We start from the raw sequence: 48,211 nt of genomic DNA, 5'->3' as shown, positions 1-48,211 counted from the left end.
AACCCGGAAGCTAAGCCTGACAGCGCCGATGGTACTGCAACCGAAGGGTTGTGGGAGAGTAGGACACCGCCGAACTTACTTTACGTACGGCCCGTTAGGATAGCCAGTTGGCTGCCCTAGCGGGCCGTACGCGTATGTCCGGAACAAGATTTTTTCACGGCAGGAGGCCAGGTGTCCGAGTTCGGTCGACGAGACTCAGCGGATGATGGGTCCGGCCGGTCGGCACGCCGGGACGAAGGCTCCCGGGGCCGATCGGACGCACCCCGGAAGAACCAGGGCGGCGCGCGGCAGGACCGCGGCGGCCGCGACAGCGGTTACCAGGGCCGGCCGCGCCGCGACGACCGCGGAGTCCGCGGCGGCGGCAAGCCGTTCCGCGGCGGCGACGGTCCCCGTGACCGCGACCAGCGCGGAGGTTACGCAGGTCAGGGCCGCGGCACGAGCGACCGCGACGACCGTCGCGGCAACTTCCGCGACGGCGCCCGCGACTCCGGTGGCCGGCCGGGTGGCAGCCGGTACTCGGGTGGCCCGGGCCGGTCCGGAGACCGCGACACCAACCGCTCCGGCGGGCGCTACGAGAACTCGGGCCGAGGCCAGGACGACCGCGCCGGCCGCCCCCAGGGCAAGTCCTCGTACGGAGACCGCAAGCCGCGCTGGGAGGACCGCAGCGGCGGCTCCCGCGCCGGCTCCGACTCCCGCGGGAGCTACCAGCGTCGCGACGACGACCGCAGCCGCGGTGGCTCGGACTCGCGTGGCGGTTACCAGCGCCGCGACGACGATCGCGGCCGTGGCAGCTCGGACTCGCGGGGTGGTTACCAGCGCCGCGACGACCGTGGCAGCTCCGATTCGCGTGGCAGCTACCAGCGCCGCGACGATGACCGTGGCCGCCGCGGCTCCGACTCGCGCGGCAGTTACCAACGGCGCGATGACGACCGCGGCCGTGGAGGCTCGGAGTCGCGGGGGAGTTACCAGCGCCGCGACGACCGTGGCAGCTCCGATTCGCGTGGCAGCTACCAGCGCCGCGACGATGACCGCGGCCGTGGCAGCTCGGACTCGCGGGGTGGTTACCAGCGCCGCGATGACGACCGCGGTGCCCGCACCGGTGGCTTCAAGCGCGAAGACCGCGGCGGCTACCAGCGCCGGGACGACGACCGCGGCGGGTTCAAACGGGACGATGACCGGAGCCGTGGCAGCTCCGACTCCCGCGGCAGCTACCAGCGGCGGGACGACGATCGTGGCCGCAGCGGCTCCGACTCGCGCGGCAGTTACCAACGGCGCGATGACGACCGCGGCCGTGGTGGCTCGGAGTCGCGGGGGAGTTACCAGCGCCGCGACGATGACCGTGGCCGCAGCGGCTCCGACTCGCGCGGTGGCTACCAGCGTCGCGACGACGACCGTGGCGGGTTCAAGCGGGACGATCGCGGTGGTTCCGACCGCCGCGACGACCGCCGTGATGACCGCGGCCAGACCGGCGGCTCCAAGCGCGAGGACCGCGGCGGTTACCAGCGCCGCGACGACGACCGCGGCCCCCGCACCGGCGGCTACAAGCGGGATGACAAGCGTGACGACAACCGGCGCGACCGGCCCCGTCGCGACCCGCAGCCGCGCGTCGGCGCTCCGCTCGACGACGAGGCCCTCGCCAAGGAACTCCTCGAAGCCCCGGAACTCCCCGAGGACATCGAGTTCTCCGACCTCGACGAGGAGGCCCGCCGCGAGCTGAGGACCCTGCCCAAGGGCCTGGCCGAGACCGTCGGGAAGCACCTCGTCGCCGCCGGGGGGCTCGTCGACTCCGATCCCGAGGCCGCGCTCGAGCACGCCAAGTACGCCAAGGCCAAGGCCTCGCGCGTGCCGATCGTGCGGGAAGCGCTCGGGCTCGTCGCCTACCACGCCGGCAACTGGTCGGAAGCCCTCTCCGAACTGCGGGCCGTCCGGCGGATGACCCGCAGCGACGACCACATCGCCATCATCGCCGACGCCGAGCGCGCGCTGGGCCGGCCCGAACGCGCCCTCGACCTGGCGAAGGAGGCCGACAAGGCCAACCTGAGCAAGGCCGTCCAGGTCGAGCTCGCCATCGTCGCGGCCGGGGCGCGGCGTGACCTCGGGCAGCTCGACGCCGCCGTCGTCTCGCTGCAGGGTGACGACCTCAAGGCCGGCAAGCGCGACCCGTGGAGCGCTCGCCTCTTCTACGCCTACGCCGACAACCTCGTCGCCGCCGGGCGCAAGGACGAGGCCGTCCAGTGGTTCCTCAACGCCGCCGAAGCCGACGCCGAGGACGAGACCGATGCCGCCGAACGGGCGGCGGAGCTGGCCAACGAAAAGAACGACTCGGATGAGTGACGCTCTGCTCGCGGCCTACGACGCGGTCCTGTTCGACCTCGACGGCACCGTCTACCACGGCGCCCGGGTGATCCCGGGCGCCCCGGAGACGGTGCGGGCCGCGCGGGAGCACGGCACGCCCGTCCGGTTCGTCACGAACAACGCGTCCAAGGCCCCGGCCGAGGTCGTCGACCACCTCACCGGCCTCGGCATGCCCGCCGACGCCGGTGAGGTGCACACCAGCGCCCAGGCCGGCGTGCAACTGCTCAAGGAGCGGCTCGAGCCCGGCGCCGAAGTCCTCGTCGTCGGGACCGGGTCGCTGTCCGCCGAGGTCGCCCAGGCCGGCCTGACGCCGGTGCGGGAGAACGGCGACGGCGTCCAGGCGGTCGTCCAGGGCCACTCGCCCGACAACACCTGGGCCGCGCTGGCCGAAGCCTGCCTCGCGATCCGCGCCGGCGCGCTCTGGGTGGCCTGCAACGTCGACGCCACCCTGCCCAGCGAGCGCGGGCTGCTGCCCGGCAACGGCTCGATGGTCGCCGCGCTGCGGACCGCCACCGACGTCGAGCCGCTCGTCGCCGGGAAGCCGGAGCCGCTGCTGTTCGAGACCGCCGCGCGGTCGGCGGGTGCCGAAAAGCCTCTCGTCGTCGGCGACCGGCTCGACACCGACATCGCCGGCGCGGTCGCCGCGGGCATCGACTCGCTGGTCGTCCTCTCCGGTGTCGCGACGCCGGAGCAGCTGATCAAGGCCATCCCGGCCGAGCGCGGCACCTACCTCGCGAAGGACCTCACCGCGCTCACCAGCCCGGCCGACGACCTGAGGATCGGCCCTCGCCCGGGGTGGACCGTGACCGTCGAGCACGGCATCCTGACGGCGAAGGGCGACGGCGACGACCTGGACCTGCTCCGCGCGCTCTGCCACACGGCCTGGGAGACCGGCGTCACCGAACTCGGCGAGGACGCGAAGGCCCGGCTGCGCTGACTGCTACCGTTCGTAACGTGCATCCCTATCCCGTCCCGGGCCCGCCGCCCGGTTCGTTCTCGCAGCAGACCGACCCACGGGCCGGCATCGACGAAGCCGTCGCCGGGCTGGACGACCTCGACGCGCTGCCGCTCGCGGAGCACGTCGAGCGGTTCGACGCCGTGCACACCGAGCTGACGGTCGCCCTCTCCAGCATCGACAAGGTCTGACCACGGTGCCCAAGCGGGCGCGCCTCGACGCGGAACTGGTTCGGCGCGGCCTCGCCCGGTCGCGCGAGCAGGCCTCGGCCCTGATCACCGCCGGCAAGGTCACCGTGCGCGGCATGGTGGCCGGCAAGCCCGCCACCGGCGTGGAGTCCGACGCGCCCATCGTCGTCAAGGACGAGGACGACCCCGGCTGGGCCTCCCGCGGCGCGCACAAGCTGCTCGGCGCCCTGGCGGCGTTCGACGGCCTGGACGTCGAAGGCAAGCGCTGCCTCGACGCCGGCGCGTCCACCGGCGGCTTCACCGACGTCCTGCTCCGCAACGGCGCCGCGACCGTGATCGCCGCCGACGTGGGCCGTGGCCTGCTCGACTGGCGGATCCGCACCGACGAACGTGTAGTCGTCATGGACCGCACCAATGTTCGCAACCTCTCTCCCGAGGACCTCGGCGGCCAGGTCGACGTCGTCGTCGGGGACCTCTCGTTCATCTCGCTCAAGCTCGTCCTGCCCGCGCTCACGGCGTGCGCGCGGGAAGGCGCCGACCTCGTGCCGATGGTGAAACCGCAGTTCGAAGTGGGCAAGGACCGGCTCGGCAGCGGCGGCGTCGTCCGCGATCCGGAGCTGCGCGCCGAATCCGTGCTCACCGTCATCGACGAAGCCGCGAAGCTCGGGCTCGCGCTGCGCGGCGTCACCGCGAGCCCGCTGCCGGGGCCGTCGGGGAACGTCGAGTACTTCGTGTGGCTGAAGAAGGAACACGTGGCCGAGTCCACTGTGGACGCGGTAGACAGGTCTGAGGCCGAGCGGCTCGTCCGAACCGCCGTCGAGGAAGGGCCCGCATGACCACCGAACGTGAAGTGCTCCTCATGGTGCACCCCGATCGCGAAGCGACGGGCGAAGCCGCGCGCGAGGTTTCCGCGCGCTTCGCCAAGGCCGGCATCCGGATCCGGGTGATCGAGCACGACGTCTGCGCGCTGATCAACCCCGACGAGCACGGCGTCGGGTCGACCTGCACCGTCGTGGACCCGGACGACAACCCCGCCGAAGGCGTCGAGCTCGTCTTCGTCCTCGGCGGCGACGGCACACTGCTGCGCGCGGCCGAGCTGGCCCGCCCGGCCGGCGTGCCGGTGCTCGGCGTGAACCTCGGCCGCGTCGGGTTCCTCGCCGAGGCCGACTCGGACGCGCTGGCCGACACCGTGCAGCGCGTCGTCGACGGCGACTACCAGGTCGAACCGCGGATGACCATCGACGTCACGGTCACCCACGACGGCGAAGAGCTCGCCCGCGCCTGGGCGCTCAACGAGGCCAGCGTCGAGAAGAGCACCCGCGAGCGGGTCCTGGACGCGCTGATCGAGGTCGACGGGCGCCCGGTGTCCGCGTTCGGCTGCGACGGTGTGCTGTGCGCCACACCGACCGGTTCGACGGCGTACGCCTTTTCGGCGGGCGGCCCGATCATCTGGCCCGACGTCGAGGCGCTGCTGGTCGTGCCGAGCAACGCGCACGCGATGTTCTCGCGGCCGCTGGTCGTCTCGCGGGACTCGGTGATCACCGTCGGGATCGACCCGGACGGCTCGCCGGCCGTCCTGACCTGCGACGGCGGGCGGCTCATCGAGCTGCCGCCGGGCGCGCGCGTGCGGGTCACGAACGGCAAGACACCGGTGCGGCTGGTCCGCCTGTGGGACGGGCCGTTCACCGACCGCCTGGTCCAGAAGTTCTCGCTGCCGGTGAAGAGCTGGCGGGAGCGGCACGCGCGTCCCTGCGACTGAGGACCGCTCGGCGATTCATTCGAACATATCGGCGACTCGCCGGGTGCCCGCGCGCGCAGAGTGTCGGTGGGGGCCGCTACCGTAGGCGGCGTGCTGGCCGAGATGCGCATCCAGGGCCTCGGAGTCATCGAGGACGCCCTGCTGGAACTGCACGCGGGCTTCACCGTCGTCACCGGTGAGACGGGTGCGGGAAAGACCATGGTCGTCACCGGGCTGCACCTGCTGTCCGGGGGCCGGGCCGAGGTGTCCAAGGTCCGGACGGGGATGCTCAAGGCGTTCGTCGAAGGGCGGTTCACCTATTCAGGGGTCGAAGGCGCCGAGCGGATCGTCGCCGAGTCGGGCGCCGACGTCGACGAGGACGGCAGCGTCATCGCGCTGCGGGCCGTCGCCGTCGACGGGCGCTCGCGCGCCCACCTGGGCGGCCGGTCGGTGCCGGTCGGCGTGCTCGCGGAGCTGTCCGAACAGCTGATCGCGGTGCACGGGCAGAACGACCAGCTGCGGCTGCTGCGCCCGAGCGAGCAGCGTGACGTCATCGACCGGTTCGCCGGCGACGCGGTGGCGAAGCCGCTGACCGCGTACCGCGAGGTCCGGTCCGAGTGGCTGGCGGTGATCGCGGAGCTGACCGAGCGGTCGACGCGGTCGCGGGAGATGGCCCAGCAGGCCGACCTGCTGAAGCACGGGCTGACCGAGATCGACGCCGTCGCGCCGCAGCCGGGCGAGGACGTCGAGCTCACCACGCAGATCAAGCGGCTCGCCGCGGCCGACGAGCTGCGCGCGGCCGCGACCGAGGCGCACATCGCGTTGTCGGGCTCGCCGGACGGCGACCCGGACGCCCCGAGCGCGATGGGCCTGGTTTCCGAGGCGCTGCGGCGGCTTTCGACGTCCGAAGACGCGGTGCTGCGCGAGCTGGCGCCGCGGCTGGAGGAGGCGTCGACGCTGCTGACCGACGTCGGGTCGGAGCTGGGCGGCTACGTCGAGACGCTGGACGCCGACCCGGCGCTGCTGGAGAAGGTCCTCGCCCGCCAGGCGGACCTCAAGCGGCTGACCCGCAAGTACGCGGCGGACGTCGACGGCGTGCTCGCCTGGGCGGACGACGCCCGGCGCCGCCTGGAGTCGATGGACACGTCGGAGGAGGCACTGTCGGAGCTGGCGCTGCGGCGCGACCAGCTCGCGGTGCAACTGGCCGCGCACGCGGTCGAGGTGTCCGCGGCGCGCGTCGACGCCGCGGCGTCGCTGGCCGAGGAGATCACCCGCGAGCTGTCCGGGCTGGCGATGGGGCAGGCGGCGATCGAGGTGACGGTCGAGCAGCGCCCGGCCGAGCACGGCGACACGCACGCGCTGACCCTCGACGGCCGCGCGGTGCACGCGGGCCCGGACGGCGTCGACGACGTCGAGCTGCTGCTGCGCGCCCACGACGGCGCCCCACCGCTGCCGGTGCACAAGGCCGCCTCGGGCGGTGAGCTGTCGCGGGTGATGCTGGCGATCGAGGTGGTGCTGGCGCACGCGGACACGGTCCAGACGCTGGTGTTCGACGAGGTCGACGCCGGGGTGGGCGGCCGCGCCGCGGTCGAGATCGGCCGTCGGCTGGCCCGGCTGGCGCGCACGCACCAGGTTCTGGTGGTCACGCACCTGCCGCAGGTGGCGGCGTTCGCGGACCAGCACCTGGTGGTGGACAAGGGCCACAGCGGCGGCGTGACGCGCAGCGGTGTGAAGAACCTGAGCCAGACCGAGCGGGTCAACGAGCTGGCCCGGATGCTCGCCGGGATGGACGACACCGAGACGGGCCGCGCGCACGCCGAGGAGCTGCTGGCGACCGCGGAGAAGGCCAAGGCCGAGCCGGCTCCGAAGCCCAAGCGAGGCAAGAAGAAGTAGACGCCGGGCCAGAGGGACGCGGTTCCGGGGAGGGTGGCCGGGGTGCGGGGTGGCTGCTGGGCTTTCGGGGGCTGGCGGAATGAGTTGCGCGCGGCCGGCCGGTAAGAGCCCGGGGCGGTCGGCTGACAGGTCGACCCGGACGGCGGGCCGCCTCTGTTGGGCGGCGGCTCAGCGACCCTCGAGGTCCGCGTTGATCGCGCCGAACACCTCGGCCAGCACTCGCGCCTGTTCCGGGCTCACCTGGTCCGCGAAGTACCGCTTCACGCCCCGCACGTGCGTGGGCCACGCCGCCTCCAGCGCCGCCAAACCCACGTCGGTCAGCACCACCAGCGTTGACCTGCGGTTCGCCGGGTCCACCTCGCGGCGCGCGTAACCGGCCCTCTCCAAGCCGTCCACCACGCGGGTCAAGCCGCTGGTGCTGTGCACCAACGCGTCCGCCAGCTCCTTCATGTGCAGCCGCCGGTCCGGGGCCTCCGACAGCTGGACCAGCGCGTCGTACGTCCGGTGCGTCATGCCGTGCTCGGCTCGCAGCTCCGCGTCCAGCACCCTCAGCAGCAGCGCCGACGAGCGGAGGAATGCCCGCCAGGCCGCGTCGTGGTCCGGGGACAGGCTCATGCCGGGAATACTACTCGCGCGGACAGTTGTTGTGCGGACTGTTCGCTTGCGAAGAAAGGACCCAGGATGCGCGCGGTGGTACTCCGAGAACCCGGTCCCGTCGAGAACCTCGAACTGAAGGACCTCCCGCTGCCCGAGGTGAAACCCGGCTGGGTGCGGATCACCGTCAAGGCGTTCGGGCTCAACCGGTCCGAGCTGCACACCCGGCTCGGGCTCGCCGAAGGCGTCACCTTCCCGCGCGTCCCCGGCATCGAAGCCGTCGGGATCGTCGACGCCGGTGACGGGTTCGAACCCGGGCAGCAGGTCGCCACCATGATGGGCGGGATGGGCCGCACGTTCGACGGCGGCTACGCCGAATACACCGTCGTGCCGAAAAACCAGGTCATCCCCTTCGAAAGCGCCCTGCCGTGGGAGGTCATCGGCCAGGTCCCCGAGACGCTGCAGACCGCGTACGGCTCGCTCACCACCGGCCTCGACCTCAAGAAAGGCCAGACGCTGCTGATCCGCGGCGGGACGTCCGCGCTCGGGTTCGCCACCGCGGCCCTGGCCAAGGACCTCGGCGCCACCGTCTTCGCGACCACACGCCAGGAAGCAAGGCTTCAAACCCTGCGCGACCACGGTGTCGACCACCCGCTCCTCGACGACGGTGACATCGCCGCGCAGGTCCGGAAGATCGCTCCCGAAGGCGTCGACGCCGCCCTCGAACTCGTCGGGACGCCGACCCTGCCGGACACCCTGAACGCCACCCGCGTGCACGGCACCGTCTGCTTCGCCGGCATGTTGTCCAACCAGTGGACGATCTCGAACTTCTATCCGATCGGATACCTTCCCGCCGGGGTGCGGTTGACCGCTTATGGTGGTGAGGCGGACGACCTGCCCGCCTCCGTCCTGCAGCGCCACCTCGACCGGATCGCCGCCGGCGAAACGAGCCTCGGCCCGGCCAAGGTGTACGCGCTGACGGAGATCCGGCAGGCGCACGACGACCTGGAGCACAACCGGACGGCGGGCAAGCTCGTCGTGCTGACCGGCCGAGCGGAGGGAGCCGCCCCGTGATCCTGCCGCCGCCCGCCGACGTCGAAGCGCAGCTGGCCGCCGCCCGCCGCGACGGCGACCTGGACCGCTACCTCGGCCTGCTCGCCGGGGAAGAGCTCTTCGTCCCGATCCGGCGGGTGGACGCCCACAGCATCCTCGACGAGCGGGCGGAGACGTTCCCCAACGTCTACTTCGAGACGGGCGGCGACGAGTTCCTGCAGGTCTTCACCCGCGGCGCGCTGCCCGACCTCGGCCCGGACGTCGTCGCCATGAGCGGCGCGCTGGACTGGGCGGTCGACGGCGTCGGGCGGCACGAGCGGGTCGTGTTCAACCGCGGCACCCGCGGCGAGTGGCGGCTGCCCGGCGCCACCCTGCAGCCGTGGCTCGACGCGCACCACGACGACGTCGTCCCGCTGGAGGAGCAGGTCGAACGGCTGATCACCGCGCCGTACGGGCACCTCGAAGGCCCGATCGCGCACGCGCTCGCGTGCGGCGCGCACTTGGCCGTGCTCAACGCGGCGCCGTGGAACGTCCTCGACGCGCGCCGGCACGACTACGTCGCCGAGGTGCGGGGCCTGCGGGACTGGTGGGGCGTGCCGGACCCGCCGGCCTGGCGCGCGACGATGGCCGACCTGATCGGCGACGGCTACGCGCTGACGCCGGGCAACCTCGTGCTCATGCTGCGCCTGCGGTTCGCCGCGGAGTTCGGGCTGACCAGCGGCGAGTTCGACCCGCTGACCTGGGCGGAGCTGGTGGACCGGTGGTGCGCGGAGAACGACGCGGCCGACCAGGCCGACGAGCTGCGGCACACCGTCCGCCGGGTGTCGCGCTGCGAGCAGCGCTTCCGGGCCGACGGCCTGGTCGACGCGGACGGCTTCGTCACGACGGCGCTTTCGTGGGACGTCGGCCGCGCGGTCAACATCGCGCGGTGGGGGCTCGCGGCCGGCTACTGCGACGCGCTGACCGCCGAGCTGATGGTGCTCGAAGCGGGATCGCTCGCGCGTCGCTACCACCAGTCATGGGCCGACCTGTCGGCCGGCTACCTGATGGGCCGGGTGCTGCACGCCGAGGACGACGAGTTCGGCGAGTGGTATCCGGCGGCCGTGCGGGTCCACCACCAGCTCCTTCAGGACCCCGGCAGCCCCTGGGTGAACCTCGATTTCGGGTCGCTGTCGGAGGAGTCGGACGCCTGACCCGTGCGGGGGAGGTCACCACAACGGGTCACCCCGGCTACGGCGTGGCGAGCATCGTCCCACGAGCAAATTTGTCACCATCGGCCACATGAAGCTCACCGGCCTGCTCACGCGGAACCAAGAACCCCTTCCGGGGATCACCGGCGTCGCCCGCGTGGACCGCCGCACCCGGGAGCTGCTGCGCCGGATCAGTCCCGGCGACATCGTCGTGCTCGACCAGCTGGACCTCGACCGCCAGACGGCCGACGCCCTGGTCGAGGCGGAGGTCGCCGGCGTGGTCAACGCGTCGCCGTCGATCTCCGGCCGGTTCCCGAACCTGGGCCCGGAAATCCTGATCGGCGCCGGCATCCCGCTGGTCGACTCGGTCGGCAGCGAGCTGCTGCGGTCGATCAAGGACGGCACGAAGCTGCGGTTGCACGACGGCGTCGTGTACGTCGGTGAGCGGCAGGTCGCCTCCGGGATCGAGCAGACCGCCGACAGCGTCGCCGACCAGATGATCGAGGCCAAGGCCGGGATGTCGACGCAGCTGGAAGCGTTTTCGGCCAACACCATCGAGTTCCTGCGCCGCGAGCGCACGCTGATCCTCGACGGCGTCGGCGTGCCGGAGCTGAAGGTGGCGCTGCGCGACCGGCACGTGCTGGTCGTCGCGGGTGGCAACGGGCACGCCGAGGACCTCAAGAAGCTCAAGAAGTACATCGCCGAGCACCGGCCGGTCATGGTCGGTGTCGACGCCGGCGCCGACACGCTGCGCGTGCAGGGGTACAAGCCGGACGTCGTCGTCGGCGACCCCACCGGCATCGGCACCGCCACCCTGCGCGGCGGCGGCGAGGTCGTGGTGCCCGCCCAGCCCGACGGGCACGCCCCCGGTGTCGAGCGGATCCAGGACCTGGGCATCGGCGCGGTGACCTTCCCCGCGACGGGCAACGCCGAGGACCTCGCGCTGCTGCTGGCCGACGCGCACGGCGCGAGCCTCGTCGTCACCGTCGGGTTCCAGGCCACCCTGCGCGAGTTCCTCGACCACGGCCGGTCCGGGTCGAACCCGTCGACGTTCCTGACCCGGCTGAAGCTCGGCACGAAGCTCGTCGACGGCAAGGCGGTCGCGACGCTGCACCGCAGCCGCGTGTCGATCGGCGCGGTGGTGCTGCTCGTGCTCGCCGCGGTCGTGGTGGTCGCCGCGGCCCTGCTGGTGTCCGACGTGGGCTCGGTCTACCTGGACTGGATCAAGGACACCTGGAACTCGTTCACCGCCTGGGTCAAGGGATTGTTCACGTGATTTCGCTGCGCTACCACGTCGTTTCCATCGCCGCCTGCTTCCTCGCGCTGGCCGTCGGGGTCGTGCTCGGCTCGACGGCGCTGAACGGCACGCTCCTGTCGGGCCTCGCGGGGGAGAAGAAGGATCTCGGCAGCCAGGTCTCCGACCTCGAGGCGCAGCGCAACGCGCTCAACGCCCGGCTGGCCGACGCGGACGCGTTCGCCGGCTCGATGGGGCCGAAGGTCGTCGCGGGCGCGCTGGACAAGCGGACCGTGGTGCTCGTGACCACCGAAGACGCGCGCCCGGCCGACCGGGACGCGCTCAAGCAGCTGATCGGCCAGGCCGGGGCTTCGGTGACCGGTGAGGTGCAGCTGACGTCCGCGTTCGCCGACCCGGAGAAAGCCGACCAGCTGCGCGACGTCGTCACGCGGCTGCAGCCCGCCGGCTCGAAGTTCCCGACCGCGGGCGACTCCGGCACGCTCGCCGGGGCGCTGCTCGGTTCGGTGCTGCTGCTGGACAAGACCACGGCGAAGCCGCAGTCGTCCGGCGAGGAGCTGGCGGCCGCGATCGGCGGGCTCACCGACGGCGGGTTCGTCAAGGCGGGCGGGGACGTCAAGCCGGCGCAGCTGGCGATCGTCCTGACCGGCGCCCAGGCGACCGGCGACGGCGCGGGCGACCGCGCGGCGACGATCGCCCGGTTCGCCACGCAGCTCGACCGCTCCGGCGCCGGCACGGTTCTCGCGGGCGACGCCGGTTCCGCGGACGGCACCGGCGCGCTGGGCGTCGTCCGCGCGGACACCTCGGCGACGTCGATCCTGTCCACTGTGGACAACGTGGACAGCTCGGCCGGGCGGGTCAGCACCGTGCTGGCGTTGAAGGAACAGCTCGACGGCGGGGCCGGGCGCTACGGCATCGCCGGTAACGCGACCGCGCCCGCCCCCGGCGTCGGTGCCCCCAACGGCAACTGACGCTTACTTCAGCGGCGGGTCCAGCGGGAAGCAGGACACCCGCACCGGCCACGTGTCCCCACCCGCGGGCAAGGGCATCTGCTTGAGCGCGGCCGCCGCGTCCGAATCGTGGGCTTCTTCGGCCGCGGCGTGGAAGATGTCGGCCGCGATCGACTGGTCGAACACGCCGATCTGCTGGTGCGGCCAGGCTTCCGCGCCGTGCAGCGCGCCCGGGATCAGCTGGTCGACGATCTTCCGCAGCGTCACCCCGTTCGGCGCCCGGTACTTCCAGACGTCGACGCCGAGGTTCTTCCCGACCTCCGCCAGCCGGCCCCACGCGGTGAGGTTGAAGTTGACGTAGTGCCACGACATCGTGCGTGAGAGTTCGAGGGGCTGGCTGCCGTCGGCGGCGAACTGCACCGGGAACCGCTTCTGCTCCGCGTCGAGCACGATCTTCCGGGCCGCGTCGCGGTGCCCCAGGTACGCGGAGATCGTCGCGTTCTGCATGTCGAGGAACGTGCCGTGGTTGTTGGTGGCGGCCAGTTCCAGCTTCGCCTGCGGGCTGGTCTGCATCCAATCGAGGTACTGCGTGAGCCACGTCTTCATGCCGGAGCGGTCCTTGCCGGTCCAGCCGGGCGCGCCGCCGTCGAGCAGCGCGAACACGTCCATCAGCTGGCTGAACGACTGGGTCGAGTCGATGATCCCGGTACCGCTGATCGTGGTCTTGCACGGGATGATCTGCGAGTACGTCATGTTCGGGTTCATCCGCGTGGCCGGGTCGAGGAACCAGGTCCGGATGTCCAGCGCCGCCCGCTTCGCGTACTTCGCGTCGCCGGTGTAGTACCAGGCCAGCGAGAGGTAGTACATCGCGTCCCACGCCCACATCCGGTAGGTGTGGTCGGTGATCGCGTCGGCCTCCGGGTTGCGCTGGCCGTCCTTGCTGACGTACGGGCAGCCCTGCGGGTTCTCCGGCGTCTTCGGCTGGCTGGCCCACCAGTACGGCGCTTGGCTCGTGTAGTCGTGCTTGTCGCCGCTCGGTGGCGCGGACGGCTTGTCCATGACCGACCACGGCCCGGCGGTGAGCGCGGTGTTCGCCTTGGCCAGCACGGCTTTCAGCGCGTCCTGCTGGGCCTTGGTCGCATGACCACTGCGGATCGCTTGCTTGATCGTGGCGAGCTTGGCGCCGTCGGTGACGATCGTGTGCGGTGGCGACGCGGCCACCGCCGTCCCGCTGATCGGGACCAGGAGCATGCTCGCGCAAACCGCCAGCGCGCCAAAGGCCTTTCGCACGTAGACCGCCTTTCGGAGACGTCGAAGTCCCCACGTCGTCACCGGGCGGCGGTACGGCTGCAGGGATTCTGACGTCTCGGCGCGGCGAGTGTCAATCAGGCCAGGTGCGCCGCTTGTCCAACGGCCGCGCGTACGAGCCCGCGCGGCTGGTCTTCAACCCCAACGCCACCAGGGATTCCGCGAGCCGGACCGCCGCCGCGACGCCGTCGATGACCGGGATGTCCAGCATCGTCGCGATCTTCCGGTCCAGGCCGGTCATCCCGGCGCAGCCGAGCACGAGCACCTCCGCGCCGGCGTCCCGCGCGCGGCGGCCGGCGGTCAGCAACGCCGACTCCGTGCGACGCTCGTCCGTCAGCTCCAGCACGCCGAGCCCGGCGCCGGTGACCGTGACGCAGTTCTGCGCGACGCCGGCCGCGTGCAGGCTGTCCTCGATCAGCCCGCACGTCCGGTCCAAAGTGGTCACAACGCCGTAGCGGCGGCCGAGCAGGCAGGCCAGGTGCGCGGCGGCTTCGGTGATGTCGACGACCGGGACGTCCAGCAGTTCGCGGGCGCCTTCGCGGCCGTGCTCGCCGAACCCGGCGAGCACCACCGCGTCGAACGGTTCGTCCAAGCCCCGCAACAGGTCCAGCACGGCCGCGGCGGACAGGAAGCTGTCCAGCCAGCCCTCGGCAGACTCCGGGCCCCAGCGCGGTGTCCGGGCGAGGATCTCCGTGCCGGGACTCGCGGCCGCGCGGGCCCCGGCTTCGATCTCCTTAGTCATCGCCTCGGTGGTGTTGCAGTTGGTGACGACGATCCTCATCGGTGCTTCCTCGAGACCGTGTAATACAAAGCCGCCGAGGACGCCGTGCCGATGAACCACGAGTACGGCGCGGCCGGCGCGAAGAACGGCACCAGCGCGATGACGGCGGACAACGCCGCGGTCGGGAAGAACGTCACCAGCGCGCGGGGGTTCACCCGCGGGTACGCGCCGCTGTCGACGAACAGCTGGGCGACGTCGACCTTGCCGCGCCGGATCAGGTAGTAGTCGACGATCATGATCCCGAACAGTGGGCCGAGGAACGCGCCGAGCCCGCCGAGGAAGTAGTTGACCACTGCCGGCGAGGAGTACAGCTTCCACGGCAGCACGCACAGCGCGGCGACCGCGCTGATCATCCCGCCGATGGTGAAGGTGATCCGCTTCGGCCAGATGTTGGCCAGGTCGTAGGCGGGGGAGACGAAGTTGGCGACGATGTTGACGCCCATGGTGGCGATGGCGAACGTCAGCGCGCCGATGATCAGCACCGGCGTGTTGTGCACCTTGGCCAGCAGTTCGGCCGGGTCGGTGATGGCCTCGCCGAACACCTGCATGCTGCCGGCGGTGACGATCACCGACAGCAGCGCGAACGCCGTCGAGTTGATCGGCAGGCCCCAGAAGTTGCCGCGCTTCACCGTCTTCTGGTCCGGGGCGTTGCGGGAGAAGTCGCAGAAGTTCAGCATCAGCGTGCCGTAGGTGGCGAGGATCAGCCCGGCCGCGCCGAACCACTGGCGGATCTGCTCGCCCGTGGAGAGCTGTTTCGGGCTGCTCGTCAGGGAAATGTGCCAGTTGCCGGCGGCGAGGATCCAGACCGCGAGCGCGATCATGACGACCCAGATCGCCGGCCCGCACCAGTCCTGGAACTTGCGGACCGACTCCATGCCGCGGGTGAGGATGAGCGCCTGGACCGCCCACAGTGCGATGAAGCAGATCCAGCCGAGCGCGTGCAGGCCGAGGAAACCGTGCTCGGTCCACGGTTTCAGGCCCGGGTCGATGGTGAGCACGAGCAGCGTGATGGCCACGCTCGCGAGGTAGGTCTGGATGCCGTACCAGAAGATCGCGATGATGGCGCGGATGAGCGCGGGCAGGTTGGCGCCGAACGTGCCGAAGCTGATCCGCGCGACGACCGGGAACGGCACGCCGGTGCGCTGGCCGATCCGGCCCATCAGGTTCATGCCGACGTAGATGATCACGAAGCCGAACAGCAGGGCGGTGAACACCTGCCAGGCGGACAGGCCGAGCACGAACAGCCCGGCGGCGAAGGTGTAGTTGCCGAGGTTGTGCACGTCCGACATCCACAGCGCGAAGATGTCGTAGACCTTCCAACGGCGTTCTTTCGCCGGCGCGAGGTCTTCGTTCCAGAGCCGGGGATCCGGCGGCGGGCTGGTCTCTTGCTGGGAGTCGGTGAGCGGGGCGGCGGTCAAAGCGGGCCTCCGATCGACGTGCGGCGACGGCGATTTGGGATACCAAAATTTGGCATCCCAAATATCACCCCGAGGTCCGCCGCCGTCAACCCTCCGGCCCGTAAACTCGTGTTACAAGCGTGTTGAGGGGAGGGGGCCGGTGACCACGGCGAGCGAGCGGCAGCCTCTCGCGGCCACTCGGCAGCGGGTGCGCGACGAGCTGCGCGAACGGATCCTGACCGGCCGCCTCCGCCCGGGCGACCGGCTGGTCGAGCGCGAGCTGGCCGAGGACCTCGGGGTCTCCCGGGTGCCCGTCCGCGAGGCCATCCGCAGCCTCGAGGCCGAGGGGTTCCTCGTCGAGCAGTCGGCGCGCCGGATCGTCGTCCGGCAGCTCGCCCGGGTCGACGTCGAGGAGCTGTTCGACGTCCGGGAAGCCCTCGAAGGGCTCGCGGCGGGGCGCGCCGCCGAACGGGCGGGCGCGGCGGAGCTGAAGCGGCTCGAGCGGGTGCTCGCCGACGCCGCCCGTGTGACCGCCCGCGGCGACGCGGCCCGGATCACCGTGCTCAACTCGCGCTTCCACGACGAGATCGTCGCCATCGCCGGCAACACGCTGCTGACGACGATGCTGCAGCCCCTGCAAGGCAGGCTCCGCTGGCTCACGAGCCAGAACGAGCATTGGGCCGAACTGCTCGACGAGCACCGCCGGCTCTACGACGCCATCGCGTCCGGCGACGCGGACCGGGCGCACGCCGAAGCCGTAGAGCACGTGCGGGTCAACCGCGAGGTGACGCTGAAGTCCCTCTTCGGCGCTGACGAAGCAGCGGGCTGACCGTTACCCGCAGTAGCGCCGCGGCGAAGTCCGGTTTGGCGAGGATTGCCGCTGTGCGCCCGGATTTTCCACCGTTGGGAGCAACCGAGACACGACTTTGGTCTGTGTCACCCGGCTGAACGGCTGCTTACTGTCTTCGCTCACCGGTCCCGCCGACCGGGTCCCCACCTCCCGGAGGTTCACTGTGCGTAGAGCGACAGTATTCGCCGCAGCCTTCACCCTCGCCCTCACGACGGCCGGCGTCGCCGAGGCGGCACCCGCGCAGCACGGGCACGTCCAGCGCGTCTGCTCGGCCGCCCCGGCCGGGTACGCGGCCTGCAACGCCTGGATCGACACCGACCACGTCGCCGCCGCGGCCGCCACGCCGTCCGGGCTCGGCCCGGCCGACCTGCTCTCCGCGTACAACCTCGGCTCCCTTTCCGGCAGCGCGGGCGCCGGCCGCACCATCGCGATCGTCGACGCCTACGACGCCCCGACGGCGTTCTCGGACGTCAACGTCTACCGCGCCCAGTACGGCATCCCCGCGCTCGCCTCGTGCACGCCGTCTTCGGTGGACGCGAGCACCACGCCGTGCTTCGCGAAGTCCGACCAGAGCGGCGGGACGTCCTACCCGCGCAAGGACGGCGGCTGGGCCCAGGAGATCTCCCTCGACGTCGACATGGCCTCGGCGATCTGCCCGAAGTGCAACATCCTGCTCGTCGAAGCGAGCTCGGCCGGCATGGCCAACCTCGGCACCGCCGTGAACACCGCGGTCCGGCTCGGCGCCGAGGTGGTCAGCAACTCCTACGGCGGCGGCGAGTACTCCGGCGAGACCACCGACGAGGGCAAGTACTTCAACCACCCCGGCGTCGCCATCACGGTCAGCTCCGGTGATTCCGGTTACGGCGTCGAGTTCCCGGCGGCGTCGCGCTACGTCACCGCGGTCGGCGGCACCAGCCTGAAGAAGGCGTCGACCGCCCGCGGCTGGACCGAGACCGCGTGGAGCGGCGCGGGCAGCGGCTGCTCGGCCTACGTCGCCAAGCCCTCGTGGCAGACCGACAGCGGGTGTTCCCGGCGCACCGTCGCCGACGTCAGCGCCGTCGCCGACCCGGCCACCGGAGTGGCGGTCTACGACAGCACGGCCTACCAGGGCCGCAGCGGCTGGATGGTGTTCGGCGGCACCAGCGTCGCGGCGCCGGTCGTCGGCAGCGTGTACGCGCTCGGCGGCGTGAGCGGGGTCAGCGGCGCCAACACGGCGTACTCGCACACCTCTTCGCTTTACGACGTGAGCGGCGGCAGCAACGGCTCGTGCGGTGGCACCTACCTCTGCACCGCCGTCACCGGTTACGACGGCCCGACCGGCCTCGGCACCCCGAACGGGGCCGGCGCGTTCTGAGCGTTCGCGGCTAAGGGCCATCACGTGGGTGTCGTCACGCCCGGGTGGTGGCCCTTCACGCTGAGCACTAACATGATCACAGGAACGATGCATCCCGAGCGGGAGTGGCATATCCGACAGCCCGGCAGGGGCCCGCCAACAGGCGCCGCCCAGTGCCTTCATGGGAAATTCACAGAATGGGTGGCAAGTCTGACAACGTGAACCACGCCGACGACGGTGCCGGAACGGCGGCACGATGACGACTGCCCAGGCCACTCTCGAAGCGCCTTCCCGGATCGCGAGACCGGGTGGGAAAGCGCCGTACCTGCACCAGATCGACCTGTTCCGGCTGGTCACCTTCGCCTGCGTGATCCTCATCCACGTGGTGGGCGCGACGAACTTCGCGCAGGACGTCGGGGCCAACGCCGTCGAGACGCCGCTGCACTTCACGCGGGAGGCGTTCTTCGCGCTCACCGGGTTCGTGCTGGTGTTCCAGAACCGCGGCCGCGAGATCACCCCGGGCGACTTCTGGCGCAAGCGGCTGCCGCTCGTCGCGACGCCCTACCTGGCGTGGTCGATGTTCTTCTGGGCGTTCTCGCTGGTGACCGGCACGCAGCAGCCGGGGTCGCTCGAGGCGTCGATGCGCCTGCTGCTCAAGGACCTCGTCACCGGCGGCGCCTGGTACCACCTGTACTTCCTGCTCGTGACGATGCAGGTGTACCTGCTGTTCCCGTGGATCATGAAGCTGCTGCGGGCGACCGAAGGCAAGCACAAGTGGCTGCTGCTCGGCAGCGGGGTGCTGCAGGCCGGCGTCACGCTCTTCATGACGTACCAGCCGTTCGGTGTCAGCTACGAGACGATCACCCACCTGTACGCCACCGTGCTGCCGTACCAGTTCTACACGCTGTTCGGCGCCGTCGTGGCCATGCACTTCGAGACCGTGCACGCCTGGGTCGGCCGGCACCGGCTGCTGCTCGGCGGCCTGCTCGTGGCCGTGCTGGCCGGCACCGAGTGGGTCTACCTGCGCACCGTCCACAGTGGAACGTTCCCGCAGGTGGCCAGCGACCCGTTCCAGCCGTACCTGATCCCGTGGTGCGTCACCGTCATCGCCGCGATCTACGCGTTCGCCACCTGGTGGTCGGGCCGGCGCCGCGAGGGCAGCCGCGGCGCCCGCCTGGTGTCCTGGGCGGCGAACCGGTCGTTCAGCATCTTCCTCGTCCACCCCCTGGCGCTGGCCCTGCTCGGCCCGGTGATCCCGGTCGTGGCGGAGCACTTCGGCGCGCCCTGGCTGAGCGTGGTCATCTACCTGGCGACGATCGTGTCGACGATCCTGATCGTCGAGGCCCTGCGCCGGCTCCCCGGCAGCCGCGCGCTCACCGGCCGCCCGCGGCTGCGGCCGGCGAAGGCCACCGCCTGATCCGCCCCCGAAAGGGTGGTCAGGAGCACAAAAGGCGGTTCGGGCATGTCACAGCGCGCGGATCCGCGGACTTGGGATATGCTGGCGGCCCGTGGGACTTCAGTCACGGGCTACCAAGTACGTTTTTGTCACCGGAGGCGTTGCCTCCTCTCTGGGTAAAGGACTCACGGCTTCCAGCCTGGGACAACTCCTTACCGCGCGCGGGCTTCGCGTCACGATGCAGAAGCTCGATCCGTACCTCAACGTCGACCCCGGGACGATGAACCCGTTCCAGCACGGTGAGGTGTTCGTCACCGACGACGGCGCCGAGACCGACCTCGACATCGGGCACTACGAGCGCTTCCTCGACCGCGACCTCGACGGCAAGGCCAACGTCACGACCGGCCAGGTCTACTCCGAGGTGATCGCCAAGGAGCGCCGCGGCGAGTACCTCGGCGACACCGTGCAGGTCATCCCGCACATCACCGACGAGATCAAGGCCCGGATCACCGCCGCGGCCGAGCCCGACGAGGCCGGGAACGCCCCGGACGTCGTGATCACCGAGGTCGGCGGCACGGTCGGCGACATCGAGTCGCTGCCGTTCCTGGAAGCCTGCCGCCAGGTCCGCCACGACGTCGGCCGCGACCACTGCTTCTTCCTGCACGTCTCGCTGGTGCCGTACCTGGCGCCGTCGGGCGAGCTCAAGACGAAGCCGACCCAGCACTCGGTCGCCGCGCTGCGCAACATCGGCATCCAGCCCGACGCGCTGGTCTGCCGGGCCGACCGCGAGATCCCCGAGGATCTCAAGCGCAAGATCGGCCTGATGTGCGACGTCGACACCGAGGCCGTCATCGCCTGCCCGGACGCGCGGTCGATCTACGACATCCCGAAGGTGCTGCACGGCGAGGCGCTCGACGCCTACGTCGTCCGCCGCCTCGGGCTGCCGTTCCGCGACGTCGACTGGACGGTGTGGGGCGACCTGCTCGACCGGGTGCACAACCCGAGCGAGATCGTGCGGATCGCGGTCGTCGGCAAGTACATCGACCTGCCGGACGCCTACCTGTCGGTCACCGAGGCCCTGCGCGCGGGCGGGTTCGCCCACCGCGCCAAGGTCGAGATCGTCTGGGTCGCCTCCGACGACGCGCAGACCGCGTCCGGCGCCGCGTCCGTGCTGTCCGATGTGGACGGTGTGCTGATCCCGGGCGGGTTCGGCATCCGCGGCATCGAGGGCAAGGTGGGCGCGATCGAGTACGCCCGCACCCGCGGCGTGCCGCTCCTCGGCCTGTGCCTCGGCCTGCAGTGCATGGTCATCGAGGCCGCCCGGCACCTGGCCGGGATCAAGGACGCCGGGTCGTCGGAGTTCGACGAGAACACCACGCACCCGGTGATCTCGACCATGGCCGACCAGCGCGACGTCGTCGCGGGCGAGCGGGACATGGGCGGCACCATGCGGCTCGGCGCGTACCCGGCCAAGCTCAAGGCGGGTTCGCAGGTCGCGAAGGCGTACGGCACCACCGAGGTGTCCGAGCGCCATCGCCACCGCTACGAGGTGAACAACGCCTACCGCAAGCAGCTCTCGGACGCCGGCCTGGTCTTCTCCGGCACGTCGCCGGACGACCGCCTGGTCGAGTTCGTCGAGCTGCCCGCCGACAAGCACCCGTTCTTCGTCGGCACCCAGGCGCACCCGGAACTCAAGAGCCGCCCGACCCGGCCGCACCCGCTGTTCAGCGCGTTCGTCAAGGCCGTCGTCGACCGCAAGGTCGCCGAGCGGCTGCCGGTCGAGCTGCCGGAGGCGCCGGTGGCGGCCCGATGACCGCCCCGGGCGAGCACGAGTTCAGCGTCGCGTCCAGCCGGGACGTCCACATCGGACGCGTCGTCGGCCTGCGGATCGACGACGTCGTGATGCCGGGCGGCGACACCGCGGTTCGCGAGGTGATCGAGCACCTCGGCGCGGTGGCGATCGTCGCGCTGGACGAGGAGGAGCAGGTCACGCTGATCCACCAGTACCGGCACCCGATCGGGCACCGGCTGTGGGAGCTGCCGGCGGGCCTGATCGACCACCTCGGCGAGGACCCGGTGGGCACCGCTCGCCGGGAACTGGTCGAGGAGGTCGGGCTGGCCGCGTCGGACTGGGTGACGCTGGTCGACGTCGCGGCGTCACCCGGCTTCACCGACGAGGTCGTGCGGGTCTTCCTGGCCCGCGGACTGTCCGAAGTGGACCGTGACGTGCTCGGCGAGGAGGAGGCGGACCTGGTGATCCGCAAGTTCCCGCTCGCCGAGGCGGTCCGGATGGCCCTGGCGGGCGAGCTGCTGAACGGCGCCACGGTGTCGGGCGTGCTGGCCACGCACGCGGTGCTCACCGGCGCGGGTTCGGCCCGTCCGGCGGACGCTCCGTGGGAGGACCGCCCGACGGCGTTCGCCAAGCGCAAGCAGTCCTGACGCCCCGGTTCCGATGTAGTGAATGACTCATTCATGTCGCCTGGCGACATGAATGAGTCATTCACGTCGTTTCAGGGGCGAAGAGGCCGACCCTGGGCGTCCAAGCCGCCGTCGCGCAAAAGCAGGATGCCGTCGATGATCGGCCACAGGATCCCGACCCCGGTCACCAGCACCACGAACAACTGGAGCAAACCCAGCCCGATCTGGCCGGTGTAGAACCGCCCCACGCCGAACGGCAGCACGATCTGCAGCACGCCCGCCACGGTCTTCGACCGGTAGGAGTACGGGACCGGCGCGTACGGCACCGGGGGCGGCGGGGCGTACGGCATCGGCATCTGCACCGTCGCTTGCGCGTACGCCGGCGGCGGCCCGAAGAACCCCGGGTGCGGCGGTGGCAGGTCGCGGAACAGCGGCCGCAGGTCGCCGAGGGTCGTCGCCGCGTAGGCGTCCGTCACCCGCGTCTCGTACTCGTCCGGCGTGATGCGGCCCATGCCGAAGTGGTCGGCGAGCAGCCGCGCCGCTTCCTCCCGCTCGGCCGTGCCGACGCGGAGCTGGTCCGACTCCATGAATCCAAGGTAACCGCGCGAACCTGAGAACGGGGTTTCTGCCGGGTCACGGACCGCGGGCGGCCTAAGGTGACCCGCGTGGTAGCCGCGGGCAGCACCGACGACGTGATCGCCGCGTACCTCGACCACCTGGTCGTCGAACGCGGGACCGCGCGCAACACCCTGGACAGCTACGCCCGTGACCTGCGCCGGTACGCCGCGCACCTCGACGGCGCCGGCGTCGCCAAGATCGCCGACGTCACCGCCGCGCACGTCACGTCGTTCGGCGCCGCGCTGCGCGAAGGCGACGACAAACACCGGCCGCTGGCGGCGTCTTCGGCCGCGCGGGCGCTCGTCGCCGTGCGCGGCCTGCACAAGTTCGCCCACGCCGAGGGCCTCACCGAGCACAACCCGGCCCGCGAGGTCCGGCCGCCGACACCGGCGAAGCGGCTGCCCAAGGCGTTGCCGGTCGACGACGTCCTGCGGCTGCTCGAGACCCCGCCGCCGGACGGCGAGCGCCCGCTGCGCGACCGGGCGCTGCTGGAGCTGCTCTACTCGACGGGCGCCCGCATCTCCGAGGCCGTCGGCCTGGACGTCGACGACGTCGACGACGCCGAACGGACCGTCCTGCTCGACGGCAAGGGCGGCAAGCAGCGGCTCGTCCCGATCGGGCGGCCCGCGCTCGCCGCGCTGCACGCCTACACCGTCCGCGCCCGGCCGGCCCTCGCCGCGCACGGCCGCGGCACCGCGGCGCTGTTCCTCAACGCCCGCGGCAGCCGGCTTTCGCGGCAGAGCGCGTGGCAGGTCCTCAGGGACACCGCCGAACGGGCGGGGATCGCCGCCGCCGTGTCGCCGCACACGCTCCGCCACTCCTTCGCCACGCACCTGCTCGAAGGCGGCGCGGACGTCCGGGTCGTCCAGGAACTGCTCGGCCACGCCTCGGTGACGACGACGCAGGTGTACACGCTGGTCACGGTCAACACCCTGCGCGAGGTGTACGCCACGGCGCACCCGCGGGCACTGGGCTAGATGGCCCTATAGAAGGTCAACAGCCTTCCTACGCTGCACCGACGGTCGAGTGACATTGCCCCGTCGAGTCCGGCGCGTTGCTTTGCCGGGGCTCCGGCTCCGCGCATAGGCTGCGGCGGACGCGACGAACAAGGAGTCTTCTCGCCATGTCGACACCGAACCAGCCGGCCCACCCGGCCGAGTCCGCCGGGTCGGCGGCGGCGAACCTCAACGACGTCAAGATCGCGACGCCGGACATCCACGACGGCGACGAGCCGCAGGAGCGCAACGGCAAGAAGGTCAAGCTCGAGGGCATCGGGCCGACCGGCCGCCCGATCCGCGAGCACCCCGATCCGGCCCCGCTGGACAAGCACGGCCCGGCCAAGATCATGGCGATGTGCAACCAGAAGGGCGGCGTCGGCAAGACGACGTCGACCATCAACCTGGGTGCCGCTCTCGCCGAGTACGGCCGCAAGGTGCTGCTCGTCGACTTCGACCCGCAGGGCGCGCTCGCGGTCGGTCTCGGCATCCAGCCGCACGAACTGGACCACACGGTCTACAACGCCATCATGGAGCGGTCGGTCAGCGCCACCGACGTGCTGATGAAAACCCGCGTCGACGGCGTTGACCTGCTGCCGAGCAACATCGACCTGTCCGCGGCGGAGGTCCAGCTCGTCGCTGAGGTAGGGCGCGAGCACACGTTGTTACGGGTCCTGCGTCCGGTCATGAACGACTACGACTATGTTCTTGTCGACTGCCAGCCCTCACTCGGCTTGCTCACGGTGAACGCGCTGACCGCCGCGGACGGCGTGATCATCCCGCTCGAGTGCGAGTTCTTCAGTCTCCGAGGCGTCGCGCTCCTGATCGACACGATCGAGAAGGTGCAGGAACGGCTCAACCCCAAACTGGACATAGTCGGGATTCTCGCCACCATGTACGACCCGAGAACCCTGCACTCGAAGGAGGTCATGGCTCGCGTGGTGGAGGCATTCGGCGAGACCGTGTTCGACACGGTCATCAACCGCACCGTGCGGTTCCCCGAGACGACGGTCGCGGGTGAGCCGATCACGACCTGGGCGCCCAAGTCGGCCGGCGCGGCGGCGTACCGCCAGCTGGCCCGCGAGGTGATCGCTCGGTGAGCAGGCGCGCCTCCCTGCCCGGAGCGTCGGAACTCTTCCGGATCACTTCCAGCCCCGCTCTCGACCTCCCGCCCCAGGCGCCGCCCGAGCCCGCCGAGAAGCCCAAGCCCACGGGCAACGGCCGCACCGAGCAGCTCGCCCGCAGCGCGGCCCCGCACGGGTCGGGCCGGACCAAGCACGACGCGAAGATCACCGTCTACGTTTCCGGCGACGAGCTCCTGGCCATGGAACAGGCCCGGCTGACGCTGCGCGCGAAGCACGACCTGGTCGTCGACCGCGGCCGGCTGGTCCGCGAGGCGGTCGCCGTGCTGCTGGCCGACTTCGACCAGAACGGCGAAGAGTCGGTGCTGGTGCAGCGGCTGCGGGTGGTCGGCTCAGACGGCGGCGAAACCGAGGGCTGATGGACGAGCCGGAACCGGCCCCGGCATCGGCTCCGGAGGAACAGGTCCCCGAAGCGCACCAGACGGTGCACGGCGGGATGATCCCCGAAGGCGTCAACACCGAAGAGCTGAGCACGTCGAAGTTCAAGGTGCGGCTGGCCAACTTCGAGGGGCCGTTCGACCTGCTGCTGCAGCTGATCTCGCAGCACCAGCTCGACGTCACCGAGGTGGCGCTGCACCAGGTCACCGACGACTTCATCGCGTACACGCGCGCGCTGGGCACCGACTGGAACCTCGACGAGACGACGGAGTTCCTGGTCATCGCGGCGACGCTGCTGGACCTGAAGGCGGCGCGCCTGCTGCCCGCGGCCGAGGTCGAGAGCGAAGACGACCTGGCGCTGCTGGAGGCCCGTGACCTGCTCTTCGCGCGCGTGCTGCAGTACCGCGCGTACAAGCAGGTGGCGGCGCTGTTCGGCGAGCTGGAGCAGGGCGCGCTGCGGCGCTACCCGCGGTCGGTGGCGCTGGAGGAGCGGTTCATCGGGCTGCTGCCCGAGGTGATGCTGGGCGTGACGCCGCAGAAGTTCGCGGAGATCGCGGTGGCGGTGTTCCGGCCGAAGCCGCCGCCCACGGTGTCGATCGCCCACATCCACATGGGCCGCGTGTCGGTCCGCGAGCACGCGGCGCTGCTGCGGGTGAAACTGGCCGAGCGCGGGCAGGCGACGTTCGGCGAGCTGGTCGACGACTGCGAGCACACGGTCGAGATCGTGGCGCGCTTCCTGGCGCTGCTGGAGCTCTACCGCGAGGCGACGGTCCAGTTCGAGCAGACCGAGGCGCTGGCCGAGCTGCACGTCCGCTGGACGGGCGGCTCGATGGCGGAGGCCTCCGCGGCGGCCGAGCTGGACCGGTCCGCCGGAGACGAAGAGGAGTACGGGTGAGCCCCGAAGACAAGACGCCGGAGCCGGGGTCGGAGCCGGCCGCCGAAGCGGTCGAGGCGGCCGCGGCGGAGCTGGCGATGGACGAGGCGCTCTCGGGCGACCCGGTCACCGAGGACGGCGAGCCGGAGGAGCCGCTCGAGCCGCTCGTCGCGGAAGCGCCGGCGGTGGAGGAGCCCGCCGGCGAGGTGCCGGCCGAGGAGCCTGCCGCCGCCGAGCCTGCCGCCGCCGAGCCCGAGCCCCAGCCCGCACTTTCACGTGAAAGTGCCGCACCCGCGGACTCCGAAGACGTGGCCGGTCCCGCGCTCGATCCTGATGATCCCGAGTCGGACCTGGTCGCCACCGGGGACGTCAGCCTGCTGCCCGACGTCTCCTCCGACGAGGCCCTCGAAGCCGCGCTCGAAGCGCTTCTCCTCGTCGTCGACTCGCCGGCCAGCGAAGAGCTGCTCGCCGAAACCCTCGAACAGCCCAAGGCGCGGATCGTCGTCGCCCTGCGCACCATGGCGCAGAAGTTCACCGACCGGACCAGCGGGATCGACCTGCGCCGCGTCGGCGAAGGGTGGCGGTTCTACACTAGGGACGTCCATGCCCCGTTCGTGGAGAAGCTCCTGCTGGACGGCCAGCGGTCGAAGCTGACCCGGGCCGCGCTGGAGAGCCTCGCCGTGATCGCGTACCGGCAGCCGGTGACCCGCGCGCGGGTTGCCGCGGTGCGGGGCGTGAACGTGGACGGCGTGATCCGGACGCTGCTCGCGCGCGGCCTCATCGAAGAGATGGGGACCGACCCCGAGACGACCGGCACGCTGTACGTGACGACCGAGCTGTTCCTGGAGCGACTGGGGCTGTCGTCACTGAACGACCTGCCCCCGATCGCTCCGCTGCTACCCGAAGTGGACACCATCGATGACATCCAGTGAACACCCCGACGGCATCCGCCTGCAGAAGGTGCTGTCGCAGGCCGGGGTCGCCTCCCGGCGGGCGGCGGAAGACCTGATCGCGGCCGGCCGGGTCGAGGTGGACGGCGAGGTCGTCACCGAGCTGGGCCGCCGCGTCCACCCCGACGAGGCGGTCATCCACGTCGACGGCACCCGCGTGAACCTGCGCGACGACCTGATCTACCTAGCCCTGAACAAGCCCAAGGGCGTGCACTCGACCATGTCGGACGACCGCGGCCGCCCCTGCGTCGGCGACTACCTCGCCGGCCGCTACGAGGAGACGCCCGGCGTCGTGCACGTCGGCCGGCTCGACGAGAACACCGAAGGCCTGCTGCTGCTCACCAACGACGGCGACCTCGGCCACCGGCTGATGCACCCGTCCTACCGGGTGCTCAAGACCTACCTCGCCGAGGTCGACGGCCTCGTGCCGCGCGGGCTCGGCAAGGAACTGCGCAAGGGCTGGGAGCTGCCGGACGGCATCGTCAAGGTCGACCAGTTCCGGGTCAAGGACATGCACTCCGGCAAGTCGCTGGTCGAGCTGGTCATCCACGAGGGCAAGAAGCACATCGTGCGCCGCCTGCTCAAGGACACCGGTCACCCGGTGCTGAAGCTGGTCCGCACCGCGGTCGGCGACGTCCAGCTCGGCAACCAGCGCGTCGGCTCGATCCGGCGGCTGACGAAGACCGAGGTCGGCGCGCTCTACCGCAACGTGGAGCTCTGAAACAGGGCGGTGACGAAGCCGCCGGCGGTCGCGTCGTCGTCCGACGGCCGGCCGTAGGCGGTGGCCAGCTCGGCGCGGGTGACCGTCGACGGTTCCCAGCCGTGGGCGGCCAGCCACTCCGGCGCCCGGCCGCCGAGCCCGCCGCGCCAAAGGTCCGTGACGTGCTCGCCGCCCGCCGCCGCCTTCGCGCGGGCGATCAGGCTCCCCGGCGGGGTGCCCGGCCGGTGCTCGAACGCGATCCGGCTGCCCGGCGCCGCCAGCTCGCCGACGGTGGTCAGCAGCCGCTCGGCCTCCTCGGCGGTCAGGTACATCAGCAGCCCTTCGGCCAGCCACGCGGTCGGCACCGCCGGGTCGAACCCGGCGGCGCACAGCGCGGTGGCCCAGTCCTCGCGCAGGTCGGCAGGCACGACGACCCGGGTGCACGCCGGTTCGGCGCCCTGCCCGGCGAGCACCTCGTCCTTGAACGCCAGCACCTCCGGCAGGTCCAGCTCGAACAGCCGGGTGCCGTCCGGCCAGGCAAGCCGGAACGCCCGCGTGTCCAGCCCGGCCGCGAGCAGCACGACCTGCGGGCAGCCGCTGCCGAGCAGCTGGTCGTCGTAGAACCGGGTGCGGATCACGACCTGCGGGTAGAACAGCGCGCCGAGCCCGGCCTGCGGCCCCTCGGCCGAGGCGTCGGGCAGCGCCGAGCGGCCGGCCTCGTAGAACGCGGCCGCGTAGGGGTCGTCGAACAGGCGGTCCGGGCGGCCGCTTTCGTAAGCGCGCAACGCGGCGACGCCGACGGCCGTGCGGCTCACGGCGGGCAGGGACTCCGTCACGATCGCCACCGTACGCCCGACTTTCCGCCGTGGTGGGCGCCCTCGCCGGCTCGCTAGCGTGATCGTCATGCGACTCGGAGTGGTGAGCGGGATCCTCGCGGTGCTCCTGTCCGGCACGGTGGCCCCGGCGGCCGCGGCTCCCGCGGCGAGCGAACCGGTCTACGACTACGCGAAAGCGATCCGCGAAACCGTCTGGGTCGACATCGGCCACGACGGCGACGGCGACGGCCGCTCCGACCGCGTCGCCGCCGACATCGTGCGGCCGAGCGAAGCGACGTCGCGGGTGCCGGTGATCATGGACGCCAGCCCGTACTACTCGTGCTGCGGGCGCGGCAACGAGAGCGAGCTCAAGTCGTACGACAGCGCCGGGAAGCCGGTGAAGTTCCCGCTGTTCTACGACAACTACTTCGTGCCGCGCGGGTACGCCGTGGTGCTCGTCGACCTGGCCGGGACGAACCGCTCGGCCGGCTGCGCGGACGTCGGCGGGGCGTCGGACGTCGACTCGGCGCGCAAGGTCGTCGACTGGCTGAACGGCCGCGCGACCGGCTACAGCGCCAAGACCGGCGGCAGCGCGGTGACGGCGAGCTGGAGCACCGGGAACGTCGGCATGATCGGCAAGTCCTACGACGGCACGATCGCCAACGGCGTCGCGGCGACCGGCGTCGCCGGGCTGAAGACGATCGTGCCGATCTCGGCGATCAGCTCCTGGTACGACTACTACCGCTCCGATGGCGCGACGTTCGGCTTCAACCCGGCCGGGCTCGCGCAGACGGTCGAGGCGCGCAACAGCGGGCAGAACTGTTCGGCGCAGAACCAGGTTCTCACGGCCGGCGCCACCGCGAACGGCGACTACGGGCCGCTGTGGGCGGACCGCGACTACGTCACGCGCGCGGGGAACGTGCGGGCGAGCGTGCTGCTTTCCCACGGCGTCAACGACCTGAACGTCAAGACCATCCACTTCGGACAGTGGTGGGCGGGACTGAACGTCGAGAAGAAGATCTGGCTGTCGCAGACCGGGCACGTCGACCCGTTCGACTACCGGCGCGCGGACTGGGTCGACCTGCTGCACCGGTGGTTCGACCACTACCTGCTCGGTATCGACAACGGCGTCCAGAACGGGCCGCAGGCGAGCGTCGAGCGGCAGCCGGACCAGTGGGCGGACCAGAGCGCGTACCCGGCGGCGGGTGCGGTGGCGACGACGTTGCGGCCGCACACCGGCGGCTCGCTCGGCACCGCGCCGGCGTCCGGGACGGCGTCCTTCACCGACAACCCCAGCCTGGGCGAGGACACGTGGGTGACGAACCCGGGCGGCGCGGCGTTGACGTACTCGACCGGGACGCTGGCTTCGGACCTGCAGGTCTCGGGTACGACGTCGGTGACCGTGACGGCGACGCCGAGCACGTCGTCGGCCCGGGTGTCGGCGCTGCTGGTCGACCTGGGCGCGGCGACGATCCGCAACTTCAGCGGCAGCGGCGAGGGGATCAAGACGGGGACCGCGGAGAACTGCTGGGGCTCGTCGACGCCGGGTGACGACGCTTGCTACCGGATCGCGTCGGCGGACGTGAAGAAGGTGAACTACACGATCCTCAGCCGGGGCTGGGCGGACCTGGCGAACTACGCATCGCTTTCGCAGGAACGGGTGCTGACGCCGGGGACGGCGTACACGATGACGTTCCGGCTGGCGTCGACCGACCACGTGGTGCCGCGCGGCCATGCCCTGGCGTTGATCGTCGGCGGGACGGACGGGAGTTTCATCCGCGGGCCGGCCCAGCCGGGACGGGTGACGTTGGACTTGGCGCGGACGTCGGCATCGGTGCCGCTGGCGGGCGTGGTGCCCGCGGCGACGACCCACCCGGCCGCCGTCGGTGGTGAGCACGTGCCGTCGGCTGGCCGGGCGGACCTCCGCTAGGNGGCCGGCCCAGCCGGGACGGGTGACGTTGGACTTGGCGCGGACGTCGGCATCGGTGCCGCTGGCGGGCGTGGTGCCCGCGGCGACGACCCACCCGGCCGCCGTCGGTGGTGAGCACGTGCCGTCGGCTGGCCGGGCGGACCTCCGCTAGGCCCAAGCGCCCCAATGTGGCCTTCGGTGCGTCAGACGCACCCAAGGCGGCCTTCGGTGCGTGAGACGCAACCAAGGCCACATTGGGGCGCTCGGGGCCCGGCTAGTTCGCCTCGGCGGGAGCCGTCCGGGTGGCCGATTTCCGTTGCACCGCGCGGACGATCGGCTCCACCACCCGGGCCGCCGTCGGGCCGAGGATCGCCATCAGCAGCACGTACGCCGTGGCCAGCGCCGCCAGCTCGCCGTCCACCGCTCCCGCCGTCACCGCCAACCCCGCGATCACGATCGAGAACTCGCCCCTGGCCACCAACGCCGCCCCAGCCCGGGCCCGGCCCAGGCGGCCGATGCCCTGCCGGCGTGCCGCCCACCAGCCCGTTCCCACCTTCGTCAGCGTGGTCACGACCGCCAGCACCACCGCCCAGCCCAGCACCGGCGGGATCGACGCCGGGTTCGTGTTGAGGCCGAACACCACGAAGAACACCGCCGCGAACAAGTCGCGCAACGGCTCCAGCAGGTGCGTCGCGTTTTCCGCCGTCGAACCCGAGATCGCGATGCCGAGCAGGAACGCGCCGACCGCCGCCGACACCTGCATCGCCGAGGCCACCCCCGCCACCAGCAGCGCCGCGCCGAGGACCTTGAGCAGGAACACCTCGCGGTCGGGACTGTCGACCGCCGCCGAGACGTAACGGCCGAACTTCAGCGCGATCACCAGCACCACCGTGATCACCAGCAGCGAGATCCCGACGGCCTCCATGCCGCCGAGCAGCGACACCCCGCCCAGCACCGCCGTGAGGATCGGTAGGTAGAGCGCCATCACCAGGTCCTCGAACACGAGGATCGACAGCACCACCGGCGTCTCGCGGTTGCCGAGGCGGCCGAGGTCGCCGAGGACCTTCGCGACGATCCCCGACGACGAGATGTACGTGACGCCCGCCATCACCATCGCGCCGACGGGGCCCCAGCCCAGCAGCAGCGCGACCGCCGCGCCGGGGGCGGCGTTGAGGACGATGTCGAGCAGGCCCGCCGTCCAGGACCGGCGCAGCCCGGTGAACAGCTCGGCCGCCGAGTACTCCAGGCCCAGCAGCAACAGCAGCAGCACGACGCCGATTTCACTGGCCAGGTGGGTGAAACCGCCGATGTCGGTCAGCGGGATCAGCCCGCCGGAGCCGAAGCAGAGGCCGCCGAGCAGGTAGAGCGGGATGGGGGAGAGGCCGATCTTGCCGGCCAGGCGCCCGAGCGCGCCCAGCACGAAGAAGACCGCCCCCAGTTCGATCAGGGACAGCGCGGTGTGGTCCATGGTGCGCTCAGCCGTACTTCAGGATCTTGACGGCGGCTTCGAGGCCCTCGCTGGTGCCGACGGCGACCAGCAGATCGCCACCGGTGAGCGTGAAGTCGGGCGTGGGCGACGGGTGCACCTGACCCGCCCGCGCCACCGCGACCACCGAAACGCCGGTGCGGGTGCGCATCGCCGTGTCGCCGAGCGTCCGGCCGTCGAACGGGCCGGACGGCTTGATCGGCAGCTGCCGCGTGCTGATCCCCGGCAGGTCCCGGTGTTCCTCCGTGAGCTGGGCGACCAGTTGCGGCGCGCCGAGCAGGTTGGCCAGCGTGCCCGCCTCGTCCGCGGTGAGCGGGATCGAGGCGGCGCAGGCGTCGGCGTCGTCGGTTTTGGACACGATGAGCTCGGTGTGACCGTCCCGCTGGGTGACGACGCCGATGCGGCGGCCGGTACGGGTGCTGAAGTCCTTGCGGACCCCGATGCCGGGCAGGGGAGTTACTTCGACGTTCACCCAACCACCGTAACCCACGTGTCCGATTCGCGACGTTCAGCCGAGCAGCAGGAGCGCCGCCGCGACGATCATCACGAGGGCGGTGAGTCCGTGGACGCCGAAGGCGATGGCCTTCTTTCCCCGGTGGCGCAGGACGATCAGCATGTCGAAGACGGGCCAGACGGCCGCGGTGAGGAAGACCCAGCCCAGCGCGTGCGGGTCGCCGTAGATCATCAGGGCCAGCGGGACCAGGCCGGCGCCGATGTCGCGGCCGCCCTTGACGTTGAGGAAGCTTTCGGCGTTTTCGGGGACCTCGGTGAAGCCGAAGCCCGCGGCGATCTTGGCCGGCGCGAAGAGGTAGTTGAGGCCGACGTAGATGATCCCGAGCGAGACGATCGCGACGAGGATGTAGCCGGTGACGAGCATGGTGTTCCCTCCAGTTTTCTAGCACCGCTAGGATTTCTAGCAACGCTAATCTAGCGACGCTAGTTTGTCTAGCAGTGCTAGCATGTGACGTATGACCCAGCGACAACGGCGTGTGCGCGACCGGACCGAGCGCGGGCAGCGGATCGTCACCGCGGCCCGGGAGCTGGCCGAGGCGGAAGGCTGGGACGCGGTGACCACCCGCCGGCTCGCGGCGGTGATCGAGTACAGCCAGCCGGTGCTCTACAGCCACTTCCCGGGCGGCAAGGACGCGATCATGGCGGCGGCCGCGCTGGAGGGCTTCGCCGAGCTGGCGGCGACGCTGGTGGCGGCCCGCCCCGGCGGCCTCGGCGGGGTGACCCGGGCGTACGTCGAGTTCGCCGAGGCGAAACCGGCCCTCTACGACGCGATGTTCACGCTGGCCTCGGAGCTGCGGTTCGCCGAGGACGACACCCCGGAGGTGATGAAGGCGTGCTTCGCGGAGCTCCTCGCGGTCGTCGAGCCGGTGGCGGGCACCCGGACCGCGGGCGTCCTGACCGAGGTGTTCTGGAGCACGCTGCACGGCTTGATCACCCTCGACCGGGGCCACCGGCTGTCGCCGGAGCACCGTGACGAGCGCCTCGCGCTGGTGGTCGCCCGCTTCGGAAAGCCGTGAAAGCTCCGTCCTGGGGCCGGGGCGACTGATCTCCCTCGCGGCCCGACCGGCAGAATGGGACACGGCCCAGCCATGTCGAGAACGCGAGGAGAGTGCCGGTGACGGGAGCCCTACGTGGTGTGGTCGCGCTGGACGGCCCGTCGGGGACCGGGAAGACCACCGTCGCGCGCAAGCTCGCCCAGCGGCTCGGGGCCGGCTACCTCGACACCGGCGCCATGTACCGGATGGTCACCCTCGCCGTGCTGCGGGCCGGGGTCGACCCGGCCGACGCGGACGCCGTCGCCCGGCTCGCCGACCACGCCGACTTCGCCATCGGCACCAGCCCCGACCGGCCCGAGATCCGGCTGGCCGGCGAAGACGTCGCCGCCGACATCCGCGGGCCCGAGGTCACCAAGGCCGTCTCGCCCGTCTCCGCCGTGCCGCACGTGCGCGAGCTGCTGGTCGCCCGGCAGCGGCAGATCATCGACGACGTCGTCGGGCACCGCGGCGGGATCGTCGTGGAGGGCCGCGACATCGGCACCGTCGTCGCGCCGGATTCGCCGCTCAAGGTCTTCCTCACCGCCTCCGCCGACGTCCGCGCGTCGCGCCGCAGCACCCAGGACACCGCCGCCGGCCGGAAGTCGTCGGTCGCCGACGCCCTCGCGAGCGTCGAGCGCCGTGACCACCTCGACTCGACCCGCGCCGCGTCGCCGCTGCGCGCGGCCGACGACGCCGTGCACGTCGACACCTCGGAACTGTCGATCGACCAGGTGATCGTCGCCCTCAGCGAGCTGGCCAGCCACCGCGGGCTGCTGGCGGGATGCAAAGAAGAAGTCGCTCGATGAAGGCTGACGGACTCCCCGAGGGATCCGTCGGCGCACTCCACGACGCCGGGCGGGTCTTCGCCCGGTACTATCTGCGGTCGGCCTTCCGCATCCGGGTGCACGGCCGCGAGCGCATGCCCGCCGGCGGGCCGGTGCTGGTGATCGCCAACCACAGCTCCATGATCGAACCGCAGCTGATCTTCGGAATGCTTCCCCGGCGTTCGGCGTTCCTGGTCAAGGCCGAGATGTTCGGCGGGATCGTCGGCAGGTTCATGCTGGCGATCGGGCAGATCCCGCTCAAGCGCGGCGAGATCGACCGCAAACCGCTGATGACCGCGGTCGGCGTGCTGAAGGACGGCGGTGTCGTGGGCATCTTCCCCGAGGGGACCCGCGGGGCCGGCGACGTCGGCGCGGCCGAACGCGGCGCGGCCTGGCTCGTCCGGGCCTCCGGCGCGACCGTGCTCCCGGTCGCGACGCGGGGCACGCGCAAGCCGGCCGACGGCAGGAGGCGCTGGCGCCCGCGCGTGGACATCCTCGTGGGGGAGCCGTTCACGCCGAAGGTCGGCCCCGGGAAGACCGGGCTCGACCAGGGCACCGAAGAGCTCCGCGGCGAGCTCGCGGCGCTCGTGAAGACTTTGGACGACTGGCGTTCCGAAAACGGATTCGTTACGCCGTAAGGGAAATTGGGTTGTAATGGCTGAGTTTGATTCCGCCTCCGCGGGGAAGAGTGCGTCGGCGGCGCTGGACAGCGTCGGCGAAGTCGACGGCACCTGGTCCGACGAGACCGAGTTCGCCGCGCTCGACGCGCAGATCGAGGCGGCGGAAGCGGCCGAAGAGGCCGCCCTCGGGCAGCCGGTGCTCGCCGTCGTCGGCCGCCCCAACGTGGGCAAGTCGACGCTGGTCAACCGCATCCTCGGCCGCCGCGAAGCGGTCGTGCAGGACGTGCCGGGCGTGACCCGCGACCGCGTCGCCTACGACGCCTACTGGGGCGGGCGGAAGTTCACCCTGGTCGACACCGGCGGCTGGGAACCGGACGCGACCGGGCTGCAGGCCTCGGTCGCCGCGCAGGCCGAGCTGGCCATGCAGACCGCCGACGCCGTGCTGCTGGTGATCGACGCGACCGTCGGCGCCACCGCCACCGACGAGGCCGTGTCGAAGGTCCTGCGCCGCTCGAAGAAGCCGGTGCTGCTGGCCGCGAACAAGGTCGACGACGACCGGCTGCTCGCGGACACCGCGTCGCTGTGGTCGCTCGGCCTCGGCGAGCCGCACCCGGTCAGCGCGCTGCACGGCCGCAGCTCCGGCGACCTGCTCGACGCCATCCTCAAGGCCCTGCCCGAGGCGCCGCGCGAGGGCGGTGGCGTCTCGACCGGCCCGCGGCGCGTCGCGCTGGTCGGCAAGCCGAACGTCGGCAAGTCGAGCCTGCTGAACAAGCTGTCCGGCGAAGAGCGCTCGGTCGTCGACTCGGTCGCGGGCACCACCGTCGACCCGGTCGACTCGCTGGTCGAGCTGGACGGCGAGACCTGGCGGTTCGTCGACACGGCCGGCCTGCGCAAGCGCGTGAACTTCGCCGCCGGCGCCGAGTACTACGCCTCGCTGCGCACCAAGACCGCGATCGACGCGGCCGAGGTCGCGATCGTGCTGCTGGACGCGGCCGAGCCGATCTCGGAGCAGGACCTGCGGGTGCTGACCATGGTCGTCGAGGCCGGCCGCGCCTGCGTGCTGGCGTTCAACAAGTGGGACCTGGTCGACGAAGACCGCCGGCACGCGATGGTCCGCGAGCTGGAGCGCGGCCTGGTCCGCGTGCCGTGGGCGGAGAAGGTCAACATCTCGGCGCTGACCGGCCGCTCGGTGCGCAAGATCGCCCCGGCGCTGCGGACGGCGCTGGCGTCGTGGGACCAGCGGGTGCCGACCGGCCAGCTCAACGCGTGGCTGTCCGACCTCATCGCGGCCACCCCGCCGCCGGTCCGCGGCGGCAAGCAGCCGAAGGTGCTGTTCGCGACGCAGGCCGGCATCCGGCCGCCGACGCTGGTGCTGTTCACCACCGGCTTCCTCGAGGCGGGCTACCGCCGGTTCATCGAGCGCAAGTTCCGCGAACAGTTCGGTTTCGCGGGCAGCCCCGTCCGGGTGAATGTGCGGGTTCGCGAAAAGAAGGCGAAACCGAAGGTCGGCGGAAAAGCCGCGCGCACGCGGTGATTTCCCCACGTGTCGGACCCGCGTGAGGTCCGACACTCCCTCGTGACCCTGCGGACACCTTTTCGTCATCCGCGGGTATGGTGAAAGGTCGTTGCGGGCGCCTCAACCAGGAGAGCAAGCCCGGTTGAGGCTCCCGGAAGGTGAGTGATGGGCTTGCGCGCCCATGGTTTGTCCCTGCACGTCTTCGGCACGGCCGAGGTGAGCGGTCGATGACCGTCACGATCGAACCCGCCGAATCGACCCCGGTGCTCGCCACGCCCGCGGCCGCCCCGGTCGCCGACCGGGCGCTGTTCTGGTCCGGCCTCGGCGCCAGTGAGCGCACCCTGCTCGACATCGTCGCGGAGACCGCCGAGCGGCACCCCACCGCCGCCGCGATCGACGACGGCACCACCACGCTGACCTACCGGCGGCTGCTCGAGGAGATCGACGCCTACGGGCGCCGACTGCGCTCGTACGGCGTCGGCCTCGGCGACCGCGTCGGCATCCGGATCTCCTCCGGCACCGCCGAGCTGTACGTCGCGATCCTCGCCACCCTGTCCGTCGGCGCCGCCTACGTGCCGGTCGACGCGGACGACCCGGACGAGCGCGCCGAGCTGGTCTTCGAAGAGGCCCAGGTGGCCGCGGTGGCCACCGATGTCTTTTCGGGGGCTGCGGGTGGCGAAGCCCCCGGCTCGGAGCGAAGCTCCGGAGGTTTCCGCGGCAAGATCAACGTCCACAGCACGCCGGGCGGGCGCGACGGCGTCCCCGGCCCGGCCGACGACGCGTGGATCATCTTCACCTCCGGCTCCACCGGCAAGCCCAAGGGCGTCGCGGTCACCCACGCGAGTGCCGCCGCGTTCGTCGACGCCGAGGCTGAGCTGTTCCTCGCCGACGAGCCGATCGGCCCCGGCGACCGCGTCCTGGCCGGGCTGAGCGTCGCCTTCGACGCCTCCTGCGAAGAGATGTGGCTGGCCTGGCGCCACGGCGCCTGCCTGGTCCCGGCACCGCGCGCGCTGGTCCGCACCGGCGTCGACCTGGGCCCGTGGCTGGTCGCGCAGCGCATCACGGTCGTCTCGACCGTGCCGACGCTGGCCGCGCTGTGGCCCGCCGACGCGCTCGAAGACGTCCGCCTGCTCATCTTCGGCGGCGAAGCGTGCCCGCCGGAGCTGGCCGAACGCGTTGCCGTCGAAGGCCGCGAAGTCTGGAACACCTACGGCCCGACCGAAGCCACCGTCGTCGCCTGCGCGGCGCAGCTGACCGGCGAAGGCCCGGTCCGGATCGGCCTGCCGCTGGCCGGCTGGCAGCTCGCCGTCGTCAACGACGAGGGCGAGCCGGTCGCCATGGGCGAGACCGGCGAGCTGGTCATCGGCGGCGTCGGCCTGGCCCGCTACCTCGACGCGGAGAAGGACGCCGAGAAGTTCGCGCCGCTGCCGTCGCTGGGCTGGCAGCGCGCCTACCGCTCCGGCGACATGGTCCGCGCCGAAGAGGAAGGCCTGCTGTTCCTCGGCCGGCTCGACGAGCAGGTCAAGCTCGGCGGCCGCCGCATCGAGCTGGGCGAGGTCGACGCCGCGCTGCAGGCCCTGCCGGGCGTGCAGGGCGCGGCCGCCGCGATCCGCCGGACCAAGGCCGGCAACCAGGTCCTCGTCGGGTACGTCGTGCCCACGGGCGAGAGCTTCGACCACGACGAAGCCGCGAACCGGCTGCGCGAGCACCTGCCCGCCGCGCTGGTGCCGCTGCTGGCCGTCGTCGACGACCTGCCGACCCGCACGTCCGGCAAGGTCGACCGCACCGCGCTGCCGTGGCCGCTGTCCACAGTGGAGGCATCCGGGCTGACCCCGACCGAGACGTGGCTCGCCGAAGGCTGGGCCGAAATCCTCGGCGTGTCGGTCGACAACCCGAAGGCGGACTTCTTCACCCACGGCGGCGGCAGCCTGACCGCCGCGCAGGTGGTCGCGCGCATCCGCACCCGCCATCCGCAGGTGTCGGTCGCCGACATCTACGCCCACCCGAAGCTGGGCGCGCTGGCCGCGATGCTGGACGCGCTGAGCGGCCAGGCCACCGAACGCCGTGACATCGCGCCGACCCCGCGTCGCGCCGGTGTCGTCCAGACGCTGCTGACGGTTCCGCTGATGGGGCTCGTCGGCCTGCGCTGGGCGACCCTCGCCGCCGCGCTGTCGAACGTCCTGTCGCTGCTCGGGTTCGCCTGGGCGCCGACGCTGGGCTGGGCGTGGCTCGGCCTGGCCTGGGTGGTGCTGTTCAGCCCGGCCGGCCGCATCGCGATCGCCGCGGGCGGCGCGCGCGTGCTGCTCTCGGGCGTCCGCCCCGGCACGTACCCGCGCGGCGGGAGTGTCCACTTGCGACTGTGGACGGCCGAGAAGCTCGCCGAGTTCTCCGGCGCGGACAGCGTCGCCGGCGCGTCTTGGATGACGACGTACGCGAAGGCGCTCGGCGCGCGGATCGGCAAGGACGTCGACCTGCACTCGCCGCCGCCGGTCACCGGCTTCCTCAAGCTGGGCCGCGGTGCGGCGATCGAGCCCGAGGTCGACCTGTCCGGCCACTGGGTCGACGGCGACGTCGTGCACATCGGCAAGGTCCGCGTCGGCGCGGAAGCCCGCGTCGGCGCGCGCAGCACGCTGTTCCCGGGGGCCCGCATCGGCAAGGGTGCGGAGATCGCGGCCGGGTCGACCGTCCGCGGCGCCGTCCCGGCCGGGCAGCGCTGGGCCGGTTCGCCCGCCGCGCGCGTGGCCAAGGACGAGCGCGACGCGCTGAAGTGGCCGTCGAGCCGCCCGCCGCGGTCGCACTTCTGGGCCGCCGTCTACGGTGCGACCTCGCTGGTGCTCGGGTTCCTGCCCGGCATCGCCGCGCTGGCCGGGGTCGCCGTGCTCGGCTACGCGATCGCCGGTGCGCCGACGCTGCTCGACGCGTTCACCCGCGCGCTGGTCTTCGTCCCGGCGGCGACGGCCGCGTACTTCCTCGCCTACCTGCTGCTCGTGCTCGTCGGCGTCCGGTCGCTGAGCATCGGCATGGTCGAGGGGTACCACCCCGTGCACGGCCGCGTCGCGTGGCAGGTCTGGGCCACCGAACGCCTGATGAGCATGGCCCGCGAAGGCCTGTTCCCGTTGTACGCCAGCCTGTTCACGCCGGTGTGGCTGCGGCTGCTCGGCGCCAAGGTGGGCCGCAACGTCGAGGCGTCGACCGTCCTGGCGCTGCCGAAGATGACCAAGGTCGACAGCGGCGCGTTCCTGGCCGACGACACCATGGTCGCCACCTACGAGCTCGGCCACGGCTGGCTGCACGTGGCCCCGGCGCGGATCGGCAAGCAGGCGTTCCTCGGCAACTCGGGGATGACCGCGCCCGGCCGTTCGGTGCCGAAGCGCGGCCTGGTCGGCGTCCTGTCGTCGACGCCGTTGAAGGCGAAGAAGGGCTCGTCGTACCTCGGGATGCCGCCGCTGCCGGTGCGCCGCGCGATCGGCGACGCCGACACGAGCCGCACCTACACCCCGGCGCTGCACCTCAAGGCGGCGCGGGCGCTGGTCGAGCTGTGCCGGATCATCCCGGTCATGTGCGGGGTCGCGCTGACCGTTTCGGTCGCCTTCGGGCTGCTGTGGGCGGCTTCCTCGTACGGATTCGGCGTCGCGCTGCTGCTGGCGGGGCCTGCGCTGCTGGCCGCCGGGGTCGTCGCGGCGCTGACCGCGACCGTCATGAAATGGCTGCTGGTCGGCAAGTTCCGCGAGATCGACCACCCGCTGTGGAGCTCCTTCGTCTGGCGCAACGAGCTGGCCGACACCTTCGTCGAGGCGCTCGCGGTGCCGTGGCTGATCGGCTCGATCGGCGGCACCCCGCTGCTGACCGCGTGGCTGCGCACGATGGGCGTCAAGATCGGCCGCGGCGTGTGGCTGGAGACGTACTGGCTGCCCGAGGCGGACCTCGTGTCGCTGGGCGACGGCGCGACGATCAACCGCGGCTGCGTCGTGCAGACGCACCTGTTCCACGACCGGATCATGAGCATGTCGCGGGTGGCGCTCGGCGAGGGCGCGACGCTCGGCCCGCACGGCATCGTGCTGCCGGGCGCGGGCATCGGCGCGCGCACCACGGTCGGCCCGGGCTCGCTGGTGACGCGCGGCGACGAGGTGCCGGCCGACACGCGCTGGCTCGGCAACCCGATCTCCGCGTGGACGGGTAAGTAGAAGGTCACGAAGTACCCGCCTGGCTCGCCGGACTCACCTGTGGCGTGCGAGCCTGGTTCGGTACGGCCGCTCGAGGAAAGGTTCGGCACGGGTGATTTCGAAGGCTCCGGCACCGGCCCCCGGCGCGGACACCTCGGGTGATCCCTACCTCCCCGCGCACGGCAACGGCGGCTACCGGGTCCGGCACTACGACCTGAACCTCGACTACAAGGTAGGCCCGAACCGGCTCTCGGCGTCCGCGGTGCTCACCGCCGAGGCGACGCAGGCGCTTTCCCGCGTCAGCCTGGACTTCGGCGAGTTCCGGATCAACCGCGTGCTCGTCGACGGGAAGCCCGCGAAGTACCTGAAGCGCGGCGCGAAGCTGCACGTCCGGCCGGCGAAGCCGATCGCGCCGGGTGCCGCGTTCACGATCGAGGTGCACTACGTCGGCAACCCGCGTCCGGTGCGCAGCCGCTGGGGTGACGTCGGCTGGGACGAGCTGACCGACGGCGCGCTGGTGGCGAGCCAGCCGGTCGGGGCGCCGTCGTGGTTCCCGTGCAACGACCACCCGTCGGACAAGGCCACGTACCGGGTGACCCTGACGACGGCGTCGCCGTACCTGGTCGCGGTCACCGGCAACCTGGTCGAGCGCTCCATCGGCGGCAGCACGACGCGGTGGGTGTTCGAGCGGCCCGAGCCGACGGCGACGTACCTGATGAGCGTCCAGCTCGGCCGGTACGACGAACTGGAGCTGACCGGCCGCGGCTGGTTCCCGCACACGGGAGTCGGCGCGCGCCGCTTCACGCTCGGCTTCGGCCGCGGCCACGTCGATTCGGTCCTGCAGACGGTGCCGCAGCGGGCCGCGGTGCCCCCGCGCCTGCGCCGGGCGTTCGAGCGCGACTTCGGCCGGCAGGGCCGGATGATCGAGATGCTGCAGCGGCTGTTCGGGCCGTACCCGTTCGACGAGTACGTCATCGTCGTCACCGACGACGACCTCGACGACCCGATCGAGGCCCAGGGGATGGCGATCTTCGGCGCCAACCACGTCGACGGCCGCCGCACGTACGAGCGGCTGGTGGTGCACGAGCTTGCCCACCAGTGGTTCGGCAACAGCCTGACCGTGGCGGACTGGCGGCACATCTGGTTGAACGAGGGCTTCGCGACGTACGCGGAGTGGCTGTGGTCGGAGGAGTCGGGCGGCCAGCCGGCTTCGGCGCTCGCCCGGGTGTGGCACACCCGGATCAAGACCAAGCCGGCCGACGTCCGGATCGCGGACCCGGGCGTGTCGCGGATGTTCGACGAGCGGGTTTACAAGCGTGGTGCGTTGACGTTGCACGCGCTGCGGGCGGAGATCGGGGACCCGGCGTTCTTCGCGTTGCTGAAGGCGTGGACCGGGGATCATCGGCACGGGCTGGTGACCACGGAGCAGTTCGTCGCGATGGCCGAGGCTTATGCGGCTCGGTCGCTGGACGCGTTCTTCGAGCGGTGGCTGTTCACCCCGGCGCTGCCCCCGCTGCCCGGCGCCTAGGTGGTGCTCAGCGGGGGGAGTTCGCCGAAGGTTTCGGCTGGGAGGCGGTCTATGCGGCCGTTCTCCAGGACGTTCCAGCCGAGCCAGCGCCAGCTGTCGGGGGTGCAGCCGAGGATTTTGTTCGCCTTGGTGTCGAGGACGGCCACGTCTTTCGCTGTTAGGTAGGCGATTATCTGCGGGGACGGTTCACCGGTGACGGCGTCCCATACTCGAACGGTGCCGCTGGTTCCGGTGAGGATGCGGGTGCCGTCCGGGGACCAGGCCACAGCCGTGACTGACTCGCTTTCCTCGTCGAGTACGAGGATCAACTCGCCGGTGGAGGCGTTGCGGATCTGGACGCCGTCACCGCTGACGAGAATGCGGGTGCCGTCCGGGGACCAGGCGACGGCAACGTCATCGCCGACAGTCAAGCGGAAAGTTTGCTCGACGGTGTCGACGTTCCAGATCTGCACGCTGTCATCATCCGTGTCGTTGGTGACACTCACGACGATGTGCTTGCCGTCGGGAGACCACGCAACCGAGTTCACCGATCCGGTGAGCTCAGTGACATTGCGGGTCAGTGTGCCCGTGGCGGAGTCGAAGACCCGCAGCGTGGTTTTTTCGCTGTGGCCGTCGCGGCTGTTGCCGGCAGTGATGATGCTGGCACCGTCGGGGGACCAGTCTGCGGTGAATATCCGCTCGGTTGGGATATCGATCTCGAACTTCTGCTCGCCAGTGCCGGCGTCCCACACGCGGACAAGGTCCTCAGGGGAGCAAGTGAGCATGCGAGTGCTGTCCGGGGACCAAACGGTCGCGGATGCCCAACCGAGCTCGGTGAGGTGGTGGCTCTGTGCGCCGGTTTCCGCATCCCACACCCAGGCGTCGTAGTTGTCGCCGCCGCCGGTAAGGATGCGAGTGCCGTCCGGAGACCAGGTTGCCGAGCTCACCCAGCCGCCGTGGGTGGTGAGTTCGAGCAGTTGCCGGTAAGTGGTGGCGTCCCACACTCTTGCCGTGCCATCGGCGCCGCCGCCCGTGAGGATGCGTGAGCCGTCCGGAGACCACGAGATGGTCCTTGCCAGACCGCGATTGGCGCTGAGGTTAATCATAAGATTGCCGGTGCCAGCGTTCCAAATAGAGATGGTGTCGCTGCAGGTGAGAATGCGTGTGCCGTCGGGCGACCAGATCGTTGCATCCACCGGGCTGCCCTCACCCATGAGCAGGAGGACCTCCTCGCCCGTCGCTGCGTGCCGAACATCAGTAACGCCGGTGTCGTCAGTGGCGGCGATATGGATGCCGTCGGGCGACCAGGCTGTGGAGGTCACCGGCTCGAGGTGGCGGAAGCGGCGGATCTCTCGGCCAGTTCCGGCGGCCCAAATTCGAACGGCGGGGATGTCGTCACCAGCGCCGGTGCTCGTGGCGATGTGGGTGTTGTCGGGGGACCAGGCCAGGGAGGTTACTGGTTGGTCGTGGGGAAGGTGGCGGATTTGCTGGCCGGTTTCGGCGTTCCAGATGCGGGCGCTGTTGCCGCCGGTGGCGATGTGGGTGTTGTCGGGGGACCAGGCCAGGGAGGTTACTGGTTGGTCGTGGGGAAGGTGGCGGATTTGCTGGCCGGTTTCGGCGTTCCAGATGCGGGCGCTGTTGCCGCCGGTGGCGATGTGGGTGTTGTCGGGGGACCAGGCCAGGGAGGTTACTGGTTGGTCGTGGGGAAGGTGGCGGATTTGCTGGCCGGTTTCGGCGTCCCAAATCCACACCCTGCTCTGATACTCGAAGCCGCCGGTGGCGATGTGGGTGCCATCGGGGGACCACGCGACCGCATGGCTGACGGTGTTGCCGGTGAACCGGTTCAGGCGAACCGGGTTCTGATCTATCGCTCGAAATGCTGGAGCGATAAGCAAGCCGGTTCGGGGTGCCAGTGAAGGCAAACAAAACAGCAATTGCGTTCGATGGAGCTTGACACCGTCGAAATCGATTCCGCCGATCGAGCATCGACGCATGATGGTGCCCGTTGCGTTGGCCGAGTCCCACCGGGAATTCGTCAGGTTTGATTCATGAAACTCGGCGGAGGAAAGATCCGCTTCGGCGAAGTCGGCCTCGGAGAGAGCCACATTGTGGAAGGTCGCCTTGCGCAGGTTGGCGGCACTGAAGTCGGCGCCGATCATCGACAACGGGCGGTCTTCACCACCGAACTGCCAAGAACTCAAGCGCGCCCCGCCCAATCGGACGCCGTCCAGGGACTGATGTGGATACCCGCGCCGATGTGCGTTCAACGCATAAGCCAAGGCGAGTTCCGAAACCCCGGCACGCCGTTCACGCCCGATGCGCCGCAGTGAAGCAAGCGCAGCCGCGCGCTCCCGCTCCGAGGTAGAAGCGATCGACTGCCCGAGAAATTCCAGAGTCTCCGTGTTTGGAATAGGAAGGTCGAGCGCCTCAAAGTCGACTTCGGAACTGCTCAAATTGTGCAGGAGGTACTGCGCGAGGAAGTACTCGAAGAGCGAACGGTGCCCGAACTGAAAATTGTCGCCTTCGCGCTTGAGGAAGGTTGCCGTACGGAAGTCGGCGGTCCACAGCTCCGGTAGGTGGTTTCGGTAGTAGCGGCGCAGCTCCGGGCGCTTGTCCAGCACGGCCAGCAGCCAGTCGTCGACTTCGCCGGGCGTCCAGGCGTTCTGGCCGGAACGCCAAAGGCCCGCCGCGATCTCCTCCATGAGAAGGCGCTTGTGGTCCGGCGTGAGCGTGTGCTTGCCCTGGTCTCGAGCAAGCCAGCGGTCGACCACCTCCGAGTAGATGTCGACCGAACGCAACGTGCGGCCCTTGAGCTTCGCGGACTCGATGAACTCCACCTGGTCGGCGATGAGCCGCAGCGTGATCGGGCGCCGCGCGAGGTCGGGGAGGTCGTGGACTGCCGCTATCGTCTCCAGGAAGCGGTCGACCGCGCTCTCGTCGCGGTCGAGGTTGCCCACCAGGTACGCCCGGATCTGCTCCTCGCGGAACGGCAGCATCAGCAGGGCCAGGTAGTCGTCGCCACGCAGACCTTGGCGCGACTCGCCGGTGAAGTAGGTGATCTCGTCGCGGATGGTCCTGAAGTACTGGGTGCGGCAGGTCAGCAGCATCCTGGTCGTCGCGTCCTCGACGATGACGCGCCAGAGCTGCCGGGTGAACAACTGCCGGTCGTGGGGCGTCAGGTGGACGAGCACCTCGTCCAGGCCGTCGAACACGATCACCGCGTCGCCCCGGGCCAGCAGCTTGCGCACGGTGCCCGAGTTGAGCCGATCCCTCGGGATGCCGGCCGGACGGGTCGCGTCCAGCGCGCTGTCGAGGATGTGGTCGAGGGTCATCGCTTCGGTCAGTCCCGTGACCCGGACGTCGCGCAGGTCGAACAGCACCGGCATCGGCACGCCGGCATCCTGCCGGTGCAGGTCGAGCAGCCGCTGCGTGAACAGCTTGGCCGTGGTGGTCTTGCCCATGCCGACGTCGCCGAGCAACGCGCACAGGCGCCGCGCGCCCGCGGAGTCGTCGGTGGCCCAGGCGATCAGCCGGTCGACCGCGCGCAGCGGCGGGCCGGCCGGCCCGCCGGCCACGTCCAGCCGCGACTCCTGGAGAGTGGTCTCGGCCGCCTCCGACTGGACCAGGTGCCGGCTCTCGCCCTGCCGCCGGTGGTGCAACCGCTCCGCCATGTAGGTCAGGAGCACCGACCCTTCGCCTTCGTTCCCGGTCCCCGTTCCCGGGTACGGACGGGACGCGGTGATCAGGGTCTGGCGGACGATCTCGTGGATGTACTCAGCGCGCTGGGACGGATTTTTCAGGTGATCCCAGGGCTTTTCCAGTCGCGACACGTCGTGCCGGCGCAATGGCGCCAGGTCGAGGTCGCCGACGGGCAGGGCGCTGAGTGCGAACGCGAGGACGTTGTCCGGGGAAGCGAGACCCCGTCGGCGTTCGTCGCCCGAATTCAAATACTCGGCGCTGATCAACGCGACGCGGACGTCCGCTTCTGCGCTGAGCCGGTCGAGCGCCTGGCCCGCGTCCTCGCCCAGCGCGGTCGAGCGTGAGCTGGCGACCTCGAAGCAATACCCGCTCTGCGCCCGCAGTGCCTCGCTGATCTGCCTGACGATCTCTCCGGCGCGCCGCATGGTCGACCCGGTTGTCGGCGAGAAGCTGACATAGACGCGGATGCGACGCGAGTCGCCGATCTCGGCGACCTCGGAGGCGATCGCCTGGGTCACGCCGGTTCGCCCGGAGAGTTTGGCGGTGTAGTCGACCAGCCCCTTCTCGGCCGGGTTCCCGGCGAACCAGCCGTGCCGCGTGTCCGGCGAGGTCTTGCGGGCGTCGAGCTCCAGTCGCAGGTCCACGCCCACCCGTTCGGCGGCCCGGTTCACCTTGTGCCGGAAGTCCTGGAAGGCGTCTTGGGCGTTGCTGTCGTCCGACGGGAAGTCGCCCGCCTCGAGCGCCGCGCGCAGCAGAAACCGCCCGTCGTCGACCAGGTCCTTGATGGTCGTCAGCCGGAACGCCTGAGTCGGGGTCAGCGCCGGCCGTAGCGCTTCGATCCGTTCGGCGATCTCGCCGGGCTGGAGCATCGTGTTCACAGGACTCGGAACCCATCCTGGCCGCGGACCCGGCGCATGATCGAATCCGCCAGCTCGTTGGCGAACAAGTTGCGCTGGACGCCCTTCATCTCGGCGAAGCTCTTGCTGTCCCGCTCGAAGACGATCAGCTTCTCGAGCCCGCCCAGGTCGTGTCCGCCGTCGTAGCGAGGCATCGGCGTCAGCTTCACCGGCAACGCGCCTTTGTCGCTGTCGGGTCCCGCGAAGCGCGGCAGCTCGTGCTGCCGGATGAACCGGCTCTTCAAGTACTGGGGAGACGCCAGAAGCAGGCCGAAGTCGGCCTCGTCCAGCCGGTCGATGATGCCCGGCATGAGCTGCTCGCCGCAGTTCAGGTGGCTGTCGGCCCACCACTCGACGGTCACGTCGGAGAAGAGCCCCAGCGCGGGCTCCAGGTGGAACAGCAGGGCTTCCTTCTCCGGTTTGTTGCGATGACACCAGCTCAGGAAGATCTTCACCCGGTCGGACACCTGGGACCCCCGATCGTCCCGGATCGAAGTCCGGATCGATGAAGGGTACGCCCTCGGGTTCGCGAGGTCCCGGTGACTCGTCGTCAGGTGACGCAGTGGAACGCGGAACCGCAGGTCCGGCAGCGGGCCGTCACCCGGCGTCCCAGCGGCATCCGCGTGCCGTGGCCGCAGGCCGGGCAGGCGAACGCCACCTTGCTGCTCTCGAAGCGGTACTCCGCCGTCGAACGGCCGACCCTCTTGTCCAGCTCGTACTGCCGACGGTCGGCGCTCGCCAGAGGCGGCCGCGCGTAGTCCTCGAGAGCCCGCTGGTGCCCCGGCCGGTACGCGCCGTCCGCCGCGCCGGTGAACGGGCGGACCTCCTCGCCGAACGCCAGCGCCCGCTTCGCCAGCACATACCCCATCTCCGGCGGTGGGTGTACCGCCCCTGCAGGACGTCGATGCGGTACGCCGCCAGCCTCGGGCGGCTGATCCCAAGGTAGAGCGTCGCCGTGTTCACGAATATCTCCGCCTGTGAGAGGCCGTGGCGGTGCAGGAAGACGTGCATCATCTCGTGCGACAGCACCGCGGGTATGTCCCGCGGGCCGTCCTGGTAGTGCGGGCTGAGCGTGACGAAGTACTTCGGGCCCGGCCCCAGCTCGACTTCGCCGAGGTGTCCGCCGAGCGGGCTGAACGCGACGATCACCCGCGCGTCGCCGATGCCGAGGTGCCGGGGCATCGCCGCCGCGGTGTGCTGGGCCTCGACGAGCCGGTCGTGGCCCGGCGGGGTGGTAGTTCTAGTGGGCCGAACGCCTTCACGGACAGCCGGGTGTAGAGCGACCGGATCGAATTCCGGACGTCGTCGATCCGGTCGAACGTCCCCGGTGGCGCCCCCGACCGGGGCTGCCGGAGAAAGGCTATGTTCGGTAGGCGACCGAGCCCGCAGCCAAGATCCCGGATACATCCGATGTATCTGCCGCTTTCCGGGTGAATCCTCCTGGCGTTTCGGGACGCCCTCTGCAAGTATGGCCGCACGCCGCCTGCTGATCTGCCCGAAACGTAGTATGAATTCGGAGGAAGCTTCATGGACGCAGTGTCGCGGCGTACCGTGCTTCGCTCGGCATCGGTAGCGGTGGGGGCCGCCGCGTTCGGGGGACTCTGGGCCCAAGCCTCGCCACCCGCTGCCGCGCAGCCGGGCAACCCGCATCGGGACGTCGCCGCCGACGCGCGCATGGTCTGGAAGCGGCTGCCGAAGAACTGGCAGGAGGGTCCCTTCCTCGCCAACGGCTACCTCGGCGCCCAGGTCTACGCCGGCAAGACCCCCGAAACCCTCAAGGTCATGCTGAGCCACACCCAGGTGCAGGACCAGCGCATCCAGTGGGAAGCCGGCATCGGGTTGTCGCGCCTGCCGATCGGCTATCTCACGCTCACCATGGCCGGCGCGATCACCGCCGTCGACTGGACGCTCGACCTCTACA

At 71.0% G+C, this 48,211-nt stretch carries 43 protein-coding genes and 1 rRNA gene (1 of these 44 cut by a window edge); 32 read left to right on the top strand and 12 right to left on the bottom strand.

What is annotated here, in order from left to right:
- The 7 genes from rrf to recN form a co-directional block, all read left to right on the top strand.
- Positions 1-75 (top strand): 5S ribosomal RNA (gene rrf / locus ABFJ78_RS45375); the annotation flags it as partial.
- A gap of 96 nt (positions 76-171) precedes the next feature.
- Positions 172-2,334 (top strand): hypothetical protein, encoded by a 2,163-nt coding sequence (locus tag ABFJ78_RS45370; protein WP_436393639.1) that lies wholly within the window; start codon positions 172-174, stop codon positions 2,332-2,334.
- Positions 2,327-3,292 (top strand): HAD-IIA family hydrolase, encoded by a 966-nt coding sequence (locus ABFJ78_RS45365; RefSeq protein WP_436393638.1) that lies wholly within the window; start codon positions 2,327-2,329, stop codon positions 3,290-3,292. The genes ABFJ78_RS45370 and ABFJ78_RS45365 overlap by 8 nt, the downstream gene beginning before the upstream one ends.
- Before the next feature lie 17 nt (positions 3,293-3,309).
- Entirely contained in the window at positions 3,310-3,501 is a 192-nt protein-coding gene (locus ABFJ78_RS45360) for a hypothetical protein (protein ID WP_364464766.1), read from the top strand.
- Positions 3,502-3,506: 5 nt separating this feature from the next.
- Positions 3,507-4,334: a TlyA family RNA methyltransferase gene (locus ABFJ78_RS45355; RefSeq protein WP_436393637.1), complete on the top strand. Its 828-nt coding sequence runs from the start codon at positions 3,507-3,509 to the stop codon at positions 4,332-4,334.
- The gene (locus ABFJ78_RS45350; RefSeq protein ID WP_436393636.1) at positions 4,331-5,257 is read left to right on the top strand and encodes an NAD kinase; all 927 of its coding nucleotides are present in this window, start codon (positions 4,331-4,333) and stop codon (positions 5,255-5,257) included. Before ABFJ78_RS45355 ends, ABFJ78_RS45350 begins: the two co-directional genes overlap by 4 nt.
- Positions 5,258-5,347: 90 nt before the next feature.
- A complete protein-coding gene (recN, locus tag ABFJ78_RS45345; RefSeq protein WP_436393635.1) occupies positions 5,348-7,129 on the top strand; it encodes a DNA repair protein RecN in 1,782 nt (593 codons plus the stop codon).
- 168 nt (positions 7,130-7,297) lie between these two features.
- Here the strand turns inward: recN and ABFJ78_RS45340 are convergent, their stop codons facing one another.
- The gene (locus tag ABFJ78_RS45340) at positions 7,298-7,744 is read right to left on the bottom strand and encodes a MarR family winged helix-turn-helix transcriptional regulator (RefSeq protein ID WP_436393634.1); all 447 of its coding nucleotides are present in this window, start codon (positions 7,742-7,744) and stop codon (positions 7,298-7,300) included.
- A gap of 66 nt (positions 7,745-7,810) precedes the next feature.
- Here ABFJ78_RS45340 and ABFJ78_RS45335 point away from each other — a divergent pair, with 66 nt between their 5' ends.
- The 4 genes from ABFJ78_RS45335 (at position 7,811) to ABFJ78_RS45320 (ending at position 12,189) form a co-directional block, all read left to right on the top strand.
- On the top strand, positions 7,811-8,797 hold the full coding sequence (locus ABFJ78_RS45335) for a zinc-binding alcohol dehydrogenase family protein (protein WP_436393633.1): 987 nt from the start codon (positions 7,811-7,813) through the stop codon (positions 8,795-8,797).
- Positions 8,794-9,969, top strand: coding sequence for a DUF1266 domain-containing protein (locus ABFJ78_RS45330; protein ID WP_436393632.1), 1,176 nt, complete (start codon positions 8,794-8,796; stop codon positions 9,967-9,969). The genes ABFJ78_RS45335 and ABFJ78_RS45330 overlap by 4 nt, the downstream gene beginning before the upstream one ends.
- 88 nt (positions 9,970-10,057) lie before the next feature.
- Positions 10,058-11,242 carry a putative cytokinetic ring protein SteA gene (gene steA, locus ABFJ78_RS45325; protein WP_436393631.1) on the top strand — a complete coding sequence of 395 codons (1,185 nt, stop codon included), beginning with the start codon at positions 10,058-10,060 and terminating at the stop codon, positions 11,240-11,242.
- On the top strand, positions 11,239-12,189 hold the full coding sequence (locus tag ABFJ78_RS45320; protein WP_436393630.1) for a copper transporter: 951 nt from the start codon (positions 11,239-11,241) through the stop codon (positions 12,187-12,189). Before steA ends, ABFJ78_RS45320 begins: the two co-directional genes overlap by 4 nt.
- A gap of 3 nt (positions 12,190-12,192) precedes the next feature.
- Here ABFJ78_RS45320 and ABFJ78_RS45315 read toward each other — a convergent pair whose 3' ends face one another.
- The 3 genes from ABFJ78_RS45315 to ABFJ78_RS45305 all read right to left on the bottom strand — a co-directional run bounded on the left by ABFJ78_RS45315 (position 12,193) and on the right by ABFJ78_RS45305 (position 15,675).
- Positions 12,193-13,458 (bottom strand): alginate lyase family protein, encoded by a 1,266-nt coding sequence (locus tag ABFJ78_RS45315; protein ID WP_436393629.1) that lies wholly within the window; start codon positions 13,456-13,458, stop codon positions 12,193-12,195.
- Positions 13,459-13,549: 91 nt separating this feature from the next.
- Positions 13,550-14,257: an aspartate/glutamate racemase family protein gene (locus ABFJ78_RS45310; protein ID WP_329045286.1), complete on the bottom strand. Its 708-nt coding sequence runs from the start codon at positions 14,255-14,257 to the stop codon at positions 13,550-13,552.
- Positions 14,254-15,675, bottom strand: a complete 1,422-nt coding sequence (locus ABFJ78_RS45305) for an NCS1 family nucleobase:cation symporter-1 (RefSeq protein WP_436393628.1) — start codon at positions 15,673-15,675, stop codon at positions 14,254-14,256. Before ABFJ78_RS45305 ends, ABFJ78_RS45310 begins: the two co-directional genes overlap by 4 nt.
- Before the next feature lie 139 nt (positions 15,676-15,814).
- Here ABFJ78_RS45305 and ABFJ78_RS45300 point away from each other — a divergent pair, with 139 nt between their 5' ends.
- The 5 genes from ABFJ78_RS45300 to ABFJ78_RS45280 all read left to right on the top strand — a co-directional run bounded on the left by ABFJ78_RS45300 (position 15,815) and on the right by ABFJ78_RS45280 (position 21,672).
- Entirely contained in the window at positions 15,815-16,483 is a 669-nt protein-coding gene (locus tag ABFJ78_RS45300; RefSeq protein ID WP_436393627.1) for a GntR family transcriptional regulator, read from the top strand.
- Between the two features lie 184 nt (positions 16,484-16,667).
- Positions 16,668-17,858, top strand: coding sequence for a S53 family peptidase (locus tag ABFJ78_RS45295; RefSeq protein ID WP_436393626.1), 1,191 nt, complete (start codon positions 16,668-16,670; stop codon positions 17,856-17,858).
- Between the two features lie 235 nt (positions 17,859-18,093).
- Positions 18,094-19,254: an acyltransferase gene (locus ABFJ78_RS45290; RefSeq protein ID WP_436393625.1), complete on the top strand. Its 1,161-nt coding sequence runs from the start codon at positions 18,094-18,096 to the stop codon at positions 19,252-19,254.
- Between the two features lie 91 nt (positions 19,255-19,345).
- A complete protein-coding gene (locus ABFJ78_RS45285; RefSeq protein WP_436393624.1) occupies positions 19,346-21,046 on the top strand; it encodes a CTP synthase in 1,701 nt (566 codons plus the stop codon).
- Positions 21,043-21,672, top strand: a complete 630-nt coding sequence (locus ABFJ78_RS45280; protein WP_436393623.1) for an NUDIX domain-containing protein — start codon at positions 21,043-21,045, stop codon at positions 21,670-21,672. The genes ABFJ78_RS45285 and ABFJ78_RS45280 overlap by 4 nt, the downstream gene beginning before the upstream one ends.
- A 71-nt stretch (positions 21,673-21,743) precedes the next feature.
- On the opposite strand, the gene ABFJ78_RS45275 is transcribed toward ABFJ78_RS45280, so the two are convergent.
- Complete coding sequence (locus ABFJ78_RS45275; RefSeq protein WP_436393622.1) at positions 21,744-22,238, bottom strand: DUF1707 domain-containing protein; 495 nt, start codon at positions 22,236-22,238, stop codon at positions 21,744-21,746.
- A gap of 105 nt (positions 22,239-22,343) precedes the next feature.
- Between ABFJ78_RS45275 and xerD the strand changes: the two genes are divergently transcribed.
- From xerD to ABFJ78_RS45245, 6 genes are all read left to right on the top strand, one after another.
- A complete protein-coding gene (xerD, locus tag ABFJ78_RS45270; RefSeq protein WP_436393645.1) occupies positions 22,344-23,246 on the top strand; it encodes a site-specific tyrosine recombinase XerD in 903 nt (300 codons plus the stop codon).
- 146 nt (positions 23,247-23,392) lie between these two features.
- A complete protein-coding gene (locus tag ABFJ78_RS45265) occupies positions 23,393-24,364 on the top strand; it encodes a ParA family protein (protein ID WP_436393621.1) in 972 nt (323 codons plus the stop codon).
- Complete coding sequence (locus ABFJ78_RS45260) at positions 24,361-24,765, top strand: cobyrinic acid a,c-diamide synthase (RefSeq protein WP_436393620.1); 405 nt, start codon at positions 24,361-24,363, stop codon at positions 24,763-24,765. The genes ABFJ78_RS45265 and ABFJ78_RS45260 overlap by 4 nt, the downstream gene beginning before the upstream one ends.
- Positions 24,765-25,679: a segregation and condensation protein A gene (locus ABFJ78_RS45255; protein ID WP_436393619.1), complete on the top strand. Its 915-nt coding sequence runs from the start codon at positions 24,765-24,767 to the stop codon at positions 25,677-25,679. The genes ABFJ78_RS45260 and ABFJ78_RS45255 overlap by 1 nt, the downstream gene beginning before the upstream one ends.
- Positions 25,676-26,590, top strand: a complete 915-nt coding sequence (gene scpB, locus ABFJ78_RS45250) for an SMC-Scp complex subunit ScpB (protein WP_436393618.1) — start codon at positions 25,676-25,678, stop codon at positions 26,588-26,590. Before ABFJ78_RS45255 ends, scpB begins: the two co-directional genes overlap by 4 nt.
- On the top strand, positions 26,577-27,329 hold the full coding sequence (locus tag ABFJ78_RS45245; protein ID WP_436393617.1) for a pseudouridine synthase: 753 nt from the start codon (positions 26,577-26,579) through the stop codon (positions 27,327-27,329). The genes scpB and ABFJ78_RS45245 overlap by 14 nt, the downstream gene beginning before the upstream one ends.
- Here the strand turns inward: ABFJ78_RS45245 and ABFJ78_RS45240 are convergent.
- Positions 27,308-28,153, bottom strand: a complete 846-nt coding sequence (locus ABFJ78_RS45240) for a class I SAM-dependent methyltransferase (protein ID WP_436393616.1) — start codon at positions 28,151-28,153, stop codon at positions 27,308-27,310. The genes ABFJ78_RS45245 and ABFJ78_RS45240 overlap by 22 nt on opposite strands.
- Before the next feature lie 70 nt (positions 28,154-28,223).
- On the opposite strand from ABFJ78_RS45240, the gene ABFJ78_RS45235 reads away from it, so the two are divergent.
- Both ABFJ78_RS45235 and ABFJ78_RS45230 read left to right on the top strand, forming a co-directional pair.
- Positions 28,224-30,053, top strand: coding sequence for a Xaa-Pro dipeptidyl-peptidase (locus tag ABFJ78_RS45235; RefSeq protein ID WP_436393644.1), 1,830 nt, complete (start codon positions 28,224-28,226; stop codon positions 30,051-30,053).
- A 22-nt stretch (positions 30,054-30,075) separates the two neighbouring features.
- Positions 30,076-30,204 carry a hypothetical protein gene (locus ABFJ78_RS45230; protein WP_436393615.1) on the top strand — a complete coding sequence of 43 codons (129 nt, stop codon included), beginning with the start codon at positions 30,076-30,078 and terminating at the stop codon, positions 30,202-30,204.
- Positions 30,205-30,306: 102 nt separating this feature from the next.
- Here the strand turns inward: ABFJ78_RS45230 and ABFJ78_RS45225 are convergent, their stop codons facing one another.
- From ABFJ78_RS45225 to ABFJ78_RS45215, 3 genes are read right to left on the bottom strand one after another with little or no spacing between them, the layout of a single operon-like run.
- Positions 30,307-31,500: a cation:proton antiporter gene (locus ABFJ78_RS45225; RefSeq protein ID WP_436393614.1), complete on the bottom strand. Its 1,194-nt coding sequence runs from the start codon at positions 31,498-31,500 to the stop codon at positions 30,307-30,309.
- Between the two features lie 7 nt (positions 31,501-31,507).
- Positions 31,508-31,990, bottom strand: a complete 483-nt coding sequence (locus ABFJ78_RS45220; RefSeq protein WP_436393613.1) for a cation:proton antiporter regulatory subunit — start codon at positions 31,988-31,990, stop codon at positions 31,508-31,510.
- Positions 31,991-32,026: 36 nt separating this feature from the next.
- The gene (locus tag ABFJ78_RS45215) at positions 32,027-32,395 is read right to left on the bottom strand and encodes a DUF4267 domain-containing protein (protein WP_436393612.1); all 369 of its coding nucleotides are present in this window, start codon (positions 32,393-32,395) and stop codon (positions 32,027-32,029) included.
- Between the two features lie 112 nt (positions 32,396-32,507).
- Here ABFJ78_RS45215 and ABFJ78_RS45210 point away from each other — a divergent pair, with 112 nt between their 5' ends.
- The 6 genes from ABFJ78_RS45210 to ABFJ78_RS45185 all read left to right on the top strand — a co-directional run bounded on the left by ABFJ78_RS45210 (position 32,508) and on the right by ABFJ78_RS45185 (position 41,716).
- Complete coding sequence (locus ABFJ78_RS45210; protein WP_436393643.1) at positions 32,508-33,047, top strand: TetR/AcrR family transcriptional regulator; 540 nt, start codon at positions 32,508-32,510, stop codon at positions 33,045-33,047.
- Between the two features lie 119 nt (positions 33,048-33,166).
- Positions 33,167-33,871 (top strand): (d)CMP kinase, encoded by a 705-nt coding sequence (gene cmk / locus ABFJ78_RS45205; protein ID WP_436393642.1) that lies wholly within the window; start codon positions 33,167-33,169, stop codon positions 33,869-33,871.
- On the top strand, positions 33,868-34,527 hold the full coding sequence (locus ABFJ78_RS45200) for a lysophospholipid acyltransferase family protein (protein ID WP_436393611.1): 660 nt from the start codon (positions 33,868-33,870) through the stop codon (positions 34,525-34,527). Before cmk ends, ABFJ78_RS45200 begins: the two co-directional genes overlap by 4 nt.
- 16 nt (positions 34,528-34,543) lie before the next feature.
- A complete protein-coding gene (der, locus tag ABFJ78_RS45195; RefSeq protein WP_436393610.1) occupies positions 34,544-36,043 on the top strand; it encodes a ribosome biogenesis GTPase Der in 1,500 nt (499 codons plus the stop codon).
- Positions 36,044-36,252: 209 nt separating this feature from the next.
- Positions 36,253-40,209 (top strand): Pls/PosA family non-ribosomal peptide synthetase, encoded by a 3,957-nt coding sequence (locus tag ABFJ78_RS45190; protein ID WP_436393609.1) that lies wholly within the window; start codon positions 36,253-36,255, stop codon positions 40,207-40,209.
- A 91-nt stretch (positions 40,210-40,300) separates the two neighbouring features.
- Complete coding sequence (locus tag ABFJ78_RS45185) at positions 40,301-41,716, top strand: M1 family metallopeptidase (RefSeq protein ID WP_436393608.1); 1,416 nt, start codon at positions 40,301-40,303, stop codon at positions 41,714-41,716.
- Here ABFJ78_RS45185 and ABFJ78_RS45180 read toward each other — a convergent pair.
- The 3 genes from ABFJ78_RS45180 to ABFJ78_RS45170 form a co-directional block, all read right to left on the bottom strand.
- Entirely contained in the window at positions 41,713-46,263 is a 4,551-nt protein-coding gene (locus ABFJ78_RS45180; protein ID WP_436393641.1) for an eIF2A-related protein, read from the bottom strand. The genes ABFJ78_RS45185 and ABFJ78_RS45180 overlap by 4 nt on opposite strands.
- Positions 46,264-46,268: 5 nt before the next feature.
- Complete coding sequence (locus ABFJ78_RS45175; RefSeq protein WP_436393607.1) at positions 46,269-46,745, bottom strand: hypothetical protein; 477 nt, start codon at positions 46,743-46,745, stop codon at positions 46,269-46,271.
- Positions 46,746-46,840: 95 nt separating this feature from the next.
- Positions 46,841-47,149, bottom strand: a complete 309-nt coding sequence (locus tag ABFJ78_RS45170) for a hypothetical protein (protein ID WP_436393606.1) — start codon at positions 47,147-47,149, stop codon at positions 46,841-46,843.
- Between the two features lie 128 nt (positions 47,150-47,277).
- Between ABFJ78_RS45170 and ABFJ78_RS45165 the strand changes: the two genes are divergently transcribed.
- Both ABFJ78_RS45165 and ABFJ78_RS45160 read left to right on the top strand, forming a co-directional pair.
- Entirely contained in the window at positions 47,278-47,568 is a 291-nt protein-coding gene (locus ABFJ78_RS45165) for a hypothetical protein (RefSeq protein ID WP_436393605.1), read from the top strand.
- A gap of 249 nt (positions 47,569-47,817) precedes the next feature.
- Positions 47,818-48,211 carry the 5' end (the start) of a glycosyl hydrolase family 95 catalytic domain-containing protein gene (locus tag ABFJ78_RS45160; protein WP_436393604.1) on the top strand. 1,904 nt of this gene lie beyond the right edge of the window, so only the first 394 of its 2,298 coding nucleotides appear in the window; its start codon is at positions 47,818-47,820; the stop codon falls past the right edge of the window.

This window comes from Amycolatopsis sp. MEPSY49 (assembly GCF_051337345.1).
Classification (GTDB): domain Bacteria; phylum Actinomycetota; class Actinomycetes; order Mycobacteriales; family Pseudonocardiaceae; genus Amycolatopsis.
Note: the sequence above shows the minus strand (reverse complement) of the source record. Positions and strands in the feature narration are given on the sequence as shown.

Coding starts and splice junctions, on each gene's coding strand:
- ABFJ78_RS45225 (WP_436393614.1), bottom strand. CDS start 31,500: ATGGACCACACCGCGCTGTCCCTGATCGAACTGGGGGCGGTCTTCTTC.
- steA (WP_436393631.1), top strand. CDS start 10,058: ATGAAGCTCACCGGCCTGCTCACGCGGAACCAAGAACCCCTTCCGGGG.
- ABFJ78_RS45340 (WP_436393634.1), bottom strand. CDS start 7,744: ATGAGCCTGTCCCCGGACCACGACGCGGCCTGGCGGGCATTCCTCCGC.
- ABFJ78_RS45245 (WP_436393617.1), top strand. CDS start 26,577: ATGACATCCAGTGAACACCCCGACGGCATCCGCCTGCAGAAGGTGCTG.
- ABFJ78_RS45335 (WP_436393633.1), top strand. CDS start 7,811: ATGCGCGCGGTGGTACTCCGAGAACCCGGTCCCGTCGAGAACCTCGAA.
- ABFJ78_RS45290 (WP_436393625.1), top strand. CDS start 18,094: ATGACGACTGCCCAGGCCACTCTCGAAGCGCCTTCCCGGATCGCGAGA.
- ABFJ78_RS45310 (WP_329045286.1), bottom strand. CDS start 14,257: ATGAGGATCGTCGTCACCAACTGCAACACCACCGAGGCGATGACTAAG.
- ABFJ78_RS45215 (WP_436393612.1), bottom strand. CDS start 32,395: ATGCTCGTCACCGGCTACATCCTCGTCGCGATCGTCTCGCTCGGGATC.
- ABFJ78_RS45180 (WP_436393641.1), bottom strand. CDS start 46,263: ATGCTCCAGCCCGGCGAGATCGCCGAACGGATCGAAGCGCTACGGCCG.
- der (WP_436393610.1), top strand. CDS start 34,544: ATGGCTGAGTTTGATTCCGCCTCCGCGGGGAAGAGTGCGTCGGCGGCG.
- ABFJ78_RS45365 (WP_436393638.1), top strand. CDS start 2,327: ATGAGTGACGCTCTGCTCGCGGCCTACGACGCGGTCCTGTTCGACCTC.
- ABFJ78_RS45190 (WP_436393609.1), top strand. CDS start 36,253: ATGACCGTCACGATCGAACCCGCCGAATCGACCCCGGTGCTCGCCACG.
- ABFJ78_RS45265 (WP_436393621.1), top strand. CDS start 23,393: ATGTCGACACCGAACCAGCCGGCCCACCCGGCCGAGTCCGCCGGGTCG.
- ABFJ78_RS45200 (WP_436393611.1), top strand. CDS start 33,868: ATGAAGGCTGACGGACTCCCCGAGGGATCCGTCGGCGCACTCCACGAC.
- ABFJ78_RS45280 (WP_436393623.1), top strand. CDS start 21,043: ATGACCGCCCCGGGCGAGCACGAGTTCAGCGTCGCGTCCAGCCGGGAC.
- ABFJ78_RS45275 (WP_436393622.1), bottom strand. CDS start 22,238: ATGGAGTCGGACCAGCTCCGCGTCGGCACGGCCGAGCGGGAGGAAGCG.
- ABFJ78_RS45350 (WP_436393636.1), top strand. CDS start 4,331: ATGACCACCGAACGTGAAGTGCTCCTCATGGTGCACCCCGATCGCGAA.
- ABFJ78_RS45255 (WP_436393619.1), top strand. CDS start 24,765: ATGGACGAGCCGGAACCGGCCCCGGCATCGGCTCCGGAGGAACAGGTC.